Genomic DNA, 55,508 nt, shown 5'->3' with positions numbered 1-55,508 from the left:
TACCTGGAGCCGGGCCTGAAGGACGCCGTGGCCGACCAGCGCTTCCAGTTCGAGCGCCACGGCTACTTCGTGGCCGACCGCGTCGATTCCCTGCCGGGCAAGCCGGTGTTCAACCGCGTCACCACGCTCAAGGACAGCTGGGCCAAGTAAGCGACCGTGGCGGGCAATCCGCCACCGTCACCCCTGCCCTGGCAGGGGTCCGATGTCCATCGCATCGCGCGACGTCCGGGTGAAGAATGCCACCGGCATTCTTCACGCCTCCCGGGAAACAACGTGCATATCCCTGCTTATTTCCGCCCACAACCCGTCTGATCTGCTAGGTCACCCCCGCACCCAACTTAAGTAAGTTGCGATGGATAAATACGTCCGTCGGGGATTGCCATGTCTACGGTGCTGCGGGATGCCTTTTCCATCACGAAGGTCTCGTTCTGGATCGGCGCGCTGCTGTCCTCGCTGATCGGCAGCTCGCTGTACATCTTCACCCACCGTTCGATCGAGAGCGATGCGCGCGAGCGCTTTAACAACCATGCGCGCTACGCCCAGAGCGTGATCGAGGTGCGCATCAAGTCGTACACGGACCTGCTGCGCAACACGGCCAGCGTGCTGCAGAGCTCCAACCACATCGATCATGAGGAGTTCCACGAGTACGTGCGCGGCGTCGAGCTGAACAGGCATTTCCCGGCGATCGACAGCATCAATTTCGCGCTCCATGTGAGCGAGTCCGACCGTTCCGCGCTGATGGAGCACTGGCGGGAGAACATCCATCGGCATCTCGGGCGCGACGATGCCCCCCTCGGCATTTCGCCCCCCGGCATCCGCCAGGAATACCTGGTCGTCACCTATTTCGAGCCCGATCCCGTGTATCCCCAGCTGTTCGGCATCGACCTGCTTGCCAACGGCTATTTCGGCACGCAATTGCTGCAATCGCGCGACCAGGGCACCATACTGGTGTCCGGCTCGCCGATTCCATTGCTGTCCAGGCCGAACGACATCTATCTCGGCATGCGCCTGCCCGTCTACCGCCACGGCATGCCGCGGGATACGGTGGCCCAGCGCCGTGCGGCCTATACCGGCTCGATCGGGATCGCCTTCAGCGTGCCCAAGCTGCTGCACGGCGCCATGGACGAAATTCCGCTGACGGGCATGCGCATGACCTTGTTCGACACGGGACTGCAACTGGATGCGGAAGGCCGGGTACTCAACGCTCCCGTCATGACACTGTTCGACAGCAGGGGCACCGCTACCGTTCCCAGGCCCGCCCTGGCGCAGGGGGACGACATCTTCTCGACCTCGCTGCCGCTGGACTACAACGGCCGCCCCTGGAAAACCGTCTACAGCGTGCCCAAGTCGGCGCTGTACACGGAATTCGACGCCTACTATCCGAAGCTGATGATGGCCTTCGGCTTCCTCGGCTCGATCCTGTTGTATGCGCTGCTGTACATCCTGACGTCGTCGCGCCGCGCCGCCCTCGTGCTGGCCCGCGAAATGACGAGCGAGCTGCGCGAGAGCCAGAGCAAGCTGCAGCTGTCGCACTACAAGCTGCGGCGCCTGGCCGACCACGCCTACCAGATCAAGGAACTGGAGCGCAAGCGCATCGCGCGCGAGATCCACGACGACCTGGGCCAGAACCTGCTGGCCCTGCGCATCGAGACGGAGCTGCTGGCCACCCGCACCAAGGGCTCGCACGGCATCCTGCACAAGCGCGCCCGCGCCACGCTGCTGCAGATCGACACCACGATCAAGAGCGTGCGCCAGATCATCAACGACCTGCGTCCCACGGTGCTCGACCTGGGCCTGTCGGCCGCCGTCGAATGGCAGGTCAACCAGTTCCAGCGCCGCACCGGCATCCGCTGCGAAGTACACGACGATTACGGCGACATCGCCCTGCCCGACCATTGCGCCACCGCGTTCTTCCGCATCCTGCAGGAATCCCTGACCAATATCGTGCGCCACGCGAACGCCACCGAGGTCCGGGTCGAGCTGCGCCTGAACGGCGACTGGCTGTCGCTGACGGTCAAGGACAACGGTGTCGGCCTGCCGCCGGGCGGCCACAACAAGTTCGGTTCCTTCGGCCTGGTCGGCATCGAGGAACGCATCGTCATCCTGGGCGGCACCTGCGCCGTGTTCAGCGAGCCGGAAGGCGGGACGACGGTGATGGTCTCGGCGCCCGTGATCGGCGCGGCGGAGCCGCCCCTGTATCCGCAACACGAATTCAAGTCCGGGTCGGCCGTCATCTGAAACCGTTTGGTCCCGAATATTGACTAACCGCAAGTATTACACTAGTTGGCTCAACTACATTGAGCACAGGTAATGCAGGTCAAAGACAGATTTTGTCCTTGCTGCTCGGAAATGGCACAGTCGTCGAACGCCTGCAGTACCGCAACCATAACTAGGGAAGCAGTCCATAACACATCACCACTACGATGAGGATGATCATGAAAGCCAACACTTCACTGACCGCGGTAATGGAACTCGACCTCGAACCCATCAAGGCCAAGCTGATGCATGTCGCATCGGGCGAAGGCTGGAGCCGGGAGAAGGCGGACGCCGTCGAGAAGGAATACCGGCGTTTCCTGTGCCTGATGAAGCTGTATCCGCACGAGGAGACGGCGCCGCTGGTCGACGTCGACACCTTCTGGCACTACCACATCCTCGACACGATGAAATACGCGCAGGATTGCGAGCAGGTGTTCGGCTACTTCCTGCACCATTACCCGTACGTGGGCATGCGCGGCGGCGACGACGCCCAGTTCCGCCTCGACAGCGGCGAGCGCATGCGCGAGCTGTACGAGGCAACGTTCGGCGAAGCCTATCCGGTCATCGAAGCGGACACTGCATTCTGCGCTGGCCCCGTCCCGAACGACGACAGGGCGACGACACTGGCATTCTGCGCCGGACCGGTCCCGAATGGCAGCAACAAGCCGATCGCGCTGGCGTTCTGCGCCGGCCCCGTCCCGAACGATCGCCAGGCAGCGGCACTGGCATTCTGCGCCGGCCCCGTCCCCAACGGCACGGCGGCGGGATTCGCAGCGCGCAGCACCCGGAGCGTGCGCGACGTCCGCATCGAGAAAGGCGCCATCACCTGGCAGGCGGGCGCCTGACCGGCAAGACGCCTGCCCAGCACCCGCACCCCGCCCGTGCCGTCCCCGGCACGGGCTTGTTCTTGTCAGGCCGCCAGCGCCTGCCCGGCCGCGGCACCGTCGCGCACCATCAGCGCGCGCAGTTCGCGGATGCTGAAGTCGGACACCTCGTGCATGCGCAGCAGGATGGTGGCGCCGATCGGCAGCGTATTGTGGCGGATCTTGCTGATCACGGGCGGCGCAACCTCGAGCACGCGCGAGAGCGCGGCATCGTTCTTGAGCGAGAGCTTCTTGATGATGGCGTCGAGCACCCGGTTCGGGTCATACTCGGAGCCGGTCGGAATACGGCGGATAGGCATGATCTTCTTTCAAAAATAACAATCCATGGACGATTTCCCATGACCCGGTGCGGGTATGAAAAATACGCTAGTTTAGGAATTAACCTTGTATTTGTATGGTCGCTCTACGGCGTTCCCGAATGATACATGGATCAATTAGTATTTGCTTAAGCCGGCCTTATTCCACCCCTCCGCTTTTCCACTTTGTCAAGTCCTGACGTTCAATCGTGCGGCCGCCTGCACCACCTCTTCCACGTGCGGATGCAGCAGCCGCAGGCGCAGCTCGCGCAGGCGGCCGTTGTCGAGCCGGCGCGACTCCGACATGAAGGACAGCTGCACGGGCGTCACCGCCCGTTCCAGTTCGGCGCGCGCCAGCCGCGGGGGCCGCGCCAGTCCGAAGGCATCGGCCACCAGGTCGAAGTACGCCCCCATCTTCATGTGCGTGTCGTCGCTGGCGTTGTAGACGCGGCCCGGCTTGCCGTGCCGTAGCGCCGCCAGCGCCAGCCGCGCCAGGTCGTCCGCGTGGATGTGGTTCGTGTACACGTCGTCGTCCGGCGCCAGCGCCGGCGTGCCGCGCTGCAGGCGTTCCAGCGGCAGGCGGTCCGCCGCGTAGATGCCGGGCGCGCGCAGGATCGTCACCCTGCCGCCCGCGGCCAGCGCCCAGGCGCGCAGCACCCGTTCCGCGTCGACCCGGCGCGCGGCGCGCGCATTGCGCGGCGCCACCGGCGCCGTCTCCGGCGTCAGGCGTCCACCGCGGTCGCCGTAGACCCCGCTGGTGCTGACATAAACCACCTGCGCCCCCTCGGGTAGAATGGCGGTCAAATTGCGCGTGCGCATGTCGAGCGCGCCCTGAGGCTGCGGCGGCGCCAGGTGCACCACGTGGCGCGCGAGGCCGGCCAGGCGGGCCAGCGTCCGCGGCCGGTCGAGGTCGGCCACGATGGGAATCGCCCCGGCGGCGCGCAGCTCGGCGCAGCGTCCGGGCTGGCTGGTCAGCGCGAACACGCGGTAGCGGGCGGCCACCAGCGGCAGCAGGCGCATGCCGACGTCGCCGCAGCCGACCACCAGCAGGCGCGGCTTGCCCAGGCGCGGCTTGTCCGATTTCAGATCATATTGAGTATTCATTCGAGGATTGTATGACGTTCCAGATCACTGTCCAGCCCAGCGGCCATCACTTCGACTGCGAGGCGGACGACACCGTGCTCGGCGCGGCAATCCGCGCCGGCATCGGCCTGCCCTACGGCTGCAAGAACGGCGCCTGCGGTTCCTGCAAGGGCAAGGTCGTCGAGGGCACGGTACACCACAAGCCGCACCAGGCGCGCGCCCTGACGGACCAGGAAAAGCTGCAGGGCTATGCGCTGTTCTGCTGCGCCGTGCCGGAAGGCCCCCTGACCATCGAGGCGCGCGAAGTGGGCGGCAGCAGCGAATACCCGCTGCGCAAGATGCCCACGCGCGTGCAGTCGATCCGCCGCGCCGCGCCGGACGTCGCCATCCTCACGCTGCAGCTGCCCGCCAACGAGGCGCTGGCCTACCGCGCCGGCCAGTACGTCGAGTTCATGCTCAAGGACGGCAAGCGCCGCGCCTACAGCATCGCCGTGGCGCCCTCGTTCAGCGGCCCGCTGGAACTGCACATCCGCCACCTGCCCGGCGGCCTGTTCACCGACCACGTGTTCGGCGCCATGAAGGAGCGCGACATCCTGCGCTTCGAAGGCCCGCTCGGCACCTTCTTCCTGCGCGAGGACTCGGACAAGCCGATCGTGCTGCTGGCGTCCGGCACGGGCTTCGCGCCCGTCAAGGCGCTGGTCGAGCACATGATCCACCTGAAGTCGGAGCGCCAGGTCGCGCTGTACTGGGGCGGGCGCCGCCCGCAGGACCTGTACATGCACGAACAGTGCGAGCAATGGGCGCGCGAGCTGCCCTGGCTGACCTACGTGCCCGTGGTCTCGGACGCGCTGCCGGAAGACGGCTGGAGCGGCCGCACCGGCTGGGTCCACGCGGCCGTGATGCAGGACATCCCCGACCTGTCACAGCACCAGGTATATGCCTGCGGCGCGCCCGCGATGGTCGACGCCGCGCGCACCGAGTACGTGGCCCGCTGCGGCCTGCCGGCGGACGAGTTCTACGCGGACGCCTTCACCACCGAGGCGGACCTCGCGGCCTAGGACCGGCTGTCAAGACAGCATATATTCGGCATATAGGGCACAATAAGGGTTGCTTTTCCAACAGCGCCCTTTCGCCTGTATTTCTCCCTGTATTACGCCGGAACCTTGCCCGTCCATGCCATCGTCCTCTCCTCCGGGCGGCCTTGCCGTCCTGCGCAACCGTAACGTCTCCTTCTACCTGTCGTCCCGCTTCCTCGGCACGCTCGCCGTCCAGATGCAGAGCGTCGCCGTCGGCTGGCAGGTGTACCAGATCACGGGCAGCCTGTTCGACCTGGGCCTCATTGGCCTGGCCCAGTTCGCGCCCTTCCTCGTGCTGATCCTGTGGGCCGGCCACGTGGCCGACACCCACAACCGCCGCAACATCGTGATGCTGTGCCTGGCCACGCAGCTGCTGTGCAGCCTGCTGCTGGTGGCGTTCACGCTGTCCGGCAGCAAGGTCGTCTGGCCCGTGTTCGCCGTGCTGGTGCTGTACGGCAGCGCGCGTGCCTTCATGATGCCGGCCTCCCAGGCCGTGCTGCGCAACCTCGTGCCCGACCACGCGTTCTCGCAGGCGGTGGCCCTGAGTTCCTCGAGCATGCAGGTGGCGACGATCGCCGGCCCCGTCGTCGGCGGCCTGCTGTACGTGCTCGGTCCCAACGTCGTGTACACGGTGTCGAGCGTGCTGCTCGCGCTGTCCGTGCTGCTGATGTCGGGCACCCACAGCGCCCAGCAGGCGCGCGCCAAGGCGCCCGTCAGCTGGCACACGCTGCTGGAAGGCCTGCGCTTCGTGTGGTCGCGCCCCATCGTGCTGGGCGCGATCTCGCTCGACCTGTTCGCCGTGCTGTTCGGCGGCGTCACCGCCCTGCTGCCCGCCTACGCCCACGACGTGCTGCATGCGGGCCCCGAGCTGCTGGGCCTGCTGCGCACGGCACCGGGCGCGGGCGCCGCGCTGTGCTCGATCGCGCTGGCGTTCTTTCCGATCACGCGCCGGGTCGGCGCCTGGATGTTCGGCGGCGTCGCCCTGTACGGCCTGGCCACCGTCACGATCGGCCTCGTGCACAGCTTCCCCGTCGCGCTGGCGGCGCTGTTCCTGCTCGGCGCGGGCGACATGATCAGCGTGTATATCCGCCATTTGCTGGTCCAGTACGAGACGCCGGACGAGATCCGCGGGCGCGTGAGCGCCGTGAGCGCCGTGTTCATCGGCGCCTCCAACGAGCTGGGCGAATTCGAGTCGGGCGTGACGGCGAGCTGGTTCCGCCTCGTCCCCGCGATCATCTTCGGCGGCGTCGCCACGCTGGTCGTCACCGCGACCTGGATGAAACTGTTCCCCGTGCTGTCGCGCATGGACCGCTTCCCGCACCACGCCGCCGAGGAAGCGGCGCGGGCCAAGGCGCGCTAGCCATGGGACGCCATCGCCACCACGGCTCGCGCCCCGCGCGCTTCGTACGCGCCCGTCCGCATCTGGTGATGGGCGTCGTGTTCGGGCTGTCGGTCGCCCTGCTGCTGCCGGGCAGCCACCCGTGGCTGTGGCGCGCGCTGGTCGGCTGGAACAGCGGCGTCTGGGCCTACCTCGCCAGCATGGCGTGGATGATGGCGCGCGCCGACCACCGCCAGGTGCGCGCCATCGCCGAGCGCCAGGACGAAAGCGCCCGCGCGGTATTGGTCGCGATGGTGCTGGGCGCCCTATTGAGCCTGTACGCCATCGTCACCGAGCTGGCGCGCATGGGCAAGGTGAGCGCCGACGAGGCGGCGCTGCACTACGCGTTCACGGTGTGCACCGTGATCGGTTCCTGGCTGCTGGTGGGCGTGCTGTTCGCGCTGCACTACGGCCACCTGTACTACTGCAGCGAGGATGCGGGCGGCCCGCCGCTGCGCTTTCCCGACGATGCCCTCGAGCCGAATTACTGGGACTTCCTGTATTTTTCCTTCACCATCTCGGTGGCCGTGCAGACGTCCGACGTGAGCATCCGTTCGCGCCCGATGCGCAAGCTGGTGCTGGGCCACTCGGTGCTGGCCTTCTTCTTCAACCTCGTCATCCTCGGCCTGTCGATCAATATCGCGGCCAGCGTGGTAAATAATTAAAGCCGGTTTGTGTTGAGGACTTGAAAAACTGCGTGCGTTGGCCCACATGAATTCTCATGCAAGACGTGTAAGATCGTTCCAACGATTCACTACTTGGAGGAATTCATGGAAATCAATATCAACACCGACAACACCATCGACCGCCACCAGGGCCTGGACGAACGCGTCCGCAGCAACGTCGAATCCTCGATCGGCCGCTTCGGCGAGCACGTGCGCCGCGTGGACGTCCACCTGAGCAACGAGAACAGCCAGAAACACGAAGACGGCAGCAACTACTGCATGATGGAAGCGCGCGTCTCCGGCTATGCGCCCGTCGTCGTCCACGCCCACGCGCAGAACCTGGACATGTCGATCACCCAGGCCGCCGACAAGCTCAAGCGCGCACTGGACAGCGCCCTCGGCCGCCTGAACGACAAGAAAATGCGCGAACCGATCCCGGCGGACCTGCTGCCGGAGCCCGAGTCGGACAAGAACCTCACCAGCGGCCTGTAATCGCCCCACCGCCGCCCCTGCCCGCGCAGGGGCGGCGCGGCTTACTCCAGCATGGCGCGCAGCCCGCGCAGGTAGCGCACACCGTCCAGCGCGTGGCTGCCGTACCACGACATCATCTCGCCATCGACGAGCAGCACGGGAAGGCCCAGCTGCTTTTCCAGCGCGTCCGCATGCGCTTGCGTGAACCGGTACGGCTCCGTCGACAGCAGCACCGCGTCGAGGCCATCGACCAGTTCCTGCGACCAGGCGAAGCGCGGATAGCGCTCGCCGCCCAGCACGGGCACGTTCCAGCCGATTTCGGCCAGCATCGCGGCGATATAGGTGCCCTGCGACACCGCCATCCAAGGATCCTGCCAGATGCAATACAGCACCGTGCGCGCGGGTGCGTGCGGCATGGCGCGCAGGTGGGCGTATTCGTCCTCGAACGCGGCGCACCAGCGCGCGGCGGCCTCGCGTGCGCCGAACAGCGCCCCCATCAGCCGGGCCAGCGCCAGGTTGTCGCGCGGGGTGTTCGGGTGGGTGACGACGACGTGCGGGACGAAGGCCGCCAGGGCCTCCACGGTCGGCTTCTCGTTCTCGTCGATGTTGACGACGACGTGGGTCGGCGCCAGGCGCCGGATCTTCTCGACGTTCACGTCCTTGGTGCCGCCCACCTTGGGAATGGCGGCCACCGTCTCGCGCGGATGGATGCAGAAGCCCGTGCGCCCGACGAGAAGCGGCGCCAGGCCCAGCGTGCACAGCAGTTCGGTGATCGAGGGGACGAGGCAGACGATGCGCGCATCGGGCGCGGGCACGTGGCGCTGGCCGAGGGCGTCGACCAGCGCGTAGTCATCGTCGGCGTCGGCGGCGGCGCCGGAAGTGTCGTTGGAAGCGTTCATCCCGCCATTCAACCACCGTTCTCCACCCCGCGCCAGATGTCGTGTCGTATATCCATGAGGTATGATGCGGAGTCGTCAACCTAGTTTAGTTTCCAAGAGTCAACTAGAAAGCAAGCCCAGTCCATGCACGTCAACGGCACCTTCGGTGCGTCCCGCTACCACATCGCCGAGCTGGAATTGTTCCGCGGCGTCGATACCCCGGCCATCGCCGCCGAGCTGGCCGGCTGCGCCGTCGTGCGCGTCGCCAAGGGCGAGGCCGTCGAGGACGGCTTGCGCGCCCGCCTGTACATCGTGCTGTCCGGCGAGCTGGGCGTGGAAGCGCCGGCGACGATGGGCGAAGGCGGCGTGGAGCACGTGCTGCCCGGCGAGAGCGTGGGCGAGCAATCGGTGCTGGACGATGCGGCCAACCTGGCGTCCATGGTCGCGCTGGAGGACAGCGAACTGCTCGTGATCGAGCCGGAACTCGTGTGGCAATTGATCGAGCGCCACCACGGCGTCGCGCGCAACTTGCTGCGCCTGCTGTCCTTCCGCATCCGCGCCGCCAATGCCCTGCTGCGGCGGCGCCAGAAGCTGGGCGAGTTCTACCGCCAGATGTCGTTCAACGACGCCCTCACGGGACTGTACAACCGCGCCTGGCTGAACGACATGCTGCCCAAGCTGGTCGCGCGCGCCAGCCAGGACGGCGCCCCGCTGTCGCTGGTGATGATCGACCTGGACCACTTCAAGCGCTTCAACGACACCCACGGCCACATCGCCGGCGACGGCGCGCTGGTGGCGGCGGCCGGGGCGGTCCGGGCCGCGCTGCGCCCCACCGATTTCGCCGTGCGCTACGGCGGCGAGGAGCTGGCAGCCATCCTGCCCGACACGCCGCGCGCGCTGGCCATCATGGTGGCCGAGCGCCTGTGTGCGCGCATGCGCGACGCCGTGGTGTTCGACGACATGCGCCAGCCGCTGCCGCACATCACGGGCTCGTTCGGCGTGGCCACGCTGGCCGCCGGCCAGGACGAGCGCGCCCTCGTCGAGGCGGCCGATGCCGCCCTGTACCGCGCCAAGGAAGCGGGCCGCGACCGCATCGCCGTGTAGTCGTTCGCCCGCGCGGCTTGACGGACTGCTGGGCCACGCGGGGGCGCCGCGTTAGAATGGCGGCTTGCAATTTTCCAGGCAGCGCGGCATCCCACATGAGCAACCACACCTTCCTCTGGCACGACTACGAAACCTTCGGCGCCGTCCCGCGCCGCGATCGCCCCGCGCAGTTCGCGGCGATCCGCACCGATGCCGAGCTCAACGAGATCGGCGAGCCGATCATGCTGTACTGCCAGCCGGCGCCCGACTACCTGCCCGACCCGCAAGCCTGCCTGATCACCGGCATCACGCCCCAGCACTGCCTGGAACACGGCGTGCCGGAACACGCATTCGCGGCCCGCATCTGCGACGCGTTCTCCGAGCCGGGCACCATCGGCGTCGGCTACAACACGATCCGCTTCGACGACGAAGTCACGCGCTTCCTGTTCTGGCGCAACCTGATCGATCCGTATGCGCGCGAATGGCAGAACGGCTGCGGCCGCTGGGACCTGCTGGACGTCGTGCGCATGGCCTATGCGCTGCGCCCGGAAGGCATCGTCTGGCCGCGCCACGAGGATGGCCGCCCCAGCTTCAAGCTCGAGCACCTGAGCCGCGATAACGGCCTCGTCCACGAAGCGGCGCACGACGCGCTCTCCGACGTGCGCGCCACCATCGCGCTGGCGCGCCTGCTGCGCGACAAGCAGCCGAAGCTGTTCGACTTCTGCCTGGAACTGCGCCGCAAGGACCGCGTCGCGGCCGAGATGGGCCTGCACCTGGACCCGGCGCAGCGCCAGCCCTTCCTGCACGTGTCCGGCATGTTCCCGGCCGAGCGCGGCTGCCTGGGCCTCGTGTGGCCGCTGGCCACGCACCCGACCAACAAGAACGAGGTACTGGTCTGGGATTGCCGCCACGACCCGTCCGAGCTGTTCGCGCTGGACGTCGAGACGATCCGCCTGCGCATGTTCACGCGCAGCAGCGAGCTGCCCGAGGGCGTGGCGCGCCTGCCCATCAAGAGCGTGCACCTGAACAAGTCGCCCATGCTGGTCGGGAACCTCAAGACGCTGTCGCCGGCGCTGGCCCAGCGCTGGGAGCTCGATATCGAACAGGGCCTGGCCCACGCGCGCCTGGCGGCGGGCGGCCCCGACATGACGGCCGTGTGGCAGGAGGTATACCGGCGCGCAGGGTCCGGCGAAGCGGTGGACGTCGACGAGGACCTGTACGGCGGCTTCGTCGGCAACGCCGACCGGCGCCGCCTGGAACAGCTGCGCCTGGAAGACCCGGTCCGGCTGGCCGCCGCCCGCCCCGGCTTCGACGACAAGCGCCTGGGCGACATCCTGTTCCGCTACCGCGCGCGCAACTTCCCCGACTCGCTGGCGCCGGAAGAAATGCAGGCCTGGGAAGAACACCGCGCCGCGCGCCTGTTCGACGGCGACGGCGGCGCACGCACGGTGGACCAGCTGTTCGGGGAGATCGATGCGCTGTCGGAGACGGCGGACGAACGGGCGGAGGAGATCCTGGGTGCGCTGTACGACTACGCGGAAGCGATCGCGCCGAGCAGGTACTGACATCGCAGTACGAAGGTGGGCACGTGGTGCCCACCCTACGAACTGACCGGCCAACATCACGTCGCCCCTGCGAAGGCAGGGGCCCAATTTGCGCGCACCGTTGATATGCAAAATCGGGCCCCTGCCTTCGCAGGGGCGACGGTGTCATTGCATCATGCGAGCATTACGCCCGATGCGCGTTGATCGCATCCCGCGTCTCCAGCGCCACGCGCCGCGCGGCCTGGGCGAAATCCTCGCCGCCCTGCGGCTGCGCGTACAGGATGGCGCGCGAGGAATTGATCATCATGCCGGCGCCGCCCGCCGTGCGTCCCGCCTTGACGGTCGCTTCGATGTCGCCGCCCTGGGCGCCGATGCCCGGCACCAGCAGCGGCATGTCGCCGACGATGCGGCGCACCTGCGCCAGTTCTTCCGGGAAGGTGGCACCGACCACCAGCGCGCACTGGCCGTTCCTGTTCCACTTCTCCGCCACCAGGCGCGCCACGTGCTGGTACAGCGGCTGGCCGCCGACGTCGAGGAACTGCAGGTCGGAGCCGCCCGCGTTCGAGGTGCGGCACAGGACGATCACGCCGCGGTCTTCCCATTCCATATAGGGCTCGACGGAGTCGAAGCCCATGTAGGGATTGACGGTGACGGCGTGGGCGCCGTAGCGGTCGAAGGCTTCGCGCGCGTACTGGCGGGCGGTGGCGCCGATGTCGCCGCGCTTGGCGTCCAGGATCAGCGGGATGTGCGGATAGCGGTCCGCCAGGTAGCGGCACACGGCTTCCAGCTGGTCTTCCGCGCCGAGGGCGGCGAAATAGGCGATCTGCGGCTTGAAGGCGCAGGCCAGGTCGGCCGTCGCGTCGATGATGGCCTTGCAGAATTCCACGATGCCGTCCGGCCTGCCCTGCAGGTGGGCCGGCAGGCGCGCCACGTCCGGATCCAGTCCTACGCACAACAGGGAATCGTTGCTGCGCCAGGCGGCGTTCAATTGGTCGATGAAATTCACGGCAGGCCTCGTCTCTGATTGCAAACCCGTTATTGTAGCGCGCTCCGCGCCGTCGCCACTATCGATATCGACGTATCTTTAGAGCAACTCATGACCCGATCACACGCCATCCCCGTGTTATTTACTGTATATTTTTAGCCATTCGACAACTCGCACGGATGTATCCCCATGAAGCCAACCTTTATCACGCGCTGGACCGGCATGCTGCTCGCCGCCCTGTTCTCCTGCGTCCTGCTGTCGGGCTGCGGCTATAACGAATTCCAGGCCAAGGACGAGGCCACCAAGGCGGCATGGTCGGAAGTGGTCAACCAGTACCAGCGCCGGGCCGACCTGATCCCGAACCTGGTCAACACGGTCAAGGGCTATGCCTCGCACGAAAAGGATACGCTGGAAGCCGTCACCCGGGCACGCGCGGCCGCTACCAGCTTCCAGATCACGCCGGAAGTGCTGAACAATCCGGAAGCGTTCCAGAAGTTCCAGCAGGTGCAGGGCGAGCTGTCCGGTGCCCTGTCGCGCCTGATGGCCGTGTCCGAGAGCTATCCGCAGCTGAAGGCCGATGCCAGCTTCCGCGACCTGCAGTCGCAGCTGGAAGGCACGGAGAACCGCATCACGGTGGCGCGCCAGCGCTACATCGCCTCGGTCCAGGAATACAACGTGCTCGCGCGCAGCTTCCCGACCAACCTGACGGCGATGGCGTTCGGCTACCAGCCCAAGCCTTCGTTCACGGTCGAGAACGAGAAATCGATCTCGACGGCGCCGACGGTCAACTTCGGCAAGTAAGCGCGCCATGACCAGCCCGGCCATGCCGCTGCTGCGCCTGCTCTGGGCCGGTGTCCTCGCCGTCTTGTTCGCTTGCCAGGCACACGCGCAGTCCCTGCAGGACGTGCCCAAGCTGGAGGCGCGCGTCACCGACCAGGCCGGCATGCTGACGGCGGACGAGCGCCAGCGCCTGGAAACCGTGCTGGCCGACTACGAAGCCAAGACGGGCAGCCAGATCGCCGTGCTGATCGTCAAGTCGACGGCGCCGGAAGCGATCGAGCAGTACGGCATCCGCGTCACCGATGCCTGGAAGCTGGGCCGCAAGGGCGTCGACGACGGCGTGCTGCTGCTCGTCGCGCCCCACAACCCCAGCTCGCTGCGCCGCCTGCGCATCGAGGCGGGGCGCGGCGTGCAGGGCGTGCTGACCGATGCCCAGTCCAAGCGCATCCTGCAGGACACGATCGCCCCGCACTTCCGCCAGAAGGACTGGTATGGCGGCCTGGTGGCCGGCGTGGGCGCCATCGCCACGCTGTTGAACCAGGAAAAGTTCCCGGCGCCGCAGCCCAAGGCAGAGGCCGACGCCGACGAGGTCACGGGTCCCGGCATCATCGTCGCCATCTTCTTCCTGGTGGTGGGCACGCTGGTCGTACGTTCGGCATTCCGCGGCGGCGGCAACCGCCTGGCCCGCCCGGGCGCGAGCAACGGCTGGCAAAGCGGCGCCGCCGGCTTCGTGCTGGGCAGCATCCTCAGCAATATGGACAGCGGCCGCCACCGCGGCGGCGGCGGCTTCTCGGGCGGCGGCGGATTCTCCGGCGGCGGCTTTTCGGGAGGCGGCGGCAGCTTCGACGGCGGCGGCGCCTCGGGAGACTGGTAATGCGCTCGCAACATCCAATCAAGCGCACGCTGCGCCACCTGTTCAGCACCCAGGCCGAGGCGCAGCGCGCCTTCCCGCCCGAGACGCTGGCGGCCATTACCGAACTCATCACGGCCGGCGAGCAGACCCACCGCGGCGAGGTGCGCCTGATCGTCGAGAAGGCGCTGCCCCTGGCCGCCGCCTGGCACGGCGTCACCAACCGCGCGCGCGCGCTGGCCCTGTTCGCCGACTACGGCATCTGGGATACCGAGGACAATTGCGGCGTCCTCATCTACGTCAACCTGGCCGACCACAAGGTCGACATCGTGGCCGACCGCGGCATCGACCGCAAGATCGATGCCGCCACCTGGCAGGGCGTCTGCGACACGCTCACGCGCGGCTTCGCCCGGGGCGCCTTCCACGACGCGACGCTTGCCGCCGTGGGCCAGGTCAACGCCCTGCTCCAGCGCCATTTCCCGGCCAATGGCGAGCGCCCCAACGAACTGCCCGACCGGCCCCTGATGCTGTAGGCTTTCCCCAGCGTGGCCGCTAGAATGGCGGCTTCGTCGTCAACCACAGGGAAAGTCCATGAAACTCGCCGCCAAAGTCGCCATCGTCACCGGAGCCGCCCAGGGCATCGGACTTGCCTGCGCCCAGCGCCTGGTGCAGGAAGGCGCCCGTGTGATGCTGGTCGACCTCCGTCCCGAAGGAGCCGCGGCCGCCGCATCGCTCGGCGACGCCGCCCGCTTCTTCCAGGCGGACGTCGGCGTCAAGGCGGAGGTCGACGCCATGCTGGCGGCCACGCTGGACGCGTTCGGCCGCGTCGATATCCTCGTCAACAATGCCGGCGTCACCCATGCCGCATCCTTCCTCGACCTGGCCGAGGACGATTTCGACCGCGTCCTGCGCATCAACCTGAAGTCGATGTTCCTGTGCAGCCAGGCGGTGGCGCGCGCGATGGTCGCGCAGGGCAGCGCGGGCGGCAACGCGGGCAGCATCGTCAACATGTCGAGCGTGAACGCCGAGCTGACGATCCCGAACCAGGTGCCCTACGTGATCTCGAAAGGCGGCGTCAACCAGCTGACGCGGGTGGCCGCCATCGCCCTGGCCGAGCACGGCATCCGCGTGAACGCCGTCGGTCCCGGCACCATCCTGACCGAGCTGGCCAAGGAAGCCGTGCTGTCCAGCCCGGAGGCGCGCCGCACGATCCTGTCGCGCACGCCGCTGGGCCGCTGCGGCGAACCGGAAGAGATCGCATCCATCGTGGCCTTCCTGGCCAGCGACGACGCTTCCTACATTTCCGGCCAGACCCTGTACGCGGACGGCGGTCGCCTGGCGCTGAACTATACCGTCCCCGTACGCGACTAAGACCAGTCGGCTCGGCCATTATTGTCGCAATCAATATCTGGTATCCGAAATGGAAATTGGACAGCGATCTCGCGGCGCAACATAATGAACCCGTCTCCACTATTCTCCTCCAAGAAAATAGTTTGAAGCCCGCACAGCAAGCGGGCTTTTTTTTTGCCCGCGTGCGACAGCGTCCGTGCTCAAGCGTTCAATTTGTAAAAACCGTTCGCTTGAGATCTGTCATGTCCTGGTCACATTCCCTCCCTATACTAAGTTCATCTGCATACACGCAACCGATATGCGTGATCGCAGAAAGGTGTGCCGCGCCCAGCGCCGCACACCGCACCGATTACCACGTCTCTTGGCCCGATCTTGGGTTGTGCCCGTCCTCCGTTGGCGGGCATTTTTTTATCCGCGCTTCCCGCCGCCGTGCGCAGCCGCAGTGCACAAATAACTCCTGGACGGGGTTGCAGCATTGCGTGATTCCGCTATGATGAAACGCATACCTCGCGCTTATTTTTTGATGTGCGTGGAACGACAACCTATCGCACGGGAGCCGGTCCAATGACTTCACCTGTATCCGCGACGATGTCGCCATCCCAGCACGCCAGCCCATCGCGGCGGCGGCCCGAATCCGATGTCTGCCTGGTGCTCAGCGAGCTCAACCCGCGCATGGTCATCGACCACCTCGACGACGAAGGCCAGCCCGTCGACGTCATGACCTTCGGCACCGTCAGGGAAACCTGTCCCAAGTGCCAGAGCGGCCACCTGAAACTCGTCCTGCGCCAGTCGTCCGTGCGCATGGCCCACCTGTTCTGCGCCGACTGCGCCAGCTGCTTCGACGCCCACTACCCGGACGGCGCCCCGGCACTGACCATCTGATCCGCTTGCACCGCATGCGCACGCCTGCGTGCGCCGATGCTTGCATCATGATAAGGTGTGCTTTTTCGTCCACACCCGTTCATGAACGTGACGCCGCTTAAGCTGCTGACCCATCCGCGCCTGCAACGCCTGTGCCTGGCCAGTGCCCTCCTGATGTACGTGGCCATCGTCGTGATCGGTTCGATCCCGGGCGCGCGCGCCGACATCGGCGCCTATGCGTCCGGCGCGCAGCTGCATTCCACCGCCTACGGCGTGCTGGCCTGCCTGTGGTATGCCGGCAGCAACGGCAGCGCCGCCGTGCGCTCGTGGAAGGCGATCCTGGCGGTCGCCCTGATGGGGGCCGGCGACGAGTTCGTGCAGAGCTTCTTCCCCTACCGCGGGTCCGACATCCGCGACTGGGCCGTCGATTGCATCTCGGCCATCGTCGCCTGCGCCCTGCTCTCGCTGCTGCTGTCCGCTCAACTCAAACTCGCCACCGGCAAGCGTTGACCGTGCGCGCCACGTCGTTGACGTGGCTCATGCTCAACCCGAGTCAGCCTGAACGCCCGCCCCGCGCGCCCCTCTTAGCGAAGTGGCACGCGGCATCGTCACGTAGCTCGACAATGGCAGCGGGAACCGCGAACGCGCAGCAGCTTTTTCGAGGTGCCCGTGACACTATCCCATCGGAAGGAGTCGATCATGAAGCAACAACACCAGAGCGTGTTGCTGGCGGGCGCGCTGGCACTGGCGGTCGGGCTGTCCGGCTGTGCCCAGTGGCGCGGCGGCTCGGACAGCAGCGGCGGCAGCGGCAGTACTGGAAGCAGCGGCAGCGGCAGCGGCAGCACCATGTCCGATACGGGCGGAGGGACGGGCTCGAGCGGCACCGGCGGCTGGGGCGGCGGCACCGGTAGTTCGGGCAGTTCCGGCAGCTCGGGTAGTTCGGGTAGTTCGGGTAGTTCGGGTAGTTCGGGTAGTTCGGGTAGTTCGGGTAGTTCAGGTAGTTCGGGCAGCTCCGGCAGCTCCGGCAGTTCGGGAACCTCCGGCAGCGGCACCAGCAGCCAGGACCTGGGCATGGCCGCGGGCACCGCCACCGAGGGCAGCATGGGCAGCTCGTCGGGAGGTGCCACGGCCTCGAGCGCGAGTGGAAGCACGAGCGCGAACGCCACCGTCGCCGCGATCGAGGTGCTGTCCGGCGGGGCGAGCGCCACGGGCACCGAGACCGGCGCCGTCGGCAGCAGCGGCGCCGGCGCCACCGGCAGCTCCGGCAGCGAAAACGCCTATCGCGTCACGCTGCGCATGGACGACGGCAGCACCCAGGTCGTGACCCAGCAGTCCGTGCCCGACTTCCGCAGCGGCGACCGCGTCAACCTGTCGGGCGGCTCGATCCAGCACTGAGCAGCACCAAGCAGCAGCGAGCGGCCCTGGATGGCACCGTGGCGGGCGCCGAGCCCAGCGCTGCAGGCCGTCAGCCCAGCCGCGCCGGCCGCTGGGTTGCCGGCTTGTCCGCCACCGCTTCGTTCGTGCGCAGCGGATTGACCTTGCCGGCACGCTGGGCGACGGCATCGATGGCGATGGCCGGTGCCGCATCGCCCGTGCGCGGCGACGCGCGCCGTTCCTGGTGCGGCGGCGCCGCGTCCATCAGCTCGCGCATGCGCGTTGCCGTGTTGTTCCAGGAAGTGGCGGCGACGATCGTCCGCATGGCCTCGACCATGCGCTGGCGCTCGTCCGGCGTCATCGCCAGCGCGGCATCGCAGGCCGCGACGAATTGCTCCGGCCCGTCGGCGATCTTCACGACGTGGCCATAGGGCTTGACGACGTCGGCGATCGGCGTGCCGACGATGGGCAGCTGGGCCGCCATGTATTCCAGCACCTTGGTCGGGCTGATGAACTTGGTCGCCTCGTTGATGGCGAACGGCATCAGGCACACGTCCCAGCCGGCCAGCAGGTCGGGCAGCGCCTCGTACGGCTGCTGGCCCAGGTAATGGATGTTCGGACGACGCGGCAGGCGCTCCTGGTCGATCTTGACGATCGGACCGGCCAGCACGATCTGCCATTCGGGACGCGCGGCGGCGACGGCATCGACCAGCTCCGGGTCGAAGCGCTCGTCCAGCACACCGTAGAAGCCCAGGCGCGGATGCGGGATCCCTTCCTGCTGCGGATGGCTGCGGCCGCGGTCGAGGGCCTGGCGGAAGTGGTCGACGTCGACGCTGCTCGGGAAGCAGTGCACGCTGGGATGGCGGTGCTTCTTCGCCTCGTAGAGGCTGGGGCCGCCCGCGAACACGAGGTCGGCGATGTTCAGCAATGCGCTCTCGCGCTGGAGCAGCTGCTTCGGCGGATTCTTGAACGAGGCCAGCTCGTCCATGCAGTCGTACACGACCAGGGCCGGCTGCAGCGCCTGCAGCAGCGGCAGCGCCATCGGCGTGTAGAACCAGGCAATCACCTCTTCTCCTGGCGGTGCCAGTTCCGCGATCATTGGCTGCAGCAGGCGCAGCTGTTCATCGTGGAAACCGGGCGCGTGGATCGGCGTGTGCGCGCGGCACACGGTGATGTTTGGTGCGGGTTGGGAACGCTGCATGAACGGAGCCCCGGCATCGTATTCCGGCTCCTCCACGAACAGGACCGGATAATGCTGCGCCAGGCGCGACAGCAGGTGCTGCGGCCGCTGGAACACGAAGTCCCAACGCAGGTGACTGAAAACGACGATCGTAGGCATGATGACTCCTTGTTCGCCCGCTGCCGGGCGGTCGGTTGATCGAAAAAACGGCGCTACGGCGGGGCTGCCGCGTCGTGCGGCGCGCCGGGCCTGCCGCCCCGGTGGGCGGCGCATCGGCCGCTCGTTGGCCACTGATTGACCACTGATTGGCCACATGTTGGCCACGTATCGGCCAATCAGTGGCCGCGGCCCGAAGGCGGAGCACGGCGACGCCGCGCAGCCGTGTGTGGCGATGTGGGCGCCGCGCCACCCGGGCCGCTCGGATCCGGGCACGCAGCGCCGCGGCCGGCGCCGTGGCGCCGGCAATGCGTCAGGCCTTGGCCTGTCCTTCGTCTCCTTCTCCTTCCGCCGGTTTGCTTACCAGCGGAACGTTACGGGTGGCGGCGCTGATCACCTCGAAAGGCAGCTTGGGCGTGCGGTCGGCATTGAGCAGGCCATTGGCTTCCTGGAAGGTATCGGCGAACTGGGTATAGCAGAAGCCGCTGAACATGAAGGTCTCGTTGACCACCTTCAGCAGGCTTTGGTACAAGCTGTGGAAACGCTCGGCCGTATCGGCACGCGTATAGCCCCAGGTGCCGTCCTCGGGAACGGCTTTCGGGTCGTAGGCGATGCCGCCGAATTCCGTCAGCACGATGGGCTGGCCGCGGTGCGGGAAGCCGTCCAGCGTCAGGATGCGTCCGCCCGGACGGCGCTGGTCGAACAGCGTGCGCACCGGGTCGCTGACCTCGTAGCGCGCCTTGATCTTTTCCGGGTCGCCGTCGTAGTCGTGGATGCCCAGGATGTCGGTGGCCGACGCTTCCCAGCCGTCGTTGCCGATCACGGGGCGCGTCGCATCGAGCGTGCGCGTCAGGTGGTACAGCGCTTCCACGGCGTTGCGGTGGGCCTGGGTCAGCGTCAGGTTCGGCACGCCCCAGGATTCGTTGAACGGCACCCACACGATGATGCACGGGTGGCTGTAGTCGCGCTCGATCGCTTCCGTCCACTCCTTGACGATGCGCTTGATCGCGTGCGGCGAGAAGCGGTAGGCCGACGGCATCTCTTCCCATACCAGCAGGCCCAGCTTGTCGGCCCAGTACAGGTAGCGCGGATCCTCGATCTTCTGGTGCTTGCGCACGCCGTTGAAGCCCATCAGCTTGGCCAGTTCGACGTCGCGCTTCAGGTGCTCGTCGGACGGCGCCGTCATGAACGATTCGGTCCAGTAGCCCTGGTCCAGCACCAGGCGCAGCGGATACGGGCGGCCGTTGAGCAGCAGGCGGTCGCGGTTGATGTGGAAGGCGCGCAGCGCCGTGTACGACTTGATGTGGTCGACCACCTTGTCGCCGCAGCGCAGGATCACTTCGGCGTCGAGCAGCGTCGGACGCTCCGGGCTCCACAGCAGCGCGTTGCGGGAATCGTCGATGCCCGGGTCGGACAGCGCGATCTTGCGGTTGGCCTCGCCCGCCAGCAGCTTGTAGTGGTCGTCGGCCAGCAGCTGGTCGCCATGCCAGATCTTGACCTCGACGAACATGTTTTCCTGGATGTCGCCGCCGGCGAACACCTCGCAGCCGATCTCGAAGGTCTCGAAGATCGGTGTCCAGCGCAGCGTGCGGATGAAGGAGCGCGACACTTGCTCGACCCACACGGTCTGCCAGATGCCGGTGGTGCGCGGATACCAGATCGAGTGCGGCTCCAGCAGCCAGTCCTGCTTGCCGCGCGGCTTGGCCAGGTCGGCCGGATCGTCCTCGACGAACACGGTCACGGTCTGCTTGCCGTCGGCCTTCAGCGCCGCCGTGATGTCGGCCGAGAACGGCGTATGGCCGCCCTCGTGCTCGGCCACCAGCTGGCCGTTGACCCAGACCCGGGCGAAGTAGTCGACGGCGCCGAAGTGCAGGATCGTGCGCTGCTCGGTCGGCGCCAGCTCGAAGTCGCGTTCGTACCAGCAGAAACGGTGGAAGCCCGTGTCCTGGATGCCGCTCATCTCCGTCTCGGGCGCGTAGGGCACGTTGATCTCGTGGGTCCAGCCGGACACGCCGCCGGGCATGCTGCATTCGAGCGCATCGTCGAAGCGGAAGCGCCATTTGCCGTTCAGGTTGATCCAGTTGTCGCGGACCAGTTGGGGACGGGGATACTCGAACTGACTCATTATTGTTGTTCCTTTCCTTGGGTCGGGACCGGGATCAGCATGCGTCCCTGGCGTCCGGCTTTGTTGTAGGTGGAGAGTGCTGCTTCTGCTGCCTCGCGCGCGCTGCCGGTCCGGCACAGGGCCACGCAGGCCCCGCCGAAGCCGGCGCCCGTCAGGCGCGCGCCGAACACGCCGGGGGCGGCGCGCAAATGCGCCACCAGCTGGTCGAGTTCGGGAATCGATACCTCGTAGTCGTCGCGCAGGCTGTCGTGCGACGCGTTCATCAGGGCGCCGAAGCGCTCGGCGGGGACGCCCTGCGCCGCCTCCAGCACGCGCAGGTCTTCCAGCACCACGTGGCGCGCGCGCCGGCGCAGCAGCTCGGGCAGGCCGTCGAGCGCGGCCGGATCCGTCACGTCGCGCAGCGCCTTCACGCCCAGCTTGCGCGCCGCTTCCTCGCACTCGGCGCGGCGCTCGTTGTACTTGCTGGCCGCGAGCGTGCGCGGCACGCCGGAATCGACGACGATCAGTTCGGCGCCCTCGGGCAGCGCCACCAGCCGGTGCTCCAGCGTGCGCGCGTCGACGAACAGCATGCTGCGTTCGTCGCACAGGCTCGAGGCCATCTGGTCCATGATCCCGCAATTCACGCGCGCATAGTCGATCTCGGCGCGCTGGGCGATCCGGGCCAGCTCGACGTCATCGAGCCCGATGCCGAGCAGCTCGCGCAGCGCACGCAGCATCGCCACCTCGAGCGCCGCCGAGGACGACAGGCCGGAACCGACCGGCAGGTCCGTCGTGACGAACACGCGCAGCGGCGGCACGGCCACGCCGCGCGCCTCCATCAGGCGGATGCAGCCTTCGATATAGCTGCCGAAGCCCTGCGGCGCGCTGCCGCCCCTGGCCGCGAACGTGACGTTGCCGTCGAGGGTGTCGGAATACAGGTGGTGCTGGTCGTCGCTGCTGCGCGCCAGCGCCACCGTGGTCGCCTGCGGCGTGGCCACCGGCAGCATGAAGCCGTCGTTGTAGTCGGTGTGCTCGCCCAGCAGGTTCACGCGGCCGGGCGCCGTGGCGGATACCTCGGGCGCGCCACCGAAGAAGATCTCGGGTGTCGTCATGGTGCGGCCTCCAGCCAGAGCGGCCGCACGCGGCCGCCGATAGTCGTCGACGGCCATGCAGGATCGGCCGTCAGGTTGTCCAGCCCGCCGGCGCCGAGCAGGAAGGTGTCCTGGACGGCGATGCCGGGCAGGCCTGGCGCGAATGCGAACGCCATGCCCGTCTCGATGCCCGTCGCCGTGCTCGGGCTGGCGAGCATCTCGTACGGCAGATAGCCGGTGATGCCGCCCTGGTGCGAGGCCTGGAGCGCATCCGTCCGGTCGGCATGGCGGTAGGCCGCGTCGAGCGCGTGGATCACGGCCGCCAGCGACTGGCCCGGGCGCACGGCGTCCAGGCCAGTCGCCTCGACCTGCAGCAGCGCCTGGTGCTCCAGCCGCAGGTCGTCGGGCAGCGGGCCGAAGCTCACGCAGCGCACGAGGTTCGCATGCAGGCCGTGGCGGCGCGCGCTCACCGCCAGCAGCGCGCGGCTGCCGAGCAGCTCCGCCGTCGGCGCCGGACGGCGCTGCAGCGGCATGCGCCGCGCGCCGGCCGCCAGCACCATCGCCGGCTGGATCCCCCGCTGCATCAGCGCCTGGGCGGCGGCGGCGCCCAGCGCGTATTCGGTCCAGCCGGGCCGCGCGGCGCGCAGCGCGTCGCCGACCGCGGCGGCCGCATCCCGGCCCAGCTGGCGCAGGCGCTCCTGCTCGTCCGCGCTCAAGGCCGTGCGGCGCAGGCGCAGCGAATGCGGCAATGCGTCCTCGGCGCGCTGCGGACGGTCCGACAGCACGATGCCGCCGCCGGCCGCGCCCAGCACGTAGCGGTCGTGCAGCTCGGGCTCGGCCCAGGGCGCGATGTGGAAGGTGAAGCCGTCCGGCAGTCCCGCGCCGCGCAGGCGCTCGGCCTCGACGGCGTCGGCCAGCACGCAGGCTTCGTCGGCCGTGACCAGCAGCTCGGCGCCGTCCGGACCGTCGGCCAGCAGCGGTGACGCCTCGGCGCCGCCCGTGGCCCAGGCGAACCAGTCGGCGCCGCGCAGGCGGATCGCGCCCGCGTGGCTGCCGTCCACGCCCTCGGCCAGCGCCTCGCGCAGCAGGCGCAGCTTGGCGGCCACCTCGGCGGCGCGGCCGGCATCGATCGCCTCATTGGTCAACTGAGGATTCATGCGGCCTCCCGGGAGTCTTCGATGTGGATCTCGACCTGCTGCAACTCGTAGGCAGTGGTCTCGGGCAGCACGTCCATCGCGAACATGCCGGCCGCCAGCTCGGTACCGGCCAGGTACTTCAGGCGGTCGCGCGTGCGGTACGGCGGATAGAACTGGGCGTGCAGCTGCGTTTCCGGATGGTCGGCGCCGTCGAGCGGCGCCTGGTACCACGCCATCAGGTAGGGAAACGGCCGCTCCCACAGCGTGTCGAACTTGAGCAGCACGGTCTTGAGCGCGCGCGCCAGGCTGCGGCGCTGGGCCGGGGTCAGGGCCGCGAAGTCCTGGCACGGCTCGGTCGGCATCACCCACACTTCGTAGGGATAGCGCGCACAGGCGGGGACGAAGGCGATCGCCTCCTCGTCGCGGTACAGCACGCGCTTGCCGTCGGCGGCCTCGTCGCGCGCCATGTCGCACAGGAGGCTGGACGCATGCTGCAGGTAGTACTCGCGCTCCTGCGCCAGCTGGCGCGCCGGCACGGGCGGCACGAACGGATAGGCGTAGATCTGGCCGTGCGGATGGTGCAGCGTGACGCCGACCTCGGCGCCGCGGTTCTCGAACGGCAGCACGTACTGGATGTGGTGCTGGCCCTTCAGGCGTTCGGTACGGTCAGCCCACACCTGCAGCAGCAGTTCGATGCGCGACAGCGGCAGGCGCCCCAGCGCGGCCTGCGGGTCTTGCGTGAACACGACGACCTCGCACTTGCCGTTGGCCGGCGCGCTCGGCACCGTCAGCGCGGGCGCATCGTGCGAATCGAGCGCCAGCGAGGGAAAGCGGTTCTCGAACACGGCGATCTCGTAGTCGCCGGCCGGCATCTCGGTGGGGTGCGCCGGGTCGCTCGTCGGCGCCAGCGGGTTGTATTGGGGCGGCGGCTGGTAGGTGCGGTTCTGGCGGTAGGCGGCATAGGTGACCCACTCGCCGCGCAGCGGATGCCAGCGCAAGTGCGGGTTGGCGTGCTGCGGCTCGGCGAACGGGCTGGGCGCGGCCAGGCCGGCCGGGATCGGCTGGTTGCTGTACAGGGTAAGTTGGCGTCCGTCGGGTTTGATCAAGTCTTCGCTGTGCATGGCTTTTTATGTCAGGCAATACGGTTGCGCAGTGCAAATTCCACCTGCGGCCGTGGTCAGGAATCGATCCTATCATGGCGTTTACGCCACATTTTCTGCGTGTCAGCACTTGTCTTTCCAGCAATCAATGACACGTCAGGGGCTGCTATAAGGACAGCGTGCCCTGCCCGCCTTCTCTCCTAGGGAAGGGGCAGGAACGGGCACGATTTTCCCTATGAAACGGCACTTACCGTAGGAGCGAACTTACAAATCGATTGGAAGGATTTACCGGTAGTGGCAAGGCCTCCGCCTACACGGCGGGAAGGCGGCGGCAAGCGTGGCGCAGTGCAGCAAACGGCCACGGCCGCTGCAGGACTGAACGGGAGGAAACACGGCAGGCGTCAGAAATTCATGAAGCGGGCGTCGGGCGCGAAGCCCGCGGCCAGCAAGGCAGCGGCGCCGCGGATGCCCGCCACCTCGGGCAGCAGCGCATCGGCCGCCACGCCATGCACGGCGAGCGCCTGCGGGCAGGCATACACGCGCGCACCCGCATCGACGGCGTCGCGCAGGCGGTCGAGCAGCGCCTGGCCCGCGGCGCCGCGGGCCAGCCAGGCGACGCTGGCGCCGACGCAATGCAGTTCGACGTCGGCGTCGAGCGCGGCGGCGGTGGCGGCGTAGCGCAGCGGCACCTCGGCCTGCGCTTCCGCGACATCGTTGACGACGACGATCAGGCGTGCCATGTAAGCCTCACGGTGCGGACCTCACAGTGGGACCTCAAAGCGCGATGCCATGCCGTTCGCGCAGGATGCGCGCGGCGCCGGCCAAGGCGGCCAGCTTCGCTTCCGCCGTGGCGGCGGAGTTCAGCGGATTGTCGGCGAAGGTGGCGAAGCCGCAGTCCGGCGTGAGCAGCACGCGCTGGGCGCCGAACAGCTGCACGGCGTGTTCCGCGTGGTGCAGCACGTGCTCCACGCTTTCGACGTGCGTATGCTTCTGGTTGCAGGCGCCGACGCCGATGCGCATGTCGTCCGGCAGCGACTTCAATACTTCCATCTCGCCGGCGCGCGGCGTGGCCAGTTCCAGGAACAGCGTGCCCACCTGCAGGCGGCCCAGCGTGTCCACCAGCGGGCGATAGTCGCCGGCCAGCGCCTTCGTCTCGTCGGGCGTCCAGTTACCGCGGCACATGTGCAGCGCCAGGCGCTCGCGCGGGAAACCGGCGACGACGGCATTCACGAGGTCGCGCGCGAACGCCAGTTCGACACCCGGATCGCCCTTCTCCGACAACGCGCCGCACATGAAGCTGCGCTGCGTGGCCGGGCCGCTGAACACGACTTCCGACAACACCGGCTCGTCCAGCTGCACGAGCGCCGTGCCGGCTGCCAGCAGGCAGGCGATTTCCTCGCGCAGCACGCGCACGATGTCGTTCGCCAGGTCTTCGCGGTTCGCGTAGGCGCGGTCGGAAATGCACTCCATCCACATGGTGCGCGTGAGCAGGTAGGGGCCGGGCAGCGCCACCTTGACCGGCTGCTGCGTCAGCGATTTCGCGAACTCGACTTCGTGCACGGCGATGCCGCGCGAGCGTCCCAGCGGCCCGAACACGGCGGGGTGGCGCACGTCGCCGGCCGGCACGTCGAGGGCGCGCAGTTCGCGCTCGAATTCCTCGGGGTCGTCGACCAGGGGCAGCAGGTCGGTCAGCGGGATCAGCTGGGTGTTGTCCAGGCGCGAGGCGACGAAGCTGGAATAGCTGTCGCGGCGCTGTTCGCCGTCGGACACCACGTCGGCGCCCGCGCGCAGCTGCGCCGTGATCGCGAGGCGCACGGCATCGTCGGCGGTGGCGTGGAACTCCGCATCCGGCAGGCGCCCTTCCATATGCTCGTGCACGGCCTGCAGCATCCAGCGCGGACGCGGCCAGCTGCCGATGCCCATCACGGACAGCGGCGCGACGGCGGGCGCCGGCGCCACCGGCGGGAACGCCGTCAGCGGCTTCACATCGACAAGCTCGACGCCGCCGCGCGACTGCACCTGCGCCGGTGCCACGGCCGTGCGTTCGGCCAGCCTGCCCTTGGCGACGAGGAAGCTGCGCCGCTTGCCGTCGCGCAGGAAGGACACCAGCTCGTTGCCCGTCATGCGGCACCAGGCCGGCAAGTCCTCGTCCACCGAGATCTCGGTGGAGCGGATCTCGAGCAGGCCGCCGCGCGGCAGCGGGTCGATGTGCTTGCGGATCAACAGCAGCAGGCCGTTGCCGCAATCGAGGTCGCCGCCGTCGAAACCGACGTCCGGCTGGTGGGGATGCTGGAAGCTCATGAAAGTGGTTCCGTGGAGTGGATGGCGCCATCGTACAACGCCTGCAGTTCGGCGTCCCCGAGCAGGGACGCCGGCACATCGACGACGACGCGGCCCGCGCGCAGGCCGATCGCGCGGTCGGCGTAGCGCCGCGCGAAGTCCGGCTGGTGCAGGCTGCAGACGACGGCCACGCCGTCGGCGCGGCAGATGGAGGTCAGAAGATCGAGGATGCCGGCGCCCGTGCCCGGATCGAGGCTGGCCACGGGTTCGTCGGCGATGATCAGGTCCGGCTGCTGCGCCAGCGCGCGCGCGATCGCCACGCGCTGCTGCTGGCCGCCGGACAGCGTGTCGGCGCGCTGGGCCTCGTGGCCGGAAAGGCCCACGCGCGCCAGGCAGCGGCGCGCCAGCGCGATGTCGGCGGGCGCGAAGCGGCGCAGCCAGCCGCGCCATGCGGGCACATGGCCGAGCCGGCCGGCCAGCACATTGTCCAGCGCCGACAGGCGGCCTACGAGGTTGAACTGCTGGAACACCATGGCGATGCGGCGCCGCTCGCGCCCGCGCAGCAGCGCCACGTCCAGGCCGGCGTGCATGACGGTGCCCCCGTCCGGCCGTTCCAGGCCCGCCAGGCAGCGCAGCAGCGTGGTCTTGCCGGCGCCGCTGGGACCCAGCAGCGCCAGCATCTCGCCGCGCCCCAGCGCGAAGCCGACGCCGTCGAGCACCGTGCGGGTGCCGTAGCGGCGCACCAGGCCCTCGGCGATGAACAGATCATGCTTCATGGTTCGAGCTTCATACGAGGCGCTTCCGAATCGAGCCGCTGACGGCATCGAGCACCGTCACGACGACGAGGATCAGCGCGATGATGGTGAACAGGCGCGGGAAATCCAGCAGGTCCATGCTGTTCTTCAGTTCCAGGCCGATGCCGCCGGCGCCGACGACGCCCAGCACCGTCGACGCGCGCACGTTGAACTCCCACCAGTACAGGGCGCCGGACAGCAGCACGGGCAGGATCTCCGGCAGCACGGCGTAGCAGATCGCCGTGAAGCGTCCCGCGCCCGTGCCCAGCACCGCGTGGAACGGGCCGGTCGGCATGTTCTCCACGTGGTCGGCCAGCAGCTTGGCGGCGCTGCCCCAGGTGTGCAGCGCGATGCCGATCACGCCGGCGAACGGCCCCAGGCCGACGGCCGCCACGAACAGCAGCGCGAACACGAAGGAATCGATGCCGCGCAGGGCGTTCAGCAGCCAGCGCGCGGGGCGGTAAAGGCGCGGCAGCGGCGTGACGTTGCGGCTCGCCAGCACGGCCATCGGCAGCGCCAGCAGCATGGCGGCCGTGGTGCCGATGGCGGCCATGGCCACCGTCTCCATGATGCGCTCGCCGAACAGCGGCAACTCGTCCAGCGCCGGCGGCCAGGCGGAGGCGATCCAGTGGCCCAGCTTGGGCAGGCCGGTGGCCAGCTTGCCCGGGTCGACCTGGGCGACGCGCCAGCAGGCGACGTAGAACACGGCGGCCAGGATCCACGCCAGCCAGCGCAGCGGAGCACGCATCGCGGCGTATCCGTCAGGACTTGCGCTTGATCTTGCCGACCGCGATGCCGGCCTTCTCGATCGATGCGTAGGCGGCGTGGTCGGCCTTGACGAAGCCCGTGTAGTGCGGCGGCAGCAGCGTCTTCGCCTGTTCGACGGTGATCGCCGTGAGGATCTTCTGCACCTGGTCGACGAAGGCCTGTGGCGTGCCCTTGGGGACGGCGATGGCGTCGTTCGGCAGCGGCGCCGACGTCCACAGGATCTTGTTGGCGTTCGGCTTGACCCTGCCCGACTCGATCATCGCATTGCGGTTGCGGTCGAAGTCGGTGGCCATGTCTGCCTGGCCGGCCTGCACGGCCATCTCGTTGGCGGCGTGGGTCGCGCCCTCGCTGTACTTCCAGAACGCCTTCGGATCGATCTTCCAGACTTCCTTCGCATACCAGGTGGGGATCAGCCAGCCCGAGGTCGAGCCGACGTCGGCGAAGGACATCGTCAGGCCCTTCGTATCGTCCGGGAATTTCGCGACGTTCAGGTCCGGCTTGCCGATCACGATGGCGTGGTAGAACGGCTTCTCGTCGTACTTGACGGTCGCCAGCGCCATGCAGCCGGTGCCATTGTTGGCGATGATGTAGCCCCATGGGCCCATCCAGGCCAGGTCGAGCTGGCCGGAACCCATCGCCACGGCCATGCCGGCCCAGTCGGTGGTGGCGAACAGTTCGAAGTCGGCGTTCAGCTCCTTGGCCAGGTGGGCGAAGAACGGCGTGTAGGCCTTCTTCGTGTCCTCGGCGGTCGGCAGCAGCGGGCCGACGCCGAAGCGCAATTTGCGTTTGCCTTGCGCCAGCGCGGGCGCGGCGGCGCCCAGCGCCAGGGTGCCGGCGGCGGCCAGGCCGGCGGCGAGGATGGTCCTGCGGTGCGATGTCATTCCGGTTTCCGTATCAGTGGTGGGGTGGGCGCCCCACGCCCACTGTGCAATATCGATCAGTAGCTGACGCTCGGGCAGCCGTCGCTCATGAACTCGACGAGCTTGGCGCCGCCGACGACGGCCGCGCCGGCCACCAGGTTGTCCTCGTCCAGCTTGCGCTTCTTGAAGCACGGCGAGCACACGTACATCTTGCCGCCCGCGGCCGCGAAGTTGTCCATCAGCTCCTTCAGCGGCGCGAAGCCTTCTTCGTGGATGCTGTCGGCGAAACCCTTCTGCGACAGGCGCACGCCTTCGATCGACAGGAACACGACGGTGTCCTTGTCCGATGCCACGGCGGCATTGGCGACGACGAAGGCGACGGTGGCCTTGTCGGTGTTATCGAGGCTGCTCGTCAGGTTGACCAGGAACTTGCCGGACATGTGGTTCTCCTTGGGTGGTTAGTCTTTGGCGCGGATGAAGAAGGCCGACGCATCGGGATCGTGGCCGACGAGCGCGTGGCCCGTCATGGCGCACCAGGCCGGGATGTCGGCCGGCGCGCCGGGATCGAGGGCGATCACGCGGAAGACCTTGCCCGGATCGGCGCGCACGCGGCGGCGCAGCTCGAGCACGAGATCGCCGCAGGCGAGGTCGCCGGCGTCCCATTCGATGTCATGATGCATGGGGAATGTTTCATAAATGAAATATTGTCGCGCAGTCTACGACAAGATCTGGAACAGGACAAGCTGCAGGAAGGGAGGGATGGCCGGGACGGAGGGATACTGGAAAAATAGCCGTCACCCCTGCGAAGGCGGGGGCCCAATGTCTGCATGCAGGCAGGCTGCACGGCGACATTGGATCTCCGCCTGCGCGGGGATGACGTTGGTTCGGGTGCGTGGCGCGCTTACTTCGCGAGTTCCGCCATCACCGCCGTGTACATCTGCAGGTTCAGCAGCAACTGCTTGACCGTGATGAACTCGTGCTCCGAATGCCCCGTGTAGACGGTGCGCGGCATCGCCGGGCCGAAGCTGACGGCGTGGGGGAACAGGCGCGAATTGGTGCCGCCGCCGATGGCCACCGGCTTCGGATCCTTCACGCCCGTGAAATAGGAAAACACGCCCAGCAGCGTGGGCAGCTGCGGCGCATCGGTCTGGACCCAGGGGTCGCCGATGTCCATGTCGATCTTCGCCAGCTGCACGTGCGCGCCCTGCCACTGGGCCAGCGCGGCATTGATCTCGTTGGACAACTGCTCGCCCGTCTTGCCCTGCGGCCGGCGGATGTTGATCGACAGCGCGAGGGCGCCGGGCTGTTCGCGGATCACGGTCGGCGCGAACGTCATCGGTCCCATGAAGGCGTCGCGGTAGGCGATGCTGCCGAACTTGTCGCCGTAGAAGCCGGTGCCCACCATCTCGTTGAGGAAGTTCACCAGCGCGCCGGCGCCCGCATCGGGCCACGGCCGCACGGCCAGCGCGTCGGCCAGCATGGCGATCGCGTTCACGCCATCCTCCGGCTTCGAGGAATGCGCGGACACGCCCTTCGCCGTCACCCGCAGGTCCTGTCCCTGCCAGGCGAACTCGTAGCGCATGCCGGCCTGCTTCGCGCCGCGCTGGCGGATCTGCGCTTCCAGTGCGGGCGTCGCCCCCATCACGAGCGCCTGCGCATCCTCGGGAATCTGGCTCTCGAAGAAGCCGCCCTTGAATGTTCCAATCCATGCACCGATCCCCGGTCCATCGGTCGCGGCCGCCGGCGCCGTCGCCGGCAGCGTCACGGCCACCACGCCATAGCCCTTCTCGGCCGTCACGGCCGGATACTCGGCGTCCAGCGTCACGTTCACCTGCGGCAGCGGGTGTTCCTTGACGAAGCGCTCCAGCGGCGCCCAGTCCGACTCCTCGGCCATGTACACGTACAGCTCGATGCGCTTGGACAGCGGCAGCTGCAGGTCCTTCAGCGACTTCATCGCATACAGCGCGGTGGCGATGGGGCCCTTGTCGTCCTCGGCGCCGCGCGCCAGCAGGCGCCCCGCCTCGCTCGTGCGATCGAGTTCGAACGGCGACTTCTTCCACTTCGACGGGTCGACCGGCTGCACGTCGCCGTGCGCGATGAGGCCCACGCGCTGCTCTCCCTGCCCGAGGCCGACGATGGCCACGCAGCCATGGTCGGCGAAGTCCAGGCCGAGGCGGCGCGCTTCCCCTGCGAGCGCTTTCTTGAAGGCGATGTGGGCCGGGTTCTGCTCGCACGGCACGTCCTTGGCCGCCACCGTATTGAAGCTGACCAGCTTCGCCAGCGTGTCGACCACGTCCGTGCGGTAGGTCGTGACCGCGTGCTTGGCGGCCTTGACGGCGGCGTCGCCCGGCATCTCGACCGGCACGGCGGCGCGGGCCGGGGCCATGGCGGAGGCCAGTGCCCACGCCAGTGTCAGCGCGGCCGGCACGGCGCGCAGGGTCTTCCTGTTCTTCTCGTTCACACCACGTCTCCCCTATGCAAAAAGCACGAGGAGTCTAGCAGGGTTGCCTGGCAGCAGGAAGCTGGGGACGTCAGCGCGTGCGCGCCGGATCGGCTATCGTATGAAGACGTAAACAGCCAGGACAGACCAGCATGACCCAGAAAATCATCCGGCGGGTGCATCCCGCCCTGCGCGACGACATCGGCGACCTGATCACGCAGCGTCCCGTGCCGAGCGCCCACCTCGACCAGATCGATCCCTTCCTCTTCCTGAACCACCACGGCCCGCAGGTGTATCCGCCGCACAACCGCGGCCTGCCCTTCGGCCCCCATCCGCACCGCGGCTTCGAGACCGTCACCTTCATCCTCGACGGCCTGCTGGCGCACCGCGACAGCGCCGGCCACGAAAGCATCATCGGCCCTGGCGGCGTGCAATGGATGACGGCGGGCAGCGGCCTCGTGCACGCCGAAGTATCGCCCCAGGAATTCATGGACAAGGGCGGACCGCTCGAGATCCTGCAGCTATGGGTGAACCTGCCGCCGGCGCTGAAGATGACGGCGCCGCGCTACACGGGCCTGCAGCGCGATGCGATCCCCGTCGTCGAGAGCGATGAGGGCAAGGTGCGCGTCAACCTGATCTCGGGCACGTACCAGGGCGTCACCGGTCCCATCGCATCGCTGACGGGCGTGTTCATGAGCACGGTGGAGATGCAGGACGGCGGCCGCCTCGTGCTGGACAATCTGCTGGAGCGCAACCCGTTCGTGTACGTCGTCAAGGGCGGCATCGACGTCGCGCCGGACACGGTGCATTCGATGCACCTGGCCGAGTTCGAGCCGGAAGGCGATACGCTGGAGATCGTGGCGCGAGGCACCACGGTGCTGCTGCTGGGGCATGCGGAACCGATCCGCGCCCCCGTCGTCGCGCACGGCCCGTTCGTGATGAACACGCGCCAGGAAATCAACCAGGCGATCGTCGACTACCAGGCGGGCAAGTTCGGCGCGCCGCTCTGAACCACATGGCCGGCCCGGGCCCCGCGGCCGGCCGGCGCGTCCCATCAACGGCCGGCCACCTGGCCGACCACGACCTCGTCCGCGAACGGCACCTGGTCGAATGCCACGCTGGTGCCGCTGTGGCGTCCGACGAACTTGTTCGATCCCGTCGCCACCAGTTCCTCGCGCTTGCCATCCAGCTCCATGAACAGCTTGGCGCTCTGGTTCGTCACCTTCATGACGCGGCCGTCGTCCAGGCGGAACAGGCCGTTCATGCCCGCGGCTTCGTCCGGGCTCAGGCGATGGACGGGCGCCTGGCTGCCCTGCACCGTCACCAGGTTCGTCGACAAGGCCGACGGCGTGATCGACGGGTCCGCGCAGGCCGTCAGCGACAGGGTGGCGGCGGCGGCGAATGCCAGGATGTGTTGGATGCGCATGATTGCTCCTATTTACGATACGAAATAAAAGTCGGACCAAGAGCCATTTCCAAAAACATTCAATGACAGCCCTCAATGTCCACCGGTTTTCATTTCGCCGCGTCGTGAATGTGCGGCGAGTGAAGACAGTGTAGGAAGGGCAGCGGCCAGCGTCATCCGGCATGTGCTGGAGCGTCGAAAAAGCGGGACGAAACGTCGAAATCCGGCGCCGAATTGCAGCGAATGCATACAGTTTTTGACAAGATTTCCGGCCTCATCCGGCCCACCTGCGCCACCGCAAACCGGGGTCAGAGCCGGGGTCAGAGCCCGGTTTTTGGCAATGTCCACGAAGACAAATTCGGGGTCAGAGCACATTTCTCCGGTAATTCGGGGTCAGAGCACTTTTCGCGTCAATGGCGCTCGAGCACATGGCCGCGACCGCGCACGGGCGAGCTCCCCCGCCACGGCCCGATTGGATGCTCCGGCGCCATGTCTCGAAAAAGTGCTCTGACCCCGAATGTCGGGAAAAATGCGCTCTGACCCCGAATTACTGACCCCGAATTAAGCCGGCTGCGGAAGCGCGTCAGCCGGCCTCGCGGCGCAGCACCGCGGCGACGGTATCGAGCACCTGGCCGTCGCTCCAGTAGGCCGTGTGCGACCACGGGTTCCAGCTCTTGACGATCCAGTTGAGCATGCCCTGCCCCGCATTGATCGCGCGGTCCTGCACCAGCGCCGCGTAGCCCGGCGACAGGGGCTGCAAGGGCCAGCCGAGGGCGTCGTCCGGATCGTAGATATTGGTCCAGCCGAAGCGCGGCGTGGGGCGGGCGATCGGCTTGATGTCCATCTGCTTGTGCGCGGCCACGAAGATCGGGATGTTGCAGCCGGTGGTGACGAGGGCGGCGCAGCTACCGCCGGCGAGGAAGCGCCGTTCCTCGTCCGTCAGCACGTGCCCCAGCGCCCGCTGGGACCAGGCGCCGATATCCTTCCACACACCCGCCCCGACGCGCCCGCCCGCCAGTGCCTTCTGCGCATCGTAGAGGTAGCTGGACAGCACCTGGCAGCCCAGCGAATGGGCCAGGAACACGATCGAAGCATCGGGCGCGTTGCGGTACACGCCCAGCAACTGACGCGCGATGGCGTCCTGAGCCAGCTCGTACACGGAACCGTCGTCCTCTTTGCGGTTTTCCAGCCCGGCCGCGTCGCCGAAGCCGAACAGCAAAAAACGGCGCAGGTCGTCGTAATGGACCTTGGTGGCCTCGTCGATCCTGGCCCACACCGTTTCCTGGTTCGGCTTGAGGATGTCCTGGTAATAGATCGAGCGGAAATCGATGCGCTCGGCCACGTCGGCCAGGCGCTCGCCCAGGCGGCGGATGATCTCGACGGCGTAGTCGCGCGGGGTTTCGCCCATTCCGTGGACGGTCAGCAATGCGGTTTGCGGCATGGAATCTCCAACGGCGGCAAGCAATGAAGGCATTCGGATGGCATACGGGACCATTCTGGCACAAGCCGGCTTGCCAGGATTATTTGCATGAATTAAACTCGATAGATTCCTATCTATTTCAAACCTAATGATGAGCGGACTACCCGAATCCACGATGGACGAGCGCTTCACGGTCGCCGTGCACAATTGCGCGCGCGTGTGGCGCCTGGCCATCGACAAGCGCCTGAAGCACCTGGGCATCGGCCAATCCGGCTGGATGACGATCGCCATGGTGGCCAAGGCTCCCGAAGCGCTGTCGCAACGGGCGCTGGCCGATATGGTCGGCGTCGAAGGCCCGTCGATGGTGTCGATGCTGGACCGCTTGGAACGCGACGGCCTCGTCGAACGCATCCCCTCGCCCACCGACCGCCGCGTCAAGCTGGTGCAGCTGACGGACGCCGGCCGCAACGTGTTCGCCGAGGTGAAGAAGGAAGCCAACGCGTTCCGCGCCCACCTGCTCGAAGGCGTCGCCCCGGATGACATCGCCGTCGCCACGCGCCTGCTGGAGGGCCTGCGCAAGCGCGTCGAGGACACCCTGTGAGCGCAGCGGCGGACGGCATCGCGGTACCGGAGGCGCGGCCGCTGAACCGCACCATGATCACGGTATCGATCATGCTGGCGACCATCATCCAGGCGCTGGACGGCACCATCGCCAACGTGGCCCTGCCGCACATGCAGGGCGCGCTGTCGGCGTCGCAGGACCAGATCACCTGGGTGCTGACCTCGTTCATCGTGGCCGCCGCCATCGCCACGCCGCTGAACGGCTGGCTGGTCGACCGCTTCGGCCTGAAGCACGTGTTCCTCGTCTCCGTGGCCGGCTTCACCATCGCCTCGGCCCTGTGCGGCCTGTCGATGACGCTCACCGAGATTGTCGTCGCGCGCATGCTGCAGGGCGTGTTCGGCGCGGCCCTCGTGCCGCTGTCGCAGTCGGTCCTGCTGGACATCAACCCGCGCGAGAAGCACGGCTCCGCGATGGCCGTGTGGGGCATGGGCGTGATGATCGGTCCGATCCTCGGCCCCACGCTGGGCGGCTGGCTGACCGACAGCGCCAGCTGGCGCTGGGTGTTCTTCATCAACCTGCCGATCGGCGCCGTCGCCTTCTACGGCATCTGGCGCTACATCCACGCCGCCGCGCCGGCGCGCCGCGTGCGCTTCGACATGTTCGGCTTCGTCACGCTGTCGGTCGCCATCGGCGCGCTGCAGATGCTGCTCGACCGCGGCGAGCAGAACGACTGGTTCGGGTCCACCGAGACCTGGGTCGAGCTGGTGCTGATGCTCCTGGCCGCCGCCTACTTCATCGGCCACACGGCCACGCGCCCGGCCGGCCAGTCCTTCATCGACTACCGCCTGCTGCTGAACCCGAACTACGTCACGGGCCTGGTGCTGATCTTCATCGTCGGCATGGTGTTGTTCGCCACGCGCGCGCTGATGCCGACCATGCTGCAAGGCCTGATGGGCTACCCGGCCGCGCTGGCCGGCCTCGTCACGGCGCCCTCGGGCCTGGGCACGATGCTGGCGATGCTCGTGGTCGGAAGACTGACGGGCAATGTCGACTTCCGCCTGCTGCTGGGCATCGGCTTCGCCGTCACCGCGTTCTCGCTGTGGCAGATGACGCGCTACACGCTGGTGCTGTCGCAGTCGGACATCGTCTGGCCCGGCATCGTGCAGGGCATCGGCCTGGGCCTCGTGTTCGTGCCGCTGTCGGCCGCCACCTTCGCGACGCTGTCGCCGCAGATGCGCGCCGAAGGCACGGCGCTGTACAGCCTGATGCGCAACATCGGCTCGTCGATCGGCATCGCCCTCGTGCAGACGCTGCTGGTCAGGAATACCGCGACGGCGCACGCCTCGCTGACCACGCACGTCACCCAGGCCAACCCCGCGCTGCTCGACCCGTCCGGCCCGTACAGCCTGGCCACGCAGGCCGGCGCCGCGATGATCGACGGCGAAGTGGCGCGCCAGGCCGCGATGATCGCCTACGTCGACGACTACTGGCTGATGATGCTGATGACGGCCGCCGTCATCCCCCTGCTGCTGCTGATCCGCCCGCCGAAGGCGTCCGCCGCCCCGGCTCCGGCCGAAGCCGCCCACCTCGACTGACCGAAAGACCCCGATGCGACAACCTCTCTTGCTTCCCATCGCGGCGGCCGCGCTGGCCCTGCGGGCCGGCTGCGTGGCCGTGCCGAAGGACGACGGCCGCGCCGCCGCACCCGACTTCGCGCGGGCCCGCACGGCCCCCGCCATCGTCCTGCCGACCGATGCCTGGCCCGCCGAGCAGTGGTGGCTGGACTACCGCGACCCGCAGCTGAACGCGCTGGTGGCGCGCGCGCTGCAGGCCAATCCGACGCTGGCCACGGCGGCCGCGCGCGTGGCCATGGCCGGCGCCGCCACGCGCGCGGAACGGGCGGCCGAAGGCGCCCGCGTGGACCTGGCGTCGGGCTTCAACCGCCAGCGCTATTCGACCAACGGCTTCTTCCCCGCGCCGATCGGCGGATCCTACTACAACGACGCCTCGGTCCAGCTGCGCGCGTCCTACGACGTCGACTGGTGGGGCCGGCACCGTTCCCTGATCGCCGCCGCCCTGGGCGAGGAGCAGGCCGGCCGCGCCGAGGAGGCGCAGGCGCGCCAGCTGCTGGCGGCCGCAGTCGTGCAGCGCTACCAGCGCCTGCAATTGCTGTGGGCCCGCGCGGACAACGTGCAAGCCCTGGCGCAGGTGCAGCGCGAGCTGGTGGCGGACCGCAAGGCGCGCATCGCCCACGGCCTGGCCAGCGGCGACGCGCTGCGCGAGGCCGAGCTGGAACTGGCGCAGCTGCAGGAACAGGCCGCGCGCCACGACACGGACGCCGGGCGCGAACGCGAGGCGCTGCGCGCGCTGATCGGCGGCGACGCCGAGGCGCTCGCGGACCTGGCGCATTTCCAGCCGACGCCGGGCGCCGACGCCCTGCCACGCACGCTGGGCCTGGAGCTGCTCGCGCGCCGCCCCGACCTGCAGGCCGCGCGCTGGCGCGTGGAGGCGCAGTTGGGCCGCGTGGCCGCCAGCGAAGCCGCCTTCCGCCCCGACATCAACCTGGCCGGCGCCATCGGCCTGGACGCCGTCTCGCTGGGCAAGCTGCTGCGCTGGCCCAGCCGCACGCCGCTGCTGGGCGCCACGCTCGACCTGCCGCTGTTCGACAGCGGCCGCCTGACGGCGCAGCTGGGCCAGGCCCGCGCGGGACGCGACGAGCTGCTGGCCGAGTACAACGAAGCCGTGCTGGCCGCCGTGCGCGACGTCGCGATGGAAGCGGCCACGCTGCAAGGCATCCAGGCCGAGGCGCAGGCCCATGCCGCCACCACCGAGGCGGCCGGGCGCCTGGCCGCGAATGCCCAGGCGCGCCTGGCGCGCGGCCTGGCCGACCGCGGCGCCGTGCTGCAGGCGCGCCAGGCCGTGCTGCGCCAGCGCGACGTCGATTTGCAGCTGCTGGACGCGCGCCTGCAGACGCAGGTCGCCCTGATCAAGGCGCTGGGCGGAGGCTACCATGCCGATGCCGCAGCGCCGACTTCTTCGAACACCGATACCGCCCAACGATGAGCACCGAGACCACCGCCAACCCGAACAAGCGCCGCGCCGTCCTGGCCGGCATCACCGCCGCCTTCCTCGCCGCCGGCGCGGCCTATGGGGCCTACTACCTGCTGGTCGCGTCCAAGCGCGTCGAGACGGACAATGCCTACGTCGGCGGCAACCTGGTGAACGTGTCCTCGCAGGTCACGGGCAGCGTCGTCGAGATCCGCGGCGACGAAACGCAGCTGGTGCAGGCCGGCAGCGAGATCGTCAGGCTCGACCCGGCCGACGCCGAGGTCGCGCTGGCCCAGGCCGAGGCAAGGCTGGGCACCGCCGTGCGCCAGCAGCGCGAACGCTATTCGAACGTGGGCCAGTACGACGCGCTGGTGACGCAGCGCCGCGTGGCGCTTAGGACGGCCCAGGAAGACCTGGCGCGCCGCGCCCCGCTGGCGGCGGATGCCGTGGTGTCGGGCGAGGACGTGGCGCACGCGCGCCGCGCCGTCGACGACGCGAAGGCGGCGCTGGAGGTGGCCGAGAAGCAGCTGGCCGCCGCGCGCGTCTCCGTGGCCGGCGTGGCCCCGGCCGAGCACCCGAACGTGCTCGCCGCGAAGGCCGACTACCTGGCGGCCTGGCTGGCCGCGCGCCGCAACGCCATCGTGGCGCCCGTCAGCGGCTACGTCGCCAAGCGCAGCGTGCAGGTGGGCAGCCGCATCGCCCCGGGTGCGCCGCTGCTGTCGATCGTCCCGCTGGACCAGCTGTGGGTCGACGCCAACTTTAAGGAATCGGAATTGCGCGACATCCGCGTTGGCCAGCCGGCCACCATCGAGGCCGACCTCTATGGCGGCAAGGTGACCTACCACGGCAAGGTGGTGGGCCTGGGCGCCGGCACGGGCAGCGCATTCTCGCTGCTGCCCGCGCAGAACGCCACCGGCAACTGGATCAAGGTGGTGCAGCGCGTGCCCGTGCGCATCTCGCTCGACCCGAAGGAACTGGCGGCGCATCCGCTGCGCGTGGGCCTGTCGGCCGAGGTCGACGTCGACATCAGCCACCGCGAAGGCAGCGCGCTGGGCATGGTCGCCGCGCCTGCTCCTTCCTACGCCACCAGGGTGCTGGACCAGCCGCTGCAGCAGGCGCGGGCAGCGACGGATGCGATCGTAGCGAAGAACATGGCGAATTGACAGAACCGCGTCGTCCCTGCGAAGGCAGGGACCCAATATTGCTCGCGCATCGATAACGCGTGCAGAAATTGGGTCCCTGCCTTCGCAGGGACGACGGTTTGACAGTATCGCTTAATCGGTCGCCACCACCGTCAACGCCCTCCCGCTCCTGAACCATGCCCGCAGGTTATCGAGCGTCAGCTGCGCCATCGCCGCGCGGGTTTCCACCGTGGCGCTGCCGATGTGCGGCGTGAGCAGCACGTTGTCGAAGCCGAACAGGCGCTCGTCCACGTCCGGCTCCTCGTCGAACACGTCCAGCGCGGCGCCGGCGATGCCGCCCTGGTACAGGGCCGCGATCAGCGCTTCCTCGTCCACCAGCGAACCGCGCGACACGTTCACCAGGTAGCCTTGCGGACCCAGTGCTTGCAGCACGGACGCGTCGATCAGGTGCTCCGTCTCCGGTCCGCCCGGGGCCACGACGACGAGGATATCGGAGTCGCGCGCCAGCGTGCGCAGGTCGGCCTCGTAGCGCCAGGCCAGGCCCTGGTCGCTGCGGCCGTGGTAGGCCAGGACCACGCCGAACGTCTCCAGGCGGCGCGCGATGTCCTTGCCGATGCGGCCAAGGCCGACGATGCCGACATGCTTGCCGGCCAGGCTGGTGCTCAGGGGGAACTGGGCCTTTTTCCAGCGTCCCTCGCGCACGTAGCGGTCGGCCTGCGGCAGGCGGCGCAGCAGCGCCAGCAGCGCACCCACGCACAATTCGGCCACCGCCGCGTTCAGCACGTTCGGGGTGTTGGTCACCACGATGTTGCGCGCGGCCGCCACGTCCATCGGGATGCCGTCGTAGCCGACGCCGATGGTCGAGATGATCTCCAGGTTCGGCAGGCGCGCGACCAGGTCGGCCGGCACCACCAGATTGCTACGCGTGATGATGGCGCGGATGGCGCCCGCGACCGCCGGATCGCGTTCGACGTCGGCGATGCCGACGCGGTCGAAGTCGGCGTCGATCTGGGCCTGCACGTCGGGCGCGAACTCTCCGATCTGCAGCAGGCCCGCCAGCTTGCCCGTCATCGGCCCGCTACCGTCAGCTCGAACGTGCTCACGCCGTCGACGCCGCCGCGCACGCGGTCGCCCGGCACCAGCGCGTCCACGCCGGACGGCGTGCCCGTGAAGATCAGGTCGCCCGGTGCCAGCGCGACGAGGCGCGACAGCGAGGCGATGATGTCGGCGACGGGCCAGATCATCTCGTTCAAGTCGCCTTCCTGCTTCAGCTGGCCGTTCACCTCGAGCCAGATGCGGCCCTGGCGCGGGTGGCCCGTGCGCGCCACCGGCAGCAGCGGCCCGACGGGCGCCGAGGCGTCGAAGCCCTTGGCCATGTCCCAGGGACGGCCGTCCTTCTTGGCGATGGCCTGCAGGTCGCGGCGCGTCAGGTCCAGGCCCACGCCGTAGCCCCACACGAGGTCCAGCGCCTTCTCCGGCGCGATGTCGGTGCCGCCGGCGCCCAGCGCCACCACCAGCTCGATCTCGTGGTGCAGTTCCTGCGTGGCTACCGGGTACGGCACGGCGCCGCTGGCCGGGACGACGGCATCGGCCGGCTTGGTGAAGAAGAACGGCGGTTCGCGGTTCGGGTCGGAACCCATCTCGCGCGCATGGGCGGCATAGTTGCGCCCCACGCAGAACACGCGGCGCAGCGGAAATACCTGGTCGGAGCCGGCCACGGCGAGCGCGGGGACGGGCGGAGGGGTAATGACGAAGCCAGTCATGCTAATCCTTGTAAAGACGGTTGCAGGATGCGCATATGCACGTAGTGCACGCGCAGCGCATCGGACAGCGTATCACAATCGTATTATTGTTCAAGGTGCAATACAGGCAGCGCGTCGCCGCGGCACGCCGCAACGCAAAGGCCCCGGTCCGCGCTGCCGCGGCCGGGGCCTCCTCCTCGTCACTTGCCGGTCAGGCAGGCGTCAGAACTCTTCCCACTCGTCGGCCGTCTGGCGCGCGGTGTCGCGCCGCGCGGCCACCTTGACCTCCGGCTTGACCGCCGTCCGGGCGGCCGGGCGTGCCGCCGGCAGCGCAGCCGGCACCGGCTTGGCGACGGCGGCGGCCCTGGCGACCGGCGTCGTGGCCGGCATGGCGGCGCGCATGCCCGCCGCATCCAGCTTGAACACGGCCACGGCCTGGGCCAGGCGGTCCGCCTGTTCCTGCAGCGCCTGCGAGGCGGCGGCCGCTTCCTCGACGAGGGCGGCGTTCTGCTGGGTCACGTCGTCCATCTGCGTGATGGCCTGGTTGACCTGCTCGATACCGGCGCTCTGCTCCTGGCTGGCCGAGGAGATCTCGCCCAGGATGTCGGTGACGCGGCGCACGCTGTCGACGATGTCCGTCATCGTCGTGCCGGCCTGCTGCACGAGGCGCGTGCCCGCTTCGACCTTGCCGCTCGAATCGTCGATGAGGGTCTTGATCTCCTTGGCGGCGGCGGCCGAGCGCTGGGCCAGGTTGCGCACCTCGCCGGCGACGACGGCGAAGCCGCGGCCCTGTTCGCCCGCACGGGCTGCTTCCACGGCCGCGTTCAGGGCCAGGATATTGGTCTGGAAGGCGATGCCGTCGATGACGGAAATGATGTCGGTGATCTTGCCCGATGCCGCATGGATCTGCGCCATCGTGTCGACCACCTCCGCGATGACTTCGCCGCCGCGCGTCGCGACGCCGGACGCGGTCTCGGCCAGCGTGTTCGCCTGGCGCGCATTGTCCGCGTTCTGGCGCACGGTGCCCGTCAGTTCTTCCATCGACGACGCCGTCTCTTCCAGCGAGCTGGCCTGCTGTTCGGTGCGCGCCGACAGGTCCTGGTTGCCGGCCGAAACCTGGCTCGAGGCGGTGGCGATGGCATCGGTACCCGTGCGCACCGTGGTGACGGTGGCGACCAGGTTCTCGTTCATGGCCTTCAGGGCGCCCAGCAGCTGACCGACCTCGCAGGTGCTCGTCACCTCGACCTTCGTGGTCAGGTCGCCGCCGGCGACGGCGGTCGCGACGTCCAGCGCGTTCTTCAGCGGACGGGTGATCGAGCGGGTGATCCACCAGCCGATGGCGCCGGCCAGGGCCAGCACGATGATGCCCAGTACGATCATCAGCACGCGCGTTTCCTGGTACAGCTTGGCGGCGGCTTCGGCATCGGCGGCGCTCAGGTCCTTCTGCATCTTGATCTGCTCGCCGATCGCCACCAGGTAGGCGGCCAGCACGGGGCGCAGTTCCTTGGCCAGGTAGGCGCGGGCGCCGGCGTCGTCGCCCGCTTCGACCAGCTTGAGCAGTTCCTGGGCACGGCGCGTGTATTGCGCCTGCGACTCCTGCTGGCGGCGCAGGATGGCACGCCCCTGCTCGCTCGTCAGCGTCTTGTCGAGTTCGCCCAACAGGGCATCGATCTCGCGGCGCGAGGACGCGATTTCCTCATGCTGCTTCGCGCGGTCAGCCGGATCGTCGCTCAGCATGATGTTACGCAGCGCCAGCGCGACGTCGGTTACTTCCTTCTGCAGCCGGTTACTCAAATCCACGCGCGGGAGGCGCTTGTTGACGATGGTATCGGTGCCTTCGTTGATCCGGCCGAGCATGACCGTTCCCTGCCCGACCATGAACACCAGCGCCACGCAGAGGAAGCCGAAGCCCATCGTCAGGCGAGTACCAATTTTCATATTTGCAATTTTCATTCTCTCTCCGTCCGACAACGTTTCATTTTTGCGGTATTAACCGTCGGCAACAGGTTAAGACGGCTGTCATTACATGTCGATGGAGAAAAAATAATCTGCCGTGTTTTCTTTAAATGATGAGTTTTCTACGCAACAAAACCCGGGAGTTCCTTATTGTTTAGTAAATTTCTTGCGCAGCAGCCCGTACGCCACGCAACAGCAGGTCGGCGCCGGGCGACAGCAGGTGGTCTTGCTGGCGGATGATGCCGAACGCATCCATCTTGCACGGCAGCTCGACGGGCAGGATGCGCATCACGTTCAGCGAGGCGTAGTACTGCGCGACCTCGAGCGGCATCACGTGCAGCGATTCGGTCTGCTGCAGCAGCGCCGTGATCACCAGCATGGCCGTGGTGTCGACCACGTTCGCGGGCGGCGCCAGGCCGGCGCGGCGGAACATCATGTCGAAGCGGTAGCGCAGGATGCTGCCATGCGGCGGCAGGATCCACGGCAGCGGCGCGATGTCGCCCAGCGCCAGCTGGCGCCGCTCGAGCAGCGGATGGCCGGGCCGCACGACGGCGCAGGCCGGCTCCTCCGTCAATTCCTCGTAGATCAGGCCCGTGGTGTCGCTCGTCTCGAAGATGCGGCCGATCATGAAGTCCAGCGTGCCGTGCTGGAGCTTGTCGAGCAGGACGTTGCTGGTCTCGAGCTGCACGCCGATGCGCAGCAGCGGCGCCTCTTCCTTCACCCGCGCGATGGCGCGCGGCAGCAGGGCCATGGCCGGCGTCATGATCACGCCGACCTCGACCTGCCCCGTGAGCCCGGCCTTCAGCGTGACGATGTCGTCGTGCGCCAGCGCCAGGCTGGTCAGGGCCATGCGCGCGTGGCGAATCATCGTCTCGCCGTAGATCGTGGGCTCCATGCCGCGCGGCAGGCGCTCGAACAGTTTCACGTCGAGCATCTCCTCGAGATCCTTGATCTGCTTGGAGGCGGCCGGCTGCGTCATGTGCAGCTCGTCGGCGGCGCGGTGGATGTTGCGGTAGTCGTCGAGGGCGATCAGCAGCAGCAGCTGGCGGGTCTTGAGGCGCGCCTTCAGGAACCAGTTGGGGTTGGTGGCATCCATCGTTGTCTCATCTTGTTATTGGTGTGCACCCTAAATCGGGTGCCTACCTGCGCAGGGACGACGTTTCACCAGTAACACGTGAATACCGTCGCCCCTGCGCAGGCAGGGGCCCAATTCTTGCATGAACTACGCCGCCCTACCACCCACCACCCGCTGCACCACGCAAAAGACGAACAGCAGCGCCCCGATCACGATTTTGGTCCACCAGGAACTGAGCGTGCCGTCGAAGGCGATCAGGGTCTGGATCGCCCCCAGCACCAGCACGCCCGACAGCGCCCCCGCGATATAGCCGTAGCCGCCCGTGAGCAGCGTGCCGCCGATGACGACGGCCGCGATGGCGTCGAGCTCGATACCCTGCCCGTGCAGGCCGTAGCCGGACAGCATGTAGAACGAGAACAGCACGCCGCCCAGCGCCGCGCACAGGCCCGACAGCGCATACACGGCCACCTTGGTGCGGCCCACGTCCAGGCCCATCATCGCGGCCGACTGCTCGTTGCCGCCGATGGCGTAGACGGCGCGGCCGAACGCCGTGAAATGCGCGAGCCAGACCGCCAGCAGCAGCACGAGCAGCGCGACGACGGCGCCGGGCGACAGGAAGCCGCCCGCCAGCGGGATCTGCGTCTGCGACACGGCCGCGAAGAACGGCTGGTCGATGGTGATCGAATCGATGCTGATGAGATAACAGAGTCCGCGCGCCAGGAACATGCCGGCCAGCGTGACGATGAAGGGCTGCAGCTTGAACAGGTGGATGATCAGGCCCATGGCGCCGCCGAACAGCGCGCCCATGGCCAGCACCGTGGCGATGACGAGCGCCGGGTGCCAGTGCGCCGTCTGCAGCAGCCAGGCGGTGACCATCGTCGCCAGCGCCAGCACGGAGCCCACGGACAGATCGATGCCGCCGGACAGGATGACGAAGCCCATGCCGATGGCCAGCACGAGCAGGAAGGCATTGTCGATCAGCAGGTTGAACAGCACCTGCAGCGACAGGAAGCCCGGATACGCGGCCCCGCCGATGCCCAGCATCGCCACCAGCAGCACGACGGTGACGAGGGACGTGAACCAGGGCGCGGCCGGGATGCCACGCGCGCTGCCTGCGATGGCGCTCATGCGGGCCTCCGGAAGACGAGCTTGCGCAGTTCGCTCGACTGCGAGATGCAGACCACGAACACGACGATGGATTTCACGACCATGTTCACTTCGGGCGGCACGCCCAGCGAATAGATCGTGTAGGTCAGCGTCTGGATGATCAGCGCGCCGATCATGCTGCCCACGAGGCTGAAGCGGCCGCCGGACAACAGCGTGCCGCCCAGCGTGACGGCGAGGATGGCGTCCAGTTCCAGCGCCAGCCCCGCATTGTTGGCGTCGGCGCTCTTGATGTTCGACGTGACCAGCATTCCCGCCAGCCCCGCGCAGGCGCTGCAGAACACGTAGACGAACACGATCAGCGTGGCCGTGCGCAGGCCCGCCAGGCGCGCCGCCACGGGATTGATGCCCACCGCCTGGATGAACAGGCCCAGCGCCGTCTTCTTCACCAGCAGCAGCGTGGCGAGGAACACGGCGGCCACCACGAACAGCGAGAACGGCAGGCCGAACAGGTAGCCGCTGCCCAGGAAGAAGAACGGTTCGTGGTAGACGGTGACGATCTGGCCGTCCGTCAGCAGCTGGGCGAGTCCCCTGCCCGCCACCATCAGGATCAGCGTGGCGACGATGGGCTGCAGCCGGATTCCCGCCACCAGCACGCCGTTCCACAGCCCGCACAGCAGCGCCACGCCGAACCCGGCCAGCAGCGCGGGCGCCATGCTGTCCTTGGCCAGCAGCGCGGCCACGGTGCCGGACAGCGCGACGACGGCGCCGACGGAGATGTCGATGCCGCGCGTGGCGATCACGAGGGTCATGCCCAGCGCGGCCAGCATCAGCGGCGCCGCGCGGTTGAGGATGTCGACGAGGCTGCCGTATAGGTGGCCGTCCTTGATCTCGAGGCGGAAGAAGCCCGGCACGAGGAAGGCGTCGAGCACGAGCAGCACGCACAGCGCGCCGATGGGCCGCAGCAGCGGGTGGGCGAGCCAGGCGCGGCGTGCATCCGCGGCGCGCGCCTGCGCGGGCAGCGATTGCTGGACGCGGGTCGTCATGCGCACTCCTGCACGCCGTCGCCCGCATCATCGCCCGCAATCACCTGCAGGATCGAGGATTCGTCCAGCTCCCCGCGGCGGTACTCGCCACAGGCCTTGCGGTCGCGCATGACGACCATGCGGTCGGACACGCGCAGCACTTCCGGCAGCTCGGACGAGATGAACAGGACGGCCATGCCCTTGCGGCACAGCGCGCTCACGGTGTCCATGATCTCCTGCTTGGCGCGCACGTCGATGCCGCGCGTGGGCTCGTCCAGGATGAGCAGGGCCGGATCCGTCGCCAGCCAGCGCGCCAGCAGCACCTTCTGCTGGTTGCCGCCGGACAGGAGGCCGATCGGCGTCTCGATGCCGGCCGTCTTGATGCCCAGCCACTTGACGTAGTCGTTGGCCAGCTGCTGCTGGCGCTTCATCGGGATCGCGCGCCAGATACCCTGCCTGGCCTGCAGCGCCAGCACGACGTTTTCGCGCACGGACAGCGGCAGGATCGCGCCTTCGTGCTTGCGGTCTTCCGAACAGAAGGCGATGCCCTGGGCGATGGCGTCGCGCGGATTGGCGAAGCCGTGCCCCTTGCCGTCCACGTGGATGGTGCCGGCATCGCGCCGGTCGGCGCCGAACAGCAGGCGCGCCGTCTCCGTGCGGCCGGAGCCGAGCAGGCCCGCAAGGCCCAGCAGCTCGCCGCGCCGCACGTCCAGGTCGACGGGCGACAGCACACCCTTGCGGGCGATGCCGCGCGCGGCCAGGAACACGTCGCCCCCTTCGGGCCGCGCGGGCGCCGCCTCGGCGGCATCCGGCGCAGCGCTGTCGGCCGGGGCGCCGATCATCTTGTTCACCAGCGCCAGGCGCGACAGCGCGCTGCACGCGTATTCGCCTTCGCGCTCGCCATTGCGCATGACGGTGATGCGGTCCGAGATCGCATAGGTCTGGTCAAGGAAATGGGTGACGAACAGGATCGCCATGCCTTCCTCGCGCAGGCGGCGCAGCACGGCGAACAGCGTCTGCACCTCCGATTCGTCGAGGCTGGACGTGGGCTCGTCGAGGATCAGCACGCGCGATTGCGTGTTCAGTGCGCGCGCGATGGCGACCATCTGCTGGATCGCGAGCGGATAGTCGGCCAGCGGCCGGGCCACGTCGATGCGGATCTGCAGGCGTTCGAGCAGCGCACGTGCCTGCGACCGCATCGTGCGCCAGTCGATCGGGCCCCAGCGCATGCCCCATCGCCGCGGATAGCGCCCGATGAAGATGTTTTCGGCGACCGACAGGTTCGGGCACAGGTTCACTTCCTGGTACACGGTGCTGATGCCCAGGTCCTGCGCGTCCTGCGTGGAGCGCGGCCGGATGGCCTGGCCGTCCAGCACGACGCCGCCCGCGTCGGGTTGATAAACGCCCGTGAGCACCTTGATCAGCGTGGACTTGCCGGCGCCGTTCTGGCCCATGAGCGTGTGGACTTCGCCGGGAAACAGGCGCAGGCCGGCGTCGCACAAGGCCTTCACGCCGGGGAACTGCTTGTGGATGCCGGTGACCTCGAGGACCGGCTGGCTGGCGGCGACCATGGCCGCGTCAGTAGCGGCGGTTCGGGAGTTCCTTGGCCGCCACCTCCGCCGGGAACACGCCCTCGTTGACGGTGATGCGCTTGGCGACCGGCTTGCCGGCCGCGACCTCCTGGGCGGTCTGCACGAGGATCGGTCCCAGCAGCGGATTGCACTCGATGGTGACGTTCAGCTTGCCGGCCTTCATCGCCTCGAACGCGCCGCGCACGCCGTCGATCGACACGATGACGATATCCTTGCCCGGTTTCAGGCCCGCTTCCTCGATCGCCTGGATCGCGCCGATGGCCATGTCGTCGTTGTGCGCGTACAGCACGTTGATGTTCTTGCCCTCGGACTTCAGGAAGGCTTCCATCACTTCCTTGCCCTTGGCGCGGGTGAAGTCGCCCGTCTGCGAGCGGATCACCTTCAGCTTCGGATTCGCCGCGATGGCTTCCGCGAAGCCCTTCTTGCGGTCGTTCGCCGGCGCCGCGCCCGTCGTGCCCTGCAGCTCGACGATGTTCAGCGGCTTGTCGCCGTTCTTCTTCGCATAGTCCAGCAGCCACTTGCCGGCGCGCCGGCCTTCCTCGACGAAGTCGGAGCCGATGAAGCTGACGTACAGCGACGGGTCGCTGACCTTGACGGAACGGTCGGTCAGGATCACGGGAATCTTCGCGTTCTTCGCTTCGCGCAGCACGGTCTCCCAGCCCGTCTCCACGACCGGCGAGAACGCGATGATGTCGACGCGCTGGGCGATGAAGGAACGGATGGCCTTGACCTGGTTCTGCTGCTGTTGCTGGGCGTCCGCGAACTTCAGGTTGATGCCGGCGCGCTTGGTCGCGTCCTTGATCGAGGCGGTGTTCGCCGTGCGCCACTCGCTTTCGGCGCCGACCTGCGAAAAGCCGATGGTGAGGGGTTTGGCGGCGAATGCCGGGAGGGCGGCGGTGCACGATGCGGCAGCCGCCGCACCCAGGAAAGTCCTGCGGGTGAGGGTCATCACGTTGTCTCCGTTTTTTTCTGTCTAGTGTCCAGATACTATGCCAGAAAGTGATGCTCAACCAATCAAATTTTTGATTAGTGCAATACGCTTTTCGATATCAGAACTGCCCGCCCACGGGCGTCGTCTCGAAGCGCTCGCCGAAGCCGGCGATCATCGGCCGCGCCTGGGCAATGGCCTTTTGCACGCCCGGCAGCGCCAGCGAGGCTTTGTGGCTCTCCTTGCTGTCCCACGCTTCCGTGATCCAGATCGCATCGGCATCCGTCGGGTCGTGGGCGACGATGTAGCTGCGGCAGCCCGGCATGTCCTTCGTGCCTTCCAGCAGCAGGCTGACGACGGCGTCGCGCTTGCCCGGCGCGGTGCGCATTTTTCCGATCAATCCGTACATGGCATTTCCTCGTTGGGCCAGGCCCGGCAAGGGCAGCGACACGATGGTGGCGGCGGCTGCGGCGACGATGACATCACGGCGGTCTGCGGGCATGGCGGGTGGATGTAGGTGGAAGACGTTCCATCTTGTCACATGAACATGCGCGGGGCAACGATTTCATCGGGGCGCGCGAAAACCCGGCAAGGCAAGGAAGCGGTCCGCCACGAACTGCACGAACAGCCTGGCGCGCAGCGGCTGGTAGCGGCGCGACGGATACAGCAGATGGAGGTCCTGCGGCGTGGCCCACCAGTCGGGCAATACGCGCACGAGCCCTCCCCCGTCGAGCAGGTCGCGCACCAGCCACTCCGGGCACAGGCCGATGCCGCCGCCAGCCGCCAGCGCGTCGCGGATCGCCAGCGCGTTGTTGATGCGGTAGCGGCTTCGCGTCTCCACGCGGACCTGTTCTCCGGATCGCGTCAGGTCGAGCGCAGCGCCGGCACCGGCGGCGCCCGTGGCGAAGCGGACGAAGTCGTGCGCCGCCAGGTCGTCCGGCTGCAGCGGCACCCCGCGTCGGGCAAGGTAGGCCGGGGCCGCGACGAGGAAGCGCGGCACCACGGCCAGGTGCCGTCCGACCGCGCTTTGCGACAGATGCCGGGCCGGCTCCGGCGCCGCCAGCCGCAGGGCGATGTCGACGCCCTCCGCGACCAGGTCGACGAAGCGGTCGTCGAACACGAGTTCCACGCCAATGTCCGGATAGGCGCGCATGAATTCCTGCACCAGCGCGTTGACGCGGAACTGCCCGAGGCCGACGGGCGCATGGATGCGCAGGAAGCCGGCCGGCTGGCCGCTCGCGCCCTGGATCTCGCCGATGGCGGCCTCGTACTGTTCCGTCATCGCCTTGGCGTGGTCGTAGAAACGCAGGCCATGCTCGGTGGGGACCGGGCCCTTGGTGCTGCGCTCCAGCAGGCGCACGTTCAATTGCGCTTCCAGCTGGGCGATCACCTTGCTCACCGTGGGCTGGGTCGTGCCGAACTCGCGCGCGACGGCCGTCAGGCTGCCCAGTTCGACGGTCCGTACGAGGAATTGCATCGCCCTCAAGGTATCCATGCCCCTCCTTCATTCCGAAATGGCATGAACTATAGTCGATTTCGAGCCATTCCTGGCCATTCCGGAAGCCGCTATCGTGGCCGCTCCATCGACAAAGGAGCAGCACATGCGTACATCACTCACGAAGACGGCCATGTTCGCACTGGCCATGGCCGTCGGCGCCAACGGCGCGGCCGCGGAAAGCTGGGCGACGTCCTGGCATGCCAGTCCGCAGCCGGCCTGGGGACCGGACTTCATCCTGCCCACCGGCGTGCCCTCCCACCTGGAACGCCAGACGACGCGCGACACGGTGCGCCTGAGCACGGGCGGCACGCGCCTGCGCCTCGTGCTGTCGAACCGCTACGGTCACGCGCCCGTCGCCGTCGGCGGCGTCAAGGTCGCGCAGGATGGGCGCAGCGCCGGCGTCACCTTCGCGGGGCAGTCCGCCGCCGTCATCCGGCCCGGTGCCCAGCTCGTCAGCGACCCCGTCGCGTTCGCGGCCGCTTCGCTGTCGCGGCTGGACGTCGTCACCTGGTTCCCCGGCAAGGTGGCGGTCGACAGCTTCCACTGGGGCGCCCAGCAGACGGTCGCCATCGCCGCCGGCGACCGGACGGGCACGCCCGGCTTCGCGGCGGACACGCTGGTCCCGGGACGGCTGTTCCTGAATGCCGTGCTGGTCGAGACGCCGCCGGCGCAGGCGCGCACCGTCGTCGTGCTGGGCGACTCGATCACGGACGGCAACGGCTCGACCCCGGACCAGGACCGGCGCTGGCCGGACGCGCTGGCGCGGCGGCTGGCGCCGCATGGCATCGCCGTCGCCAACGCGGGCATTTCCGGCGCGCGCCTGCTGCGCGACGGCATGGGCGTGAATGCGCTGGCGCGGCTGGAGCAGGACGTGTTCGGCCTGCCCGGCGCCACCGACCTGGTCGTGCTGCTGGGGACGAACGACATCGGCTGGCCGGGCAGCCCGTTCGCGCCAGGCGAGGCGCCGATGTCGTTCGAGGAGTTCACGGCAGGCTATGCGCAGCTGGTCGCGGCCGCCCATGCGCGCGGCCTGCGCGTGACGGGCGCCACGGTGCCGCCGTTCGAGCACGCGCTGGAAGGCACGCCCTACGCGGGCCACTACAGCGAGGCGAAGGAAGCGCTGCGGCAGCGGGTCAACGCGTGGATCCGCAGCGGCGCGCCGTTCGACGCCGTCGTCGACGCCGACGCCCTGCTGCGCGACCCGCGCCATCCGCGCCGCCTGCTGCCCGCCTACGACTCGGGCGACCACCTGCATCCGGGCGACAGGGGTTACGAAGCGATGGCCGATGCGGTCGACATCCGCGTGTTCGCGCGGCGCCGCTGATGCCGCCCGTGTGGATCAGCCTTCGACGGCGACGACCATCACGGACTTCGCCGGCACCTTGATCGTCAGCTTGCCGCCGGCCGCGGTGGCGCTGAACGGAGACGGCTTGACGGCATCCTTGCGTTCGAAGGTATTGTGGGCGTCCATCGCGTCGGCGGTGAGCACCTGGCCGCGCACGGCGTTCACGGACTGGCCGGCGACGCCCAGCACCACGTCGGTGGCGTCGCGCGGGTTGGTGTTCACCAGCGCGACGTAGGTCTTGCCGTCCTTGCCGCGCGCCGCCGAGGCGCTGATGCCCGGCACGCCGCGGCCGTTCACGGCGTAGGTCGCGTTGTTCGACAGCGCCACCGGCAGCGAGGTCGCGCCCTGGAACGGCACGTACATCTGGAAGGCGTAGTAGGTCGGCGTCACCAGCATGCGGTCCTTGTCGGTGATGATCATGGCCTGCAGCACGTTGACCATCTGCGCAATGTTCGTCATGCGCACGCGATCCGCGTACTGGTGGAAGATGTTGAAGTTGAGGGCCGCCACGACGGCGTCGCGGATGGTATTCCGCTGGAACAGGAAGCCCGGGTTGGTGCCCGGCTCCACGTCGTACCAGGTGCCCCACTCGTCCACGTAGAAGCCGATCTTCTTCTGCGGGTCGTTCTTGTCGAGGATGGCGACGTTGCGCTTGATGTAGTCGTCCATGCGCAGCGTGCCGGCCATCGTCGAGAACCACTCCGATTCCGGGAAGCCGATGGCCGCGCCCTTCCGTTCCCAGACGCCGGTCGGCAGCGTGTAGTAGTGGAAGCTGATGGCGTCGGTGCCCCGCGCCGCCTCGCGGCTCAGGACGTCGGTCCACGTGGTGTCCTCGTCGTGGCCGCCGCTGGCGATGAATTTCGGCAGGCGCTCCTTGGGCGCCTTCATAAAGGTCGTGTAGTGCTTGTACAGGTCCACGTAGTACTCGGGCCGCATATTGCCGCCGCAGCCCCAGTTCTCGTTGCCCACGGCGAAATAGTCGACCTTGAACGGCTTCGGATGGCCGTTCTTCGCGCGCAGCTGGGCCAGCGAGGAATCGCCTTCCGACGTCATGTACTCGATCCACTCGGCCATCTCCTGGGGCGTGCCGGTACCCAGGTTGCCGTTGACGTAGGCGTCCGCGCCCAGCATCTCGACGAGGTCGAAGAATTCGTGGGTGCCCACCGCATTGCTCTCGGGGACGCCGCCCCAGTTCGTGTTCACCTTCACGGGCCGCTTGTTGCGCGCGCCGATGCCGTCGCGCCAGTGGTATTCGTCGGCGAAGCAGCCGCCCGGCCAGCGCACCAGCGGCACGTGCAGTTCCTTCAGCGCCTTGACGACGTCGTTGCGCCAGCCCCGCGTATTCGGGATCTTCGATTCCGGTCCCACCCACATGCCCTCGTAGATGCCCGCGCCAAGGTGCTCGGCGAACTGGCCGTAGACGTTCTTGTTGATGACGGCGCCGGGCTTGCCGGCGTCGACGCTGACGTTCACCTGCGCAAAGGCCGGCAAGGCGGCCAGGATGCCGAGTGCGAGGACGGCGGGTCGGAATGCTTTCATCGGTGGGTCTCCCTTGTTGTTGATATGTGGTTGTGATGCGATTACTCGAAGCGCGCGACGAAGCCGCCGCGCGCCTTGACGACGATCTTCTGCCTGCCGCCGGCCAGCGTGCCCTGCGCGAAGTCGCGTTCGCCGGCGCCGTCCGTGATGAGCTGGCCGCTGCGGCCGGCGAGGAAGGCCAGGTCGAGGTCGAGCGTCGCGTCCTCGTCCGTGCCGTTGAAGCCGGCCACGTACCAGGCGCTGCCCGCCTTCCTGGCGATGACGGCGTGGCGGCCCGGGTCGCCCGCGACGAACCGCACGTCGTCCCAGCTGCGCGGCAGCGTGCGCAGGAAGGCCTTCACGTAGGGCGGCGCCTTGGCCATGCCTTCGGGGATCTCGGCGTAGTGCTGGATCCCGGACAGGAACAGCACGGACTCGGCCAGCTCGAAGCCGTTGCGGGTGACGCGGCGGATCTTCGGGATGTCGCCGAAGACCATGGGCGTGAAGTCCATCGGGTCGAACAGGTTGCGCGTGAACGGCAGCATGGCCGCGTGCGCCGGCACGGCATCCTGGTCCTTCTGCTCGAAGGTCGTGTATTCGAAGCCGCGCACGGCTTCCGCCGTCATCAGGTTCGGATAGGTGCGCGCCCAGCCGCGCGGCAGCGTCGCGCCGTGGAAGTTCACCAGCAGGCCGGCCGCCGCCGCGTCGTCCAGGATGTCGACGTAGTAGCGGATCATCGACTGGCCGTCGCCGTTGAAGAAGTCGACCTTGATGCCCTTGATCCCCATCCCTGCGATGCGCGCGAACTCCGCCTTGCGCTGCGCGTGCGTCAGCAGCTTGCTCTTGGGCGTGAACGGCACGTCGTTCCAGTTGCCGGACGAGTTGTACCAGGCCAGCAGGCCGATCCGTTTGGATTGCGCGTAGCGCGCCAGCGCGGCCATCCGTTCGTAGCCGATGCGCTTGTCCCACTCGGCATCGACCAGCGTGTAGTTCCAGCCCATGTCGGCGGCGTAGTCGATGAAGCGCTTCTGCGTGTCGAACTCGGTGGCGTCGTCCTTCAGCAGCGCCCAGCTCCAGGACGCGTGGCCGGGAACCGCTTTGGCGCGGTCGAACGCGATTGCCGGCGCCGCGAGGTCCGTGCCCAGCGTCGATTCGACCAGCGTGCCCAGGCTGCCGATGGCGGCGACGCGCCAGGGCGAGGTCAGCGTGCCGCGGGCCGAGGCCAGCAAGGCGTTGCCCATCGGCGCGTCGGCCACTTCCGGCGCCATCGGCGTGCCGAGGCGGTAGACGCCGCCCTCGGAGCGCGCTGCCAGGCGCGACGCATGCCAGCTGCCGTCCATGCCCGTCTCGGTCAGCGCGACCCAGGTGTCGCCCGTGCGGAACAGCGCGGGGAACACCCAGCCCGCCATCGGCGACGGCGTGCCGACGGGGATGCCGCGCTGGTAGTGTTCTTCGTACGAGGGATTGGCGCGGCCCCAGCCGACCTGCGCCACGGCGACCGGCTGCAGCCAGGCCTTCGCGTCCCGGGCGAACGCGAAGCTCGTCGCCTCGCTGACGAAGGTCTTCAGCGGCAGGCCGGCATCGGCGACGACGTAGCGGAAGGCGACGCCGTCGTTCGAGACGCGGAATGCGACATCCATCGTCTGGCCCTTGGCATTGCGCACCGTGACCACCTGTTCGTTGGCGCGGTAGCCGATCCGGCGCTTCTTGCCGGCGGCGAGCTCGTAGTCGTCGGCGACGGCGCGCACGGGCGAGGCCTGCGCCAGCGTCAGGCCGCTGGCGAGGTCGGCGCCTTCCAGCACGAGGCCCAGCGCGGACGGCAGGATCACGGGTTTGCCGTCGCGCTGGACGGCGTATTCGAGCGTGCCGGCGGGCGTCACGCGCACGTCGACGCTCAGGTGGCGGTCGGGACTCGCGAGGGGAGCGGCGAAGGGGGCGGCGACGGCGGCGGGTACGGCGAATGCAAGGACGATCGGAACGAATCTGGTCATGGCGGATCCGCGACAGGGTTGCATCGCGTCGCCCCGCCTGCGCGGGACGACGGCATCGGGTAGGGCTCGGCGCGATGCCGTCACGTCCAGCCCGCGTCCACGACGAAGTCCTGGCCCGTGCACATCTTGCTGTCGTCGGCCGCGAGGAACAGCACCATGGCCGCGATATCGTCGGGCATCAGCTTGCCGGGCAGGCACTGGGCGCGCACGATCTCGGCCTCGCCCGCCTCGTCCAGCCACAGGTCGATCTGGCGCTGCGTCATGACCCAGCCCGGCGTGACTGTGTTGACGCGGATGTTGAACTTGCCCAGGTCGCGCGCCAGGCAGCGCGTCAGGCCGATGACGGAGGCCTTGGTGGCCGCATAGATCGGGTAGCCCGGATTCTTGGCGTGGAAGGACATCGAGCTGAAGTTGATGACGGAACCGCCGCCGCG

The 55,508-nt window shown here is 68.3% G+C and carries 55 protein-coding genes (2 of these 55 only partly in view); 22 read left to right on the top strand and 33 right to left on the bottom strand.

Annotated elements, in window-relative coordinates; genetic code table 11:
- From ACI1V7_RS11750 to ACI1V7_RS11740, 3 genes are all read left to right on the top strand, one after another.
- A protein-coding gene (locus tag ACI1V7_RS11750) for a glutamine--tRNA ligase/YqeY domain fusion protein (protein WP_404531943.1) crosses the window boundary here: on the top strand, positions 1–150 show its final stretch. 1,602 nt of this gene lie to the left of the window's left edge; the window shows 150 of its 1,752 coding nt (coding positions 1,603–1,752); the start codon falls outside the window, past its left edge; the stop codon is at positions 148–150.
- A 231-nt stretch (positions 151–381) separates the two neighbouring features.
- Entirely contained in the window at positions 382–2,238 is a 1,857-nt protein-coding gene (locus tag ACI1V7_RS11745) for a sensor histidine kinase (RefSeq protein ID WP_404531942.1), read from the top strand.
- A gap of 197 nt (positions 2,239–2,435) precedes the next feature.
- Positions 2,436–3,101 (top strand): glycine-rich domain-containing protein, encoded by a 666-nt coding sequence (locus tag ACI1V7_RS11740; RefSeq protein WP_404531941.1) that lies wholly within the window; start codon positions 2,436–2,438, stop codon positions 3,099–3,101.
- A 65-nt stretch (positions 3,102–3,166) separates the two neighbouring features.
- Here ACI1V7_RS11740 and ACI1V7_RS11735 read toward each other — a convergent pair whose 3' ends face one another.
- Entirely contained in the window at positions 3,167–3,439 is a 273-nt protein-coding gene (locus tag ACI1V7_RS11735) for a hypothetical protein (RefSeq protein WP_404531940.1), read from the bottom strand.
- 186 nt (positions 3,440–3,625) lie between these two features.
- Positions 3,626–4,540 carry an NAD-dependent epimerase/dehydratase family protein gene (locus ACI1V7_RS11730; RefSeq protein ID WP_404531939.1) on the bottom strand — a complete coding sequence of 305 codons (915 nt, stop codon included), beginning with the start codon at positions 4,538–4,540 and terminating at the stop codon, positions 3,626–3,628.
- Positions 4,541–4,551: 11 nt separating this feature from the next.
- Between ACI1V7_RS11730 and ACI1V7_RS11725 the strand changes: the two genes are divergently transcribed.
- From ACI1V7_RS11725 to ACI1V7_RS11710, 4 genes are all read left to right on the top strand, one after another.
- Positions 4,552–5,577: a CDP-6-deoxy-delta-3,4-glucoseen reductase gene (locus ACI1V7_RS11725; RefSeq protein WP_404531938.1), complete on the top strand. Its 1,026-nt coding sequence runs from the start codon at positions 4,552–4,554 to the stop codon at positions 5,575–5,577.
- Positions 5,578–5,692: 115 nt separating this feature from the next.
- On the top strand, positions 5,693–6,955 hold the full coding sequence (locus ACI1V7_RS11720; protein ID WP_404531937.1) for an MFS transporter: 1,263 nt from the start codon (positions 5,693–5,695) through the stop codon (positions 6,953–6,955).
- Positions 6,956–6,957: 2 nt separating this feature from the next.
- Complete coding sequence (locus ACI1V7_RS11715) at positions 6,958–7,638, top strand: DUF1345 domain-containing protein (protein ID WP_404531936.1); 681 nt, start codon at positions 6,958–6,960, stop codon at positions 7,636–7,638.
- Between the two features lie 105 nt (positions 7,639–7,743).
- Complete coding sequence (locus ACI1V7_RS11710; RefSeq protein ID WP_404531935.1) at positions 7,744–8,130, top strand: HPF/RaiA family ribosome-associated protein; 387 nt, start codon at positions 7,744–7,746, stop codon at positions 8,128–8,130.
- 41 nt (positions 8,131–8,171) lie between these two features.
- Here the strand turns inward: ACI1V7_RS11710 and ACI1V7_RS11705 are convergent, their stop codons facing one another.
- Positions 8,172–9,008 carry a helical backbone metal receptor gene (locus tag ACI1V7_RS11705; protein ID WP_404531934.1) on the bottom strand — a complete coding sequence of 279 codons (837 nt, stop codon included), beginning with the start codon at positions 9,006–9,008 and terminating at the stop codon, positions 8,172–8,174.
- Positions 9,009–9,131: 123 nt separating this feature from the next.
- On the opposite strand from ACI1V7_RS11705, the gene ACI1V7_RS11700 reads away from it, so the two are divergent.
- Both ACI1V7_RS11700 and sbcB read left to right on the top strand, forming a co-directional pair.
- On the top strand, positions 9,132–10,091 hold the full coding sequence (locus ACI1V7_RS11700) for a GGDEF domain-containing protein (RefSeq protein ID WP_404531933.1): 960 nt from the start codon (positions 9,132–9,134) through the stop codon (positions 10,089–10,091).
- Positions 10,092–10,186: 95 nt separating this feature from the next.
- On the top strand, positions 10,187–11,635 hold the full coding sequence (gene sbcB, locus ACI1V7_RS11695; RefSeq protein WP_404531932.1) for an exodeoxyribonuclease I: 1,449 nt from the start codon (positions 10,187–10,189) through the stop codon (positions 11,633–11,635).
- Positions 11,636–11,798: 163 nt separating this feature from the next.
- Here sbcB and pyrF read toward each other — a convergent pair whose 3' ends face one another.
- Positions 11,799–12,620, bottom strand: coding sequence for an orotidine-5'-phosphate decarboxylase (gene pyrF, locus ACI1V7_RS11690; protein ID WP_404531931.1), 822 nt, complete (start codon positions 12,618–12,620; stop codon positions 11,799–11,801).
- Positions 12,621–12,821: 201 nt separating this feature from the next.
- Between pyrF and ACI1V7_RS11685 the strand changes: the two genes are divergently transcribed.
- From ACI1V7_RS11685 to ACI1V7_RS11660, 6 genes are all read left to right on the top strand, one after another.
- Positions 12,822–13,400 carry a LemA family protein gene (locus ACI1V7_RS11685; protein ID WP_404532520.1) on the top strand — a complete coding sequence of 193 codons (579 nt, stop codon included), beginning with the start codon at positions 12,822–12,824 and terminating at the stop codon, positions 13,398–13,400.
- 22 nt (positions 13,401–13,422) lie between these two features.
- A complete protein-coding gene (locus ACI1V7_RS11680) occupies positions 13,423–14,253 on the top strand; it encodes a TPM domain-containing protein (protein ID WP_404532519.1) in 831 nt (276 codons plus the stop codon).
- Positions 14,253–14,762: a TPM domain-containing protein gene (locus ACI1V7_RS11675; RefSeq protein WP_404531930.1), complete on the top strand. Its 510-nt coding sequence runs from the start codon at positions 14,253–14,255 to the stop codon at positions 14,760–14,762. The genes ACI1V7_RS11680 and ACI1V7_RS11675 overlap by 1 nt, the downstream gene beginning before the upstream one ends.
- 58 nt (positions 14,763–14,820) lie before the next feature.
- Positions 14,821–15,600, top strand: coding sequence for an SDR family NAD(P)-dependent oxidoreductase (locus ACI1V7_RS11670; RefSeq protein WP_404531929.1), 780 nt, complete (start codon positions 14,821–14,823; stop codon positions 15,598–15,600).
- Positions 15,601–16,143: 543 nt separating this feature from the next.
- Positions 16,144–16,461 carry a hypothetical protein gene (locus ACI1V7_RS11665; protein ID WP_404531928.1) on the top strand — a complete coding sequence of 106 codons (318 nt, stop codon included), beginning with the start codon at positions 16,144–16,146 and terminating at the stop codon, positions 16,459–16,461.
- A gap of 57 nt (positions 16,462–16,518) precedes the next feature.
- Entirely contained in the window at positions 16,519–16,950 is a 432-nt protein-coding gene (locus ACI1V7_RS11660) for a VanZ family protein (protein ID WP_404531927.1), read from the top strand.
- Between the two features lie 98 nt (positions 16,951–17,048).
- On the opposite strand, the gene ACI1V7_RS11655 is transcribed toward ACI1V7_RS11660, so the two are convergent.
- Complete coding sequence (locus ACI1V7_RS11655; protein WP_404531925.1) at positions 17,049–17,513, bottom strand: hypothetical protein; 465 nt, start codon at positions 17,511–17,513, stop codon at positions 17,049–17,051.
- Between ACI1V7_RS11655 and ACI1V7_RS11650 the strand changes: the two genes are divergently transcribed.
- The gene (locus tag ACI1V7_RS11650) at positions 17,512–17,835 is read left to right on the top strand and encodes a hypothetical protein (protein WP_404531924.1); all 324 of its coding nucleotides are present in this window, start codon (positions 17,512–17,514) and stop codon (positions 17,833–17,835) included. The genes ACI1V7_RS11655 and ACI1V7_RS11650 overlap by 2 nt on opposite strands.
- Positions 17,836–17,905: 70 nt before the next feature.
- Here ACI1V7_RS11650 and ACI1V7_RS11645 read toward each other — a convergent pair whose 3' ends face one another.
- From ACI1V7_RS11645 to ACI1V7_RS11585, 13 genes are all read right to left on the bottom strand, one after another.
- Positions 17,906–19,153, bottom strand: coding sequence for a glycosyltransferase (locus tag ACI1V7_RS11645; protein WP_404531923.1), 1,248 nt, complete (start codon positions 19,151–19,153; stop codon positions 17,906–17,908).
- Positions 19,154–19,463: 310 nt separating this feature from the next.
- Complete coding sequence (locus ACI1V7_RS11640; protein WP_404531922.1) at positions 19,464–21,275, bottom strand: glycoside hydrolase family 2 protein; 1,812 nt, start codon at positions 21,273–21,275, stop codon at positions 19,464–19,466.
- Positions 21,275–22,366: a galactokinase gene (gene galK, locus ACI1V7_RS11635; RefSeq protein WP_404531921.1), complete on the bottom strand. Its 1,092-nt coding sequence runs from the start codon at positions 22,364–22,366 to the stop codon at positions 21,275–21,277. The genes ACI1V7_RS11640 and galK overlap by 1 nt, the downstream gene beginning before the upstream one ends.
- Complete coding sequence (locus ACI1V7_RS11630) at positions 22,363–23,502, bottom strand: M24 family metallopeptidase (protein ID WP_404531920.1); 1,140 nt, start codon at positions 23,500–23,502, stop codon at positions 22,363–22,365. The genes galK and ACI1V7_RS11630 overlap by 4 nt, the downstream gene beginning before the upstream one ends.
- Positions 23,499–24,602, bottom strand: coding sequence for a galactose-1-phosphate uridylyltransferase (gene galT, locus ACI1V7_RS11625; RefSeq protein ID WP_404531919.1), 1,104 nt, complete (start codon positions 24,600–24,602; stop codon positions 23,499–23,501). The genes ACI1V7_RS11630 and galT overlap by 4 nt, the downstream gene beginning before the upstream one ends.
- A gap of 380 nt (positions 24,603–24,982) precedes the next feature.
- Positions 24,983–25,321, bottom strand: coding sequence for a DsrE family protein (locus ACI1V7_RS11620; RefSeq protein WP_404531918.1), 339 nt, complete (start codon positions 25,319–25,321; stop codon positions 24,983–24,985).
- 34 nt (positions 25,322–25,355) lie between these two features.
- Positions 25,356–26,882 (bottom strand): 5-methyltetrahydropteroyltriglutamate--homocysteine methyltransferase, encoded by a 1,527-nt coding sequence (locus ACI1V7_RS11615; protein WP_404531917.1) that lies wholly within the window; start codon positions 26,880–26,882, stop codon positions 25,356–25,358.
- Positions 26,879–27,637, bottom strand: coding sequence for a phosphonate ABC transporter ATP-binding protein (gene phnC / locus ACI1V7_RS11610; protein ID WP_404531916.1), 759 nt, complete (start codon positions 27,635–27,637; stop codon positions 26,879–26,881). The genes ACI1V7_RS11615 and phnC overlap by 4 nt, the downstream gene beginning before the upstream one ends.
- A gap of 10 nt (positions 27,638–27,647) precedes the next feature.
- On the bottom strand, positions 27,648–28,403 hold the full coding sequence (gene phnE, locus ACI1V7_RS11605) for a phosphonate ABC transporter, permease protein PhnE (RefSeq protein ID WP_404531915.1): 756 nt from the start codon (positions 28,401–28,403) through the stop codon (positions 27,648–27,650).
- 13 nt (positions 28,404–28,416) lie between these two features.
- Entirely contained in the window at positions 28,417–29,304 is an 888-nt protein-coding gene (locus ACI1V7_RS11600; RefSeq protein ID WP_404531914.1) for a phosphate/phosphite/phosphonate ABC transporter substrate-binding protein, read from the bottom strand.
- Between the two features lie 56 nt (positions 29,305–29,360).
- The gene (locus ACI1V7_RS11595; protein ID WP_314541231.1) at positions 29,361–29,723 is read right to left on the bottom strand and encodes a DsrE family protein; all 363 of its coding nucleotides are present in this window, start codon (positions 29,721–29,723) and stop codon (positions 29,361–29,363) included.
- 18 nt (positions 29,724–29,741) lie between these two features.
- Positions 29,742–29,963 (bottom strand): sulfurtransferase TusA family protein, encoded by a 222-nt coding sequence (locus ACI1V7_RS11590; RefSeq protein ID WP_290412349.1) that lies wholly within the window; start codon positions 29,961–29,963, stop codon positions 29,742–29,744.
- Between the two features lie 221 nt (positions 29,964–30,184).
- Complete coding sequence (locus ACI1V7_RS11585; RefSeq protein WP_404531913.1) at positions 30,185–31,744, bottom strand: dipeptidase; 1,560 nt, start codon at positions 31,742–31,744, stop codon at positions 30,185–30,187.
- Positions 31,745–31,875: 131 nt separating this feature from the next.
- Here ACI1V7_RS11585 and ACI1V7_RS11580 point away from each other — a divergent pair, with 131 nt between their 5' ends.
- Complete coding sequence (locus tag ACI1V7_RS11580; protein WP_404531912.1) at positions 31,876–32,733, top strand: pirin family protein; 858 nt, start codon at positions 31,876–31,878, stop codon at positions 32,731–32,733.
- A 44-nt stretch (positions 32,734–32,777) separates the two neighbouring features.
- On the opposite strand, the gene ACI1V7_RS11575 is transcribed toward ACI1V7_RS11580, so the two are convergent.
- Positions 32,778–33,149 (bottom strand): hypothetical protein, encoded by a 372-nt coding sequence (locus ACI1V7_RS11575; protein WP_404531911.1) that lies wholly within the window; start codon positions 33,147–33,149, stop codon positions 32,778–32,780.
- 562 nt (positions 33,150–33,711) lie between these two features.
- Positions 33,712–34,569, bottom strand: a complete 858-nt coding sequence (locus ACI1V7_RS11570) for a hypothetical protein (protein WP_404531910.1) — start codon at positions 34,567–34,569, stop codon at positions 33,712–33,714.
- Positions 34,570–34,723: 154 nt separating this feature from the next.
- Here ACI1V7_RS11570 and ACI1V7_RS11565 point away from each other — a divergent pair, with 154 nt between their 5' ends.
- Genes ACI1V7_RS11565 through ACI1V7_RS11550 form a run of 4 tightly spaced genes read left to right on the top strand, consistent with a single transcriptional unit; the run spans position 34,724 to position 39,321 of the window.
- Positions 34,724–35,149, top strand: coding sequence for a MarR family winged helix-turn-helix transcriptional regulator (locus ACI1V7_RS11565; RefSeq protein WP_404531909.1), 426 nt, complete (start codon positions 34,724–34,726; stop codon positions 35,147–35,149).
- 53 nt (positions 35,150–35,202) lie between these two features.
- Positions 35,203–36,705, top strand: coding sequence for an MDR family MFS transporter (locus tag ACI1V7_RS11560; protein WP_404532518.1), 1,503 nt, complete (start codon positions 35,203–35,205; stop codon positions 36,703–36,705).
- A 13-nt stretch (positions 36,706–36,718) separates the two neighbouring features.
- A complete protein-coding gene (locus tag ACI1V7_RS11555; RefSeq protein ID WP_404531908.1) occupies positions 36,719–38,173 on the top strand; it encodes an efflux transporter outer membrane subunit in 1,455 nt (484 codons plus the stop codon).
- Positions 38,170–39,321 carry an HlyD family secretion protein gene (locus tag ACI1V7_RS11550; protein ID WP_404531907.1) on the top strand — a complete coding sequence of 384 codons (1,152 nt, stop codon included), beginning with the start codon at positions 38,170–38,172 and terminating at the stop codon, positions 39,319–39,321. Before ACI1V7_RS11555 ends, ACI1V7_RS11550 begins: the two co-directional genes overlap by 4 nt.
- 111 nt (positions 39,322–39,432) lie before the next feature.
- Here the strand turns inward: ACI1V7_RS11550 and ACI1V7_RS11545 are convergent, their stop codons facing one another.
- From ACI1V7_RS11545 to ACI1V7_RS11500, 10 genes are all read right to left on the bottom strand, one after another.
- Positions 39,433–40,371 carry a 2-hydroxyacid dehydrogenase gene (locus ACI1V7_RS11545; protein WP_404531906.1) on the bottom strand — a complete coding sequence of 313 codons (939 nt, stop codon included), beginning with the start codon at positions 40,369–40,371 and terminating at the stop codon, positions 39,433–39,435.
- A complete protein-coding gene (locus ACI1V7_RS11540; protein ID WP_404531905.1) occupies positions 40,368–41,063 on the bottom strand; it encodes a fumarylacetoacetate hydrolase family protein in 696 nt (231 codons plus the stop codon). Before ACI1V7_RS11540 ends, ACI1V7_RS11545 begins: the two co-directional genes overlap by 4 nt.
- Positions 41,064–41,264: 201 nt before the next feature.
- Positions 41,265–42,980, bottom strand: a complete 1,716-nt coding sequence (locus ACI1V7_RS11535) for a methyl-accepting chemotaxis protein (RefSeq protein WP_404531904.1) — start codon at positions 42,978–42,980, stop codon at positions 41,265–41,267.
- A gap of 172 nt (positions 42,981–43,152) precedes the next feature.
- Positions 43,153–44,094 carry a LysR family transcriptional regulator gene (locus ACI1V7_RS11530; protein WP_404531903.1) on the bottom strand — a complete coding sequence of 314 codons (942 nt, stop codon included), beginning with the start codon at positions 44,092–44,094 and terminating at the stop codon, positions 43,153–43,155.
- A 126-nt stretch (positions 44,095–44,220) separates the two neighbouring features.
- Entirely contained in the window at positions 44,221–45,201 is a 981-nt protein-coding gene (yjfF, locus tag ACI1V7_RS11525) for a galactofuranose ABC transporter, permease protein YjfF (protein WP_404531902.1), read from the bottom strand.
- Complete coding sequence (locus ACI1V7_RS11520; RefSeq protein ID WP_404531901.1) at positions 45,198–46,223, bottom strand: ABC transporter permease; 1,026 nt, start codon at positions 46,221–46,223, stop codon at positions 45,198–45,200. Before ACI1V7_RS11520 ends, yjfF begins: the two co-directional genes overlap by 4 nt.
- Positions 46,220–47,773: a sugar ABC transporter ATP-binding protein gene (locus ACI1V7_RS11515; RefSeq protein WP_404531900.1), complete on the bottom strand. Its 1,554-nt coding sequence runs from the start codon at positions 47,771–47,773 to the stop codon at positions 46,220–46,222. The genes ACI1V7_RS11520 and ACI1V7_RS11515 overlap by 4 nt, the downstream gene beginning before the upstream one ends.
- A 7-nt stretch (positions 47,774–47,780) precedes the next feature.
- The gene (locus ACI1V7_RS11510; protein WP_404531899.1) at positions 47,781–48,743 is read right to left on the bottom strand and encodes an ABC transporter substrate-binding protein; all 963 of its coding nucleotides are present in this window, start codon (positions 48,741–48,743) and stop codon (positions 47,781–47,783) included.
- 100 nt (positions 48,744–48,843) lie between these two features.
- Positions 48,844–49,224: a putative quinol monooxygenase gene (locus ACI1V7_RS11505; RefSeq protein WP_404531898.1), complete on the bottom strand. Its 381-nt coding sequence runs from the start codon at positions 49,222–49,224 to the stop codon at positions 48,844–48,846.
- A gap of 63 nt (positions 49,225–49,287) precedes the next feature.
- Positions 49,288–50,217: a LysR family transcriptional regulator gene (locus tag ACI1V7_RS11500; RefSeq protein ID WP_404531897.1), complete on the bottom strand. Its 930-nt coding sequence runs from the start codon at positions 50,215–50,217 to the stop codon at positions 49,288–49,290.
- 106 nt (positions 50,218–50,323) lie between these two features.
- Here ACI1V7_RS11500 and ACI1V7_RS11495 point away from each other — a divergent pair, with 106 nt between their 5' ends.
- Complete coding sequence (locus tag ACI1V7_RS11495) at positions 50,324–51,544, top strand: SGNH/GDSL hydrolase family protein (protein ID WP_404531896.1); 1,221 nt, start codon at positions 50,324–50,326, stop codon at positions 51,542–51,544.
- A 15-nt stretch (positions 51,545–51,559) separates the two neighbouring features.
- Here the strand turns inward: ACI1V7_RS11495 and ACI1V7_RS11490 are convergent, their stop codons facing one another.
- From ACI1V7_RS11490 to ACI1V7_RS11480, 3 genes are all read right to left on the bottom strand, one after another.
- Positions 51,560–53,104 carry an alpha-N-arabinofuranosidase gene (locus ACI1V7_RS11490; RefSeq protein ID WP_404531895.1) on the bottom strand — a complete coding sequence of 515 codons (1,545 nt, stop codon included), beginning with the start codon at positions 53,102–53,104 and terminating at the stop codon, positions 51,560–51,562.
- A gap of 41 nt (positions 53,105–53,145) precedes the next feature.
- Complete coding sequence (locus ACI1V7_RS11485; RefSeq protein ID WP_404531894.1) at positions 53,146–55,074, bottom strand: glycoside hydrolase family 97 protein; 1,929 nt, start codon at positions 55,072–55,074, stop codon at positions 53,146–53,148.
- Positions 55,075–55,154: 80 nt separating this feature from the next.
- A protein-coding gene (locus ACI1V7_RS11480; protein ID WP_404531893.1) for an SDR family NAD(P)-dependent oxidoreductase crosses the window boundary here: on the bottom strand, positions 55,155–55,508 show its final stretch. The gene runs 414 nt beyond the window's last position; only the last 354 of its 768 coding nucleotides appear in the window; its start codon lies off the right edge, out of view — the gene reads right to left on this strand; it ends in the stop codon at positions 55,155–55,157.

This window comes from Massilia paldalensis (genome assembly GCF_044901715.1).
GTDB classification, from domain to species: Bacteria; Pseudomonadota; Gammaproteobacteria; order Burkholderiales; family Burkholderiaceae_D; genus Telluria; species Telluria paldalensis.
Note: the sequence above shows the minus strand (reverse complement) of the source record. Positions and strands in the feature narration are given on the sequence as shown.

Coding starts and splice junctions, on each gene's coding strand:
- ACI1V7_RS11745 (WP_404531942.1), top strand. CDS start 382: ATGTCTACGGTGCTGCGGGATGCCTTTTCCATCACGAAGGTCTCGTTC.
- ACI1V7_RS11740 (WP_404531941.1), top strand. CDS start 2,436: ATGAAAGCCAACACTTCACTGACCGCGGTAATGGAACTCGACCTCGAA.
- ACI1V7_RS11735 (WP_404531940.1), bottom strand. CDS start 3,439: ATGCCTATCCGCCGTATTCCGACCGGCTCCGAGTATGACCCGAACCGG.
- ACI1V7_RS11730 (WP_404531939.1), bottom strand. CDS start 4,540: ATGAATACTCAATATGATCTGAAATCGGACAAGCCGCGCCTGGGCAAG.
- ACI1V7_RS11725 (WP_404531938.1), top strand. CDS start 4,552: ATGACGTTCCAGATCACTGTCCAGCCCAGCGGCCATCACTTCGACTGC.
- ACI1V7_RS11720 (WP_404531937.1), top strand. CDS start 5,693: ATGCCATCGTCCTCTCCTCCGGGCGGCCTTGCCGTCCTGCGCAACCGT.
- ACI1V7_RS11715 (WP_404531936.1), top strand. CDS start 6,958: ATGGGACGCCATCGCCACCACGGCTCGCGCCCCGCGCGCTTCGTACGC.
- ACI1V7_RS11710 (WP_404531935.1), top strand. CDS start 7,744: ATGGAAATCAATATCAACACCGACAACACCATCGACCGCCACCAGGGC.
- ACI1V7_RS11705 (WP_404531934.1), bottom strand. CDS start 9,008: ATGAACGCTTCCAACGACACTTCCGGCGCCGCCGCCGACGCCGACGAT.
- ACI1V7_RS11700 (WP_404531933.1), top strand. CDS start 9,132: ATGCACGTCAACGGCACCTTCGGTGCGTCCCGCTACCACATCGCCGAG.
- sbcB (WP_404531932.1), top strand. CDS start 10,187: ATGAGCAACCACACCTTCCTCTGGCACGACTACGAAACCTTCGGCGCC.
- ACI1V7_RS11685 (WP_404532520.1), top strand. CDS start 12,822: ATGCTGCTCGCCGCCCTGTTCTCCTGCGTCCTGCTGTCGGGCTGCGGC.
- ACI1V7_RS11680 (WP_404532519.1), top strand. CDS start 13,423: ATGCCGCTGCTGCGCCTGCTCTGGGCCGGTGTCCTCGCCGTCTTGTTC.
- ACI1V7_RS11675 (WP_404531930.1), top strand. CDS start 14,253: ATGCGCTCGCAACATCCAATCAAGCGCACGCTGCGCCACCTGTTCAGC.
- ACI1V7_RS11670 (WP_404531929.1), top strand. CDS start 14,821: ATGAAACTCGCCGCCAAAGTCGCCATCGTCACCGGAGCCGCCCAGGGC.
- ACI1V7_RS11665 (WP_404531928.1), top strand. CDS start 16,144: ATGACTTCACCTGTATCCGCGACGATGTCGCCATCCCAGCACGCCAGC.
- ACI1V7_RS11650 (WP_404531924.1), top strand. CDS start 17,512: ATGGCCGCGGGCACCGCCACCGAGGGCAGCATGGGCAGCTCGTCGGGA.
- ACI1V7_RS11655 (WP_404531925.1), bottom strand. CDS start 17,513: ATGCCCAGGTCCTGGCTGCTGGTGCCGCTGCCGGAGGTTCCCGAACTG.
- ACI1V7_RS11645 (WP_404531923.1), bottom strand. CDS start 19,153: ATGCCTACGATCGTCGTTTTCAGTCACCTGCGTTGGGACTTCGTGTTC.
- ACI1V7_RS11640 (WP_404531922.1), bottom strand. CDS start 21,275: ATGAGTCAGTTCGAGTATCCCCGTCCCCAACTGGTCCGCGACAACTGG.
- galK (WP_404531921.1), bottom strand. CDS start 22,366: ATGACGACACCCGAGATCTTCTTCGGTGGCGCGCCCGAGGTATCCGCC.
- ACI1V7_RS11630 (WP_404531920.1), bottom strand. CDS start 23,502: ATGAATCCTCAGTTGACCAATGAGGCGATCGATGCCGGCCGCGCCGCC.
- galT (WP_404531919.1), bottom strand. CDS start 24,602: ATGCACAGCGAAGACTTGATCAAACCCGACGGACGCCAACTTACCCTG.
- ACI1V7_RS11620 (WP_404531918.1), bottom strand. CDS start 25,321: ATGGCACGCCTGATCGTCGTCGTCAACGATGTCGCGGAAGCGCAGGCC.
- ACI1V7_RS11615 (WP_404531917.1), bottom strand. CDS start 26,882: ATGAGCTTCCAGCATCCCCACCAGCCGGACGTCGGTTTCGACGGCGGC.
- phnC (WP_404531916.1), bottom strand. CDS start 27,637: ATGAAGCATGATCTGTTCATCGCCGAGGGCCTGGTGCGCCGCTACGGC.
- phnE (WP_404531915.1), bottom strand. CDS start 28,403: ATGCGTGCTCCGCTGCGCTGGCTGGCGTGGATCCTGGCCGCCGTGTTC.
- ACI1V7_RS11600 (WP_404531914.1), bottom strand. CDS start 29,304: ATGACATCGCACCGCAGGACCATCCTCGCCGCCGGCCTGGCCGCCGCC.
- ACI1V7_RS11595 (WP_314541231.1), bottom strand. CDS start 29,723: ATGTCCGGCAAGTTCCTGGTCAACCTGACGAGCAGCCTCGATAACACC.
- ACI1V7_RS11590 (WP_290412349.1), bottom strand. CDS start 29,963: ATGCATCATGACATCGAATGGGACGCCGGCGACCTCGCCTGCGGCGAT.
- ACI1V7_RS11580 (WP_404531912.1), top strand. CDS start 31,876: ATGACCCAGAAAATCATCCGGCGGGTGCATCCCGCCCTGCGCGACGAC.
- ACI1V7_RS11575 (WP_404531911.1), bottom strand. CDS start 33,149: ATGCGCATCCAACACATCCTGGCATTCGCCGCCGCCGCCACCCTGTCG.
- ACI1V7_RS11570 (WP_404531910.1), bottom strand. CDS start 34,569: ATGCCGCAAACCGCATTGCTGACCGTCCACGGAATGGGCGAAACCCCG.
- ACI1V7_RS11565 (WP_404531909.1), top strand. CDS start 34,724: ATGGACGAGCGCTTCACGGTCGCCGTGCACAATTGCGCGCGCGTGTGG.
- ACI1V7_RS11560 (WP_404532518.1), top strand. CDS start 35,203: ATGATCACGGTATCGATCATGCTGGCGACCATCATCCAGGCGCTGGAC.
- ACI1V7_RS11555 (WP_404531908.1), top strand. CDS start 36,719: ATGCGACAACCTCTCTTGCTTCCCATCGCGGCGGCCGCGCTGGCCCTG.
- ACI1V7_RS11550 (WP_404531907.1), top strand. CDS start 38,170: ATGAGCACCGAGACCACCGCCAACCCGAACAAGCGCCGCGCCGTCCTG.
- ACI1V7_RS11545 (WP_404531906.1), bottom strand. CDS start 40,371: ATGACGGGCAAGCTGGCGGGCCTGCTGCAGATCGGAGAGTTCGCGCCC.
- ACI1V7_RS11540 (WP_404531905.1), bottom strand. CDS start 41,063: ATGACTGGCTTCGTCATTACCCCTCCGCCCGTCCCCGCGCTCGCCGTG.
- ACI1V7_RS11535 (WP_404531904.1), bottom strand. CDS start 42,980: ATGAAAATTGGTACTCGCCTGACGATGGGCTTCGGCTTCCTCTGCGTG.
- ACI1V7_RS11530 (WP_404531903.1), bottom strand. CDS start 44,094: ATGGATGCCACCAACCCCAACTGGTTCCTGAAGGCGCGCCTCAAGACC.
- yjfF (WP_404531902.1), bottom strand. CDS start 45,201: ATGAGCGCCATCGCAGGCAGCGCGCGTGGCATCCCGGCCGCGCCCTGG.
- ACI1V7_RS11520 (WP_404531901.1), bottom strand. CDS start 46,223: ATGACGACCCGCGTCCAGCAATCGCTGCCCGCGCAGGCGCGCGCCGCG.
- ACI1V7_RS11515 (WP_404531900.1), bottom strand. CDS start 47,773: ATGGTCGCCGCCAGCCAGCCGGTCCTCGAGGTCACCGGCATCCACAAG.
- ACI1V7_RS11510 (WP_404531899.1), bottom strand. CDS start 48,743: ATGACCCTCACCCGCAGGACTTTCCTGGGTGCGGCGGCTGCCGCATCG.
- ACI1V7_RS11505 (WP_404531898.1), bottom strand. CDS start 49,224: ATGCCCGCAGACCGCCGTGATGTCATCGTCGCCGCAGCCGCCGCCACC.
- ACI1V7_RS11500 (WP_404531897.1), bottom strand. CDS start 50,217: ATGGATACCTTGAGGGCGATGCAATTCCTCGTACGGACCGTCGAACTG.
- ACI1V7_RS11495 (WP_404531896.1), top strand. CDS start 50,324: ATGCGTACATCACTCACGAAGACGGCCATGTTCGCACTGGCCATGGCC.
- ACI1V7_RS11490 (WP_404531895.1), bottom strand. CDS start 53,104: ATGAAAGCATTCCGACCCGCCGTCCTCGCACTCGGCATCCTGGCCGCC.
- ACI1V7_RS11485 (WP_404531894.1), bottom strand. CDS start 55,074: ATGACCAGATTCGTTCCGATCGTCCTTGCATTCGCCGTACCCGCCGCC.